Annotated in this window: 40 protein-coding genes and 2 tRNA genes; 14 read left to right on the top strand and 28 right to left on the bottom strand. The window is 70.0% G+C overall.

Annotation, left to right across the window (positions count from 1 at the left end; all coding sequences use genetic code 11):
- Nucleotides 1-338 precede the first annotated feature (338 nt).
- From HY68_RS17265 to HY68_RS17255, 3 genes are all read right to left on the bottom strand, one after another.
- On the bottom strand, nt 339-1,133 hold the full coding sequence (locus HY68_RS17265; RefSeq protein WP_041989792.1) for a TIGR03936 family radical SAM-associated protein: 795 nt from the start codon (nt 1,131-1,133) through the stop codon (nt 339-341).
- 65 nt (nt 1,134-1,198) lie between these two features.
- Nucleotides 1,199-2,326 (bottom strand): hypothetical protein, encoded by a 1,128-nt coding sequence (locus tag HY68_RS17260; protein ID WP_041989790.1) that lies wholly within the window; start codon nt 2,324-2,326, stop codon nt 1,199-1,201.
- A gap of 15 nt (nt 2,327-2,341) precedes the next feature.
- On the bottom strand, nt 2,342-2,875 hold the full coding sequence (locus tag HY68_RS17255; protein ID WP_041989787.1) for a GNAT family N-acetyltransferase: 534 nt from the start codon (nt 2,873-2,875) through the stop codon (nt 2,342-2,344).
- A gap of 88 nt (nt 2,876-2,963) precedes the next feature.
- Here HY68_RS17255 and HY68_RS17250 point away from each other — a divergent pair, with 88 nt between their 5' ends.
- Both HY68_RS17250 and HY68_RS17245 read left to right on the top strand, forming a co-directional pair.
- On the top strand, nt 2,964-3,803 hold the full coding sequence (locus HY68_RS17250) for an alpha/beta hydrolase (RefSeq protein ID WP_041989784.1): 840 nt from the start codon (nt 2,964-2,966) through the stop codon (nt 3,801-3,803).
- Nucleotides 3,796-4,350: a TetR/AcrR family transcriptional regulator gene (locus HY68_RS17245; RefSeq protein WP_052457117.1), complete on the top strand. Its 555-nt coding sequence runs from the start codon at nt 3,796-3,798 to the stop codon at nt 4,348-4,350. Before HY68_RS17250 ends, HY68_RS17245 begins: the two co-directional genes overlap by 8 nt.
- 27 nt (nt 4,351-4,377) lie before the next feature.
- On the opposite strand, the gene HY68_RS17240 is transcribed toward HY68_RS17245, so the two are convergent.
- From HY68_RS17240 to HY68_RS17190, 11 genes are all read right to left on the bottom strand, one after another.
- Entirely contained in the window at nt 4,378-6,303 is a 1,926-nt protein-coding gene (locus HY68_RS17240; RefSeq protein ID WP_041989782.1) for a TIGR03960 family B12-binding radical SAM protein, read from the bottom strand.
- Nucleotides 6,304-6,368: 65 nt separating this feature from the next.
- A complete protein-coding gene (locus HY68_RS17235; protein ID WP_041989781.1) occupies nt 6,369-7,910 on the bottom strand; it encodes a CYTH and CHAD domain-containing protein in 1,542 nt (513 codons plus the stop codon).
- 96 nt (nt 7,911-8,006) lie between these two features.
- Entirely contained in the window at nt 8,007-9,206 is a 1,200-nt protein-coding gene (gene rodA / locus HY68_RS17230; protein ID WP_041989779.1) for a rod shape-determining protein RodA, read from the bottom strand.
- Between the two features lie 3 nt (nt 9,207-9,209).
- Nucleotides 9,210-11,432 carry a penicillin-binding protein 2 gene (mrdA, locus tag HY68_RS17225; RefSeq protein WP_041989776.1) on the bottom strand — a complete coding sequence of 741 codons (2,223 nt, stop codon included), beginning with the start codon at nt 11,430-11,432 and terminating at the stop codon, nt 9,210-9,212.
- Nucleotides 11,429-12,103 carry a rod shape-determining protein MreD gene (mreD, locus tag HY68_RS17220; RefSeq protein ID WP_041989773.1) on the bottom strand — a complete coding sequence of 225 codons (675 nt, stop codon included), beginning with the start codon at nt 12,101-12,103 and terminating at the stop codon, nt 11,429-11,431. Before mreD ends, mrdA begins: the two co-directional genes overlap by 4 nt.
- A gap of 11 nt (nt 12,104-12,114) precedes the next feature.
- Nucleotides 12,115-13,170 (bottom strand): rod shape-determining protein MreC, encoded by a 1,056-nt coding sequence (gene mreC, locus HY68_RS17215; RefSeq protein ID WP_041989770.1) that lies wholly within the window; start codon nt 13,168-13,170, stop codon nt 12,115-12,117.
- 103 nt (nt 13,171-13,273) lie between these two features.
- Nucleotides 13,274-14,293 (bottom strand): rod shape-determining protein, encoded by a 1,020-nt coding sequence (locus HY68_RS17210; protein WP_041996374.1) that lies wholly within the window; start codon nt 14,291-14,293, stop codon nt 13,274-13,276.
- Between the two features lie 251 nt (nt 14,294-14,544).
- Nucleotides 14,545-14,955, bottom strand: coding sequence for a nucleoside-diphosphate kinase (gene ndk, locus HY68_RS17205; protein ID WP_041989766.1), 411 nt, complete (start codon nt 14,953-14,955; stop codon nt 14,545-14,547).
- Between the two features lie 79 nt (nt 14,956-15,034).
- Nucleotides 15,035-15,418: a DUF4233 domain-containing protein gene (locus HY68_RS17200; protein ID WP_041989763.1), complete on the bottom strand. Its 384-nt coding sequence runs from the start codon at nt 15,416-15,418 to the stop codon at nt 15,035-15,037.
- 5 nt (nt 15,419-15,423) lie between these two features.
- Nucleotides 15,424-16,929, bottom strand: a complete 1,506-nt coding sequence (locus HY68_RS17195) for a Mur ligase family protein (protein ID WP_041989760.1) — start codon at nt 16,927-16,929, stop codon at nt 15,424-15,426.
- Nucleotides 16,930-17,011: 82 nt separating this feature from the next.
- A complete protein-coding gene (locus tag HY68_RS17190) occupies nt 17,012-19,633 on the bottom strand; it encodes a valine--tRNA ligase (RefSeq protein WP_041989757.1) in 2,622 nt (873 codons plus the stop codon).
- 136 nt (nt 19,634-19,769) lie between these two features.
- Between HY68_RS17190 and HY68_RS17185 the strand changes: the two genes are divergently transcribed.
- A complete protein-coding gene (locus tag HY68_RS17185; RefSeq protein ID WP_041989755.1) occupies nt 19,770-20,774 on the top strand; it encodes a hypothetical protein in 1,005 nt (334 codons plus the stop codon).
- 79 nt (nt 20,775-20,853) lie between these two features.
- On the opposite strand, the gene clpX is transcribed toward HY68_RS17185, so the two are convergent.
- The 5 genes from clpX to HY68_RS17160 form a co-directional block, all read right to left on the bottom strand.
- On the bottom strand, nt 20,854-22,146 hold the full coding sequence (gene clpX, locus HY68_RS17180; protein WP_041989752.1) for an ATP-dependent Clp protease ATP-binding subunit ClpX: 1,293 nt from the start codon (nt 22,144-22,146) through the stop codon (nt 20,854-20,856).
- A gap of 168 nt (nt 22,147-22,314) precedes the next feature.
- Nucleotides 22,315-22,989, bottom strand: a complete 675-nt coding sequence (locus tag HY68_RS17175) for an ATP-dependent Clp protease proteolytic subunit (RefSeq protein WP_041989749.1) — start codon at nt 22,987-22,989, stop codon at nt 22,315-22,317.
- Nucleotides 22,990-23,053: 64 nt separating this feature from the next.
- Nucleotides 23,054-23,659: an ATP-dependent Clp protease proteolytic subunit gene (locus HY68_RS17170; RefSeq protein WP_031231653.1), complete on the bottom strand. Its 606-nt coding sequence runs from the start codon at nt 23,657-23,659 to the stop codon at nt 23,054-23,056.
- Nucleotides 23,660-24,009: 350 nt separating this feature from the next.
- Nucleotides 24,010-25,422: a trigger factor gene (tig, locus tag HY68_RS17165; protein ID WP_041989746.1), complete on the bottom strand. Its 1,413-nt coding sequence runs from the start codon at nt 25,420-25,422 to the stop codon at nt 24,010-24,012.
- Nucleotides 25,423-25,601: 179 nt separating this feature from the next.
- Nucleotides 25,602-25,678 (bottom strand) — tRNA-Pro (locus HY68_RS17160).
- 169 nt (nt 25,679-25,847) lie between these two features.
- Here HY68_RS17160 and HY68_RS17155 point away from each other — a divergent pair.
- Nucleotides 25,848-25,918: transfer RNA gene (locus tag HY68_RS17155), tRNA-Gly, on the top strand.
- Nucleotides 25,919-26,019: 101 nt separating this feature from the next.
- On the opposite strand, the gene HY68_RS17150 is transcribed toward HY68_RS17155, so the two are convergent.
- Nucleotides 26,020-26,214, bottom strand: a complete 195-nt coding sequence (locus HY68_RS17150; RefSeq protein ID WP_041989743.1) for a hypothetical protein — start codon at nt 26,212-26,214, stop codon at nt 26,020-26,022.
- Nucleotides 26,215-26,671: 457 nt separating this feature from the next.
- On the opposite strand from HY68_RS17150, the gene HY68_RS17145 reads away from it, so the two are divergent.
- Nucleotides 26,672-27,916, top strand: coding sequence for an acyltransferase family protein (locus HY68_RS17145; RefSeq protein ID WP_078863653.1), 1,245 nt, complete (start codon nt 26,672-26,674; stop codon nt 27,914-27,916).
- Here HY68_RS17145 and HY68_RS17140 read toward each other — a convergent pair.
- Together HY68_RS17140 and HY68_RS17135 are read right to left on the bottom strand one after the other, a co-directional pair.
- Nucleotides 27,870-28,313: an HD domain-containing protein gene (locus HY68_RS17140; protein ID WP_041989740.1), complete on the bottom strand. Its 444-nt coding sequence runs from the start codon at nt 28,311-28,313 to the stop codon at nt 27,870-27,872. The two genes, HY68_RS17145 and HY68_RS17140, sit on opposite strands and share 47 nt — an antisense overlap.
- Nucleotides 28,314-28,380: 67 nt before the next feature.
- Nucleotides 28,381-29,190, bottom strand: a complete 810-nt coding sequence (locus tag HY68_RS17135; protein ID WP_041989737.1) for an ABC transporter ATP-binding protein — start codon at nt 29,188-29,190, stop codon at nt 28,381-28,383.
- A 253-nt stretch (nt 29,191-29,443) separates the two neighbouring features.
- Between HY68_RS17135 and HY68_RS17130 the strand changes: the two genes are divergently transcribed.
- The gene (locus tag HY68_RS17130) at nt 29,444-30,682 is read left to right on the top strand and encodes a cation:proton antiporter (protein WP_078863652.1); all 1,239 of its coding nucleotides are present in this window, start codon (nt 29,444-29,446) and stop codon (nt 30,680-30,682) included.
- A 17-nt stretch (nt 30,683-30,699) separates the two neighbouring features.
- Here the strand turns inward: HY68_RS17130 and HY68_RS17125 are convergent, their stop codons facing one another.
- The gene (locus HY68_RS17125; protein ID WP_041989734.1) at nt 30,700-31,845 is read right to left on the bottom strand and encodes a PP2C family protein-serine/threonine phosphatase; all 1,146 of its coding nucleotides are present in this window, start codon (nt 31,843-31,845) and stop codon (nt 30,700-30,702) included.
- A 107-nt stretch (nt 31,846-31,952) separates the two neighbouring features.
- On the opposite strand from HY68_RS17125, the gene HY68_RS17120 reads away from it, so the two are divergent.
- Together HY68_RS17120 and HY68_RS17115 are read left to right on the top strand one after the other, a co-directional pair.
- Nucleotides 31,953-33,188 carry a GNAT family N-acetyltransferase gene (locus HY68_RS17120; protein WP_041989731.1) on the top strand — a complete coding sequence of 412 codons (1,236 nt, stop codon included), beginning with the start codon at nt 31,953-31,955 and terminating at the stop codon, nt 33,186-33,188.
- Nucleotides 33,189-33,425: 237 nt separating this feature from the next.
- Nucleotides 33,426-34,220: a putative protein N(5)-glutamine methyltransferase gene (locus HY68_RS17115; protein WP_041989729.1), complete on the top strand. Its 795-nt coding sequence runs from the start codon at nt 33,426-33,428 to the stop codon at nt 34,218-34,220.
- 181 nt (nt 34,221-34,401) lie between these two features.
- On the opposite strand, the gene HY68_RS17110 is transcribed toward HY68_RS17115, so the two are convergent.
- On the bottom strand, nt 34,402-35,235 hold the full coding sequence (locus tag HY68_RS17110; RefSeq protein WP_041989726.1) for a DNA-formamidopyrimidine glycosylase family protein: 834 nt from the start codon (nt 35,233-35,235) through the stop codon (nt 34,402-34,404).
- A gap of 135 nt (nt 35,236-35,370) precedes the next feature.
- Complete coding sequence (locus tag HY68_RS17105) at nt 35,371-35,859, bottom strand: ribose-5-phosphate isomerase (RefSeq protein ID WP_041989723.1); 489 nt, start codon at nt 35,857-35,859, stop codon at nt 35,371-35,373.
- Between the two features lie 102 nt (nt 35,860-35,961).
- On the opposite strand from HY68_RS17105, the gene HY68_RS17100 reads away from it, so the two are divergent.
- Complete coding sequence (locus HY68_RS17100; RefSeq protein WP_078863651.1) at nt 35,962-37,515, top strand: amino acid permease; 1,554 nt, start codon at nt 35,962-35,964, stop codon at nt 37,513-37,515.
- On the opposite strand, the gene HY68_RS17095 is transcribed toward HY68_RS17100, so the two are convergent.
- Both HY68_RS17095 and HY68_RS17090 read right to left on the bottom strand, forming a co-directional pair.
- Nucleotides 37,414-37,998 carry a biotin transporter BioY gene (locus HY68_RS17095; protein ID WP_041989720.1) on the bottom strand — a complete coding sequence of 195 codons (585 nt, stop codon included), beginning with the start codon at nt 37,996-37,998 and terminating at the stop codon, nt 37,414-37,416. The two genes, HY68_RS17100 and HY68_RS17095, sit on opposite strands and share 102 nt — an antisense overlap.
- Nucleotides 37,999-38,190: 192 nt before the next feature.
- Nucleotides 38,191-38,823, bottom strand: coding sequence for a DsbA family protein (locus tag HY68_RS17090; RefSeq protein WP_041989717.1), 633 nt, complete (start codon nt 38,821-38,823; stop codon nt 38,191-38,193).
- A 134-nt stretch (nt 38,824-38,957) separates the two neighbouring features.
- On the opposite strand from HY68_RS17090, the gene pepN (HY68_RS17085) reads away from it, so the two are divergent.
- From pepN (HY68_RS17085) to HY68_RS17070, 4 genes are all read left to right on the top strand, one after another.
- A complete protein-coding gene (pepN, locus tag HY68_RS17085) occupies nt 38,958-41,576 on the top strand; it encodes an aminopeptidase N (protein WP_041989714.1) in 2,619 nt (872 codons plus the stop codon).
- Nucleotides 41,577-41,692: 116 nt separating this feature from the next.
- Nucleotides 41,693-42,778, top strand: a complete 1,086-nt coding sequence (locus HY68_RS17080; protein WP_041989712.1) for a hypothetical protein — start codon at nt 41,693-41,695, stop codon at nt 42,776-42,778.
- A gap of 155 nt (nt 42,779-42,933) precedes the next feature.
- Entirely contained in the window at nt 42,934-46,257 is a 3,324-nt protein-coding gene (locus HY68_RS17075; RefSeq protein ID WP_041989711.1) for a S8 family serine peptidase, read from the top strand.
- Between the two features lie 150 nt (nt 46,258-46,407).
- The gene (locus HY68_RS17070) at nt 46,408-47,436 is read left to right on the top strand and encodes an aspartate-semialdehyde dehydrogenase (protein WP_041989709.1); all 1,029 of its coding nucleotides are present in this window, start codon (nt 46,408-46,410) and stop codon (nt 47,434-47,436) included.
- A 58-nt stretch (nt 47,437-47,494) separates the two neighbouring features.
- Here HY68_RS17070 and HY68_RS17065 read toward each other — a convergent pair whose 3' ends face one another.
- Nucleotides 47,495-47,992: a DUF1203 domain-containing protein gene (locus tag HY68_RS17065; RefSeq protein ID WP_041989707.1), complete on the bottom strand. Its 498-nt coding sequence runs from the start codon at nt 47,990-47,992 to the stop codon at nt 47,495-47,497.
- Between the two features lie 126 nt (nt 47,993-48,118).
- Between HY68_RS17065 and pepN (HY68_RS17060) the strand changes: the two genes are divergently transcribed.
- Entirely contained in the window at nt 48,119-50,686 is a 2,568-nt protein-coding gene (gene pepN, locus HY68_RS17060; RefSeq protein WP_041996359.1) for an aminopeptidase N, read from the top strand.
- The last annotated feature ends 20 nt before the right edge of the window (nt 50,687-50,706 follow it).

Below are 50,706 nucleotides of genomic sequence, written 5' to 3'. Positions count from 1 at the left end.
CCGCGCGGCGCCTGCGCCGCGGCGGCAGCGTGTCGCTGGGGGTGTTGTTGTCGTTCTCACTGTTCTCGTTCCCGGCGTTACCGGGCGAAGTCGAGTCAATGGGCATGCGGGCGGTTCTCCCGTCACGCTCCCGGGCGCCGCGCCTGATTCCGGTCCGGCCGCGGCCCGCGCGATGCGCGGATTGCCGCCGTCCGGGGCGCGGGCGCCGCACGGGAGCTGCTGTGTCTGGCTCGCCGGTTCCCTACGCGGTTACGTACGGCCTGGCGAAAGTCTTCTGGTCTGCGCGCCGCCCGGCCCAGGTGGCTCCCGGATGCCAGGGCTGCGCTACAACGACCGCCCTACGCGGAACCTGCACCTTCCGGCGCCTTCGCGGCGGCGGGTCCGGCGGCCTTGGAAGGGCCGGCCAGGACTGCCTCGCGGTCGGGCGCGAGCGGGTCGGTCACACTGCCGGACTCCTCGTCGAAGAGCCCCTGCGCCAGCCTGGTCACCGCTGCGGGGACCGGCGGCGCCAGGTCGGCCACAGCTCGGAGACCGGACAGGACGTCGTCGGGTCGAACGGCAGGTGTCAGGTGCCGAACCACCAGCCGCAGTATCGCACAGGGCGTGTCCTGCGGCCTATCGGCCGGTGCGGTGGCCGACACGTCGACCACTTCGAGGCCTGCCACGGCGCTGCGGGCGTCGAAGGTGCGGACGCCGTTCTTCATCAGCCGGGTCACTTCGACCGTCTCGGCCGCGAGGAAGGCGGACACGGCGTGTCCCGCCTCCTGCGGCTCCACGCCGACCAGCCGCAGCTCCCACACGGAAGCGGTCAGCCGGTCGGCGAGGCCCGAGGTACTGGCCTCGACGGCGTCGGTGATGTCCAGCCCCGCCGGCAGTGAAGCGTCCAGCAGGGCCCGCAGCTCTTCGGGGTCGCGACGGTCGGCCAGGGCGATCTCCAGGAACTCGGCCTCGCTGCCCGTGCCGGTGGGTGCGGCATTGGCGTACGACACCTTGGGGTGCGGAGTGAATCCCGCCGAGTACGCCATCGGCACCTCGGCACGGCGCAGTGCCCGCTCGAAGGCGCGCTGGAAGTCGCGGTGGCTGGTGAACCGGAGGCGACCGCGCTTGGTGTAGCGCAGTCTGATGCGCTGCACCGTCGGTGCGGGCGGCGGGCCTTCGGGCTGTCGCTTGCCCAGTGGTTCTCTCCTCGATGAAGGCGCTAGCCCTGATCGCTCAGGGACACTTCGGGTGCGGGCACCGCGCCGGGGACAGTCGTTGTACTACCCAGAGTACGCGTACGGTCCTCATTCGGTTCCCGAGGTCCCGGCTTCCTGGGCGGTCCGGCGAGTACCCGCCACGCGTCCTTCCGCGCCTGCCGCACGCTCTGCCGCGCGCTGCGGAACGTCTCGCGCGCCGCCCGGCCGGCGGCGAGCGACGCCGCCTTCGCCGGGGCGAGGACGCTGCCGCGTATCCAGTGACCCACCGGCGTGCACACGTACCGGTACGTCCAGCGCGCCGGCCGGCCGACAACGTGCCAGGCCAGCCAGGCGAGAGCGCGGCCCACGGCGTGCGACACGTACCCGGCGGCCCGCCAGCCGAAGGCGAGGGCCGCGCCGATCTCGCGCCCCACCGGTGCCAGGATCCTGCGGTACAGCCAGCCGAGGGGGGCGACCAGCAGGACGAGTACGAGCCATACGACGGCGGCCCACCCGGCGCGCGCGAGGAACACCAGACCCCGGCCGATGCCCGCCAGCACCCAGGCGATGCCGTGGCCGACGGGGGTGAGCACGTCGCGGTACGTCCACGCGACGGGCACCACCAGTCCGTAGTACACCAGCGGTACCAGCACGTACCGCCACAGCGCCACCCACGGCCACACCAGCAGCGCCGTCCCCAGCCACCCCATCCCGCGGCCGAGCGGCGTGAGCAACGTCTCGTAGAGCCAGCCCAGCGCGCTGCCGATGCCACGGCCCGCCGGGGCGAGCACCTCGCGGCAGATCCACACCACGGGCACCACCAGCCCGTAGTAGACCACCGGCACCAGCGCGTACCGCCACAGCGCCACCACCAGCCACAGCAGCCCGCGCCCGAGGGGTGTCAGCAGCTTCTCGTAGAGCCAGACCAGCGGGACCTCGATCAGCACGTGCCCGAGCGTGCCGAGCGTGCGCCCCAGCAGCCGGGCACCAACCGCCAGGAGGTCCCAGATCATCCGGACCGGCACGACGAGCACCAGCACCACGATCCGGACCGGGATCCGCACGGCCACGGTCAGACAGCCCTCGCCGCCTTCGTACGGCTCCGGCGGCCGGCGGTTCGCGCGCGTCTGCGGCGGCTTGTCGAGGTCCATGCCACCAAGGACGCCTTAGACGCCTGTTCGGATCCAGAAGCGCAGCTTTCCGGCCCGCTGGTCCTCCAGCACACCGCCCGCGGCCTCGATCACCCGCCGTGAGGCGATGTTCGTGGTGTCGCAGGTGACCAGCGCCGACTCGATGCCGAGCCGGTGCGCGACGGGCAGCGAGCCACGCAGCATCGCGGTCGCGTGCCCCCGCCTGCGGGCGCTCGGACGTACGGCGTAGCCGATGTGACCGCCGATCTCGGCCAGGAACCGGTTGAGCCGGTGCCGGACGGAGAGCCGGCCGAGGAAGGTGTCGCCCTCGACGTACCAGACCGTGGTCATCGGCACCCATCCCGCGACGCGCGGGGTCTCCTCCAGCGGCTCGGCGTTGAGCCCGGCCACGTACCGCGCGAAGACCTCGGGTCTGTGCCAGGTGTCGGCGTACTCCTCCATCTCGTGGACGAGCAGCGACCGTTCGTCGGCGCCCTCCTCCACGAACTCCTGCATCGCGTCGAGGAAGGAGCGGTGGATCCGGACGTCGGGGGCGATGAGGTGCGGCATCGCCTCATTGTGCAGGAAGGGGTGTTGACACGCCTGGCTAATGACATTAGCTTAATGGCTACACACCTTAACCAACCAGGGAGTGACCATGACGGAGTTCCTGAAGCTCGACGGCGGACAGCTCGCTTACGACGTGTCCGGAGAGGGCGGGCTGATCGTGCTCGCCCACGGAATGGGCGACAACAGGTCGGCCTTCCGGGCGCTGGCCGACCTGCTCGTGGCGGCCGGCCACCGGGTCGCCTCCTTCGACCAGCGCGGCCACGGCGAGTCCAGCACCGGCTGGGACTCGTACACCCGCACCGACGCCGCGGGCGACATCCTCGCCCTGGTCCGGCACCTCGGCGGCGGCCCGGCCGTGATCGTGGGCCACTCGTTCGCCGGCGGCGCTGCGACCGTCGCGGCGGCCCAGGAGCCGGAGCTGGTCAGCGCGGTCGTCGAGATCGGCCCGTTCACCCGCGCGCAGAAGATGGACCTGGGCGCGCTCGTCTCCAACGGCCGCTACCGCAAGGGCCTGTCCCTGCTCACGGCCACCGGCCTGTTCCGCAGTGTCGGCGCCTGGAAGCGCTACCTCGACCACGCCTACCCGGGCGTCAAGCCGGCCGGGTACGCCGAGCACATCGCCTCAGTCGAGGCCGATCTGCGCAGGCCGGGCCGGATGGCCGTGGTCGCCAAGATGGGCATGTCGGCGCCGAAGGACGCCGGCGCCGCGCTCGGCTCGGTCCGCTGCCCGACGCTGATCGTCGAAGGCACCCTCGACCCCGACTGGGCCGACCCCAAGGCCGAGGGCGAGGCCATCGTGGCCGCGCTGCCCGCCGGGCTCGGCAGCCTGACGATGATCGAGGGCGCGGGCCACTACGCCCACGCGCAGTTCCCCGACGCCGTCGCCGCCGACATCCTCGCCTTCCTCAAGGAGGGCGCGCGTGCCTAGGGCCTCCCTCTCCGCCGACGCGGTCGTCGAGGTCGCGATGAACCTCCTCGACGAGAAGGGCCTCGCGGCCCTGACCCTCTCGGCGGTCGCGTCCCGCGCGGGCGTCGCGACCCCGTCCCTCTACAAGCACGTACGCAGCCTCGCGGAGCTGCGCCAGCTCATGTCCGCACGGATCATGACCGAGATCGCCGACGAGATCGGCCACGCGGTACTCGGCCGCTCGGCCGACGAGGCCACCCGCGCGCTGATGCTCGCCTGGCGCCAGTACGTCGTACGCCACCCGCACCGTTACGCGGCGCTCAACCAGGCCCCCGACCCGGCGACCGCCGACGCCGGCATGCGGCTGATCGACATCATGCTGGCCACCCTGCGCGCCTACGGCCTGTCGGACTCGGCCGCCATCCACGCGGTCCGCTGCCTGCGCGCCACGGTCCACGGCTTCGCGCTCCTGGAGGCCGAGGGCGCGTTCGGCCTCCCGGAGAAGCTGGACGACACCTACGACCTGATGATCCACATGTTCCTCACCGGCCTGCCCACCGCGGAATGACATCCCGCGGTGGCGCCGGTGAAGCCGCTACTTGACGACCGTGAGGGGCAGCAGCTTCTTGCCCGTCGGGCCGATCTGGATCTCGGTGTCCAGCTGCGGGCAGACGCCGCAGTCGAAGCACGGGGTCCAGCGGCAGTCGTCCACCTCTGTCTCGTCCAGCGCGTCCTGCCAGTCCTCCCAGAGCCAGTCCTTGTCCAGGCCGGAGTCCAGGTGGTCCCAGGGCAGCACCTCTTCGTAGGTGCGCTCGCGGGTGGTGTACCAGGCGACGTCCACGCCGAAGTGCGGGAGCGTCTTCTCGGCGCAGGCCATCCAGCGGTCGTAGCTGAAGTGCTCACGCCAGCCGTCGAAACGGCCGCCGTCCTCGTAGACCGCGCGGATCACGGCGCCGGTGCGGCGGTCGCCGCGGGAGAGCAGGCCCTCGACGATGCCGGGCTTGCCGTCGTGGTAGCGGAAGCCGATGGAGCGGCCGTACTTCTTGTCGGCGTGGATCTTGTCGCGCAGCTTCTTCAGCCGGGCGTCGGTCTCCTCCGCCGAGAGCTGCGGCGCCCACTGGAACGGGGTGTGCGGCTTGGGTACGAAGCCGCCGATGGAGACCGTGCAGCGGATGTCGTTCTGCCCGGAGACCTGCCGGCCCTCGGCGATGACCTTGACCGCCATGTCGCCGATCTGCAGCACGTCCTCGTCGGTCTCGGTGGGCAGCCCGCACATGAAGTAGAGCTTCACCTGGCGCCAGCCGTTGCCGTACGCCGTGGAGACCGTACGGATCAGGTCCTCTTCCGAGACCATCTTGTTGATGACCTTGCGCAGCCGCTCCGAGCCGCCCTCCGGGGCGAAGGTCAGACCCGACCTGCGGCCGTTCCTGGTCAGCTCGTTGGCCAGGTCGACGTTGAAGGCGTCGACCCGGGTCGAGGGCAGGGAGAGACCGACCTTGTCCTCCTCGTACCGGTCGGCGAGGCCCTTGGCGATGTCGCCGATCTCGCTGTGGTCGGCGGAGGAGAGCGACAGCAGGCCGACCTCCTCGAAGCCGGTGGCCTTCAGGCCCTTCTCGACCATCTCGCCGATCCCGGTGATGCTGCGCTCGCGCACCGGGCGGGTGATCATGCCGGCCTGGCAGAAGCGGCAGCCCCGGGTGCAGCCGCGGAAGATCTCCACCGACATCCGCTCGTGCACGGTCTCGGCGAGCGGCACGAGCGGCTGCTTCGGGTACGGCCACTCGTCGAGGTCCATGACCGTGTGCTTGGAGACCCGCCACGGCACGCCCGACCTGTTCGGTACGACGCGGCCGATGCGCCCGTCGGGCAGGTACTCGACGTCGTAGAAGCCCGGCACGTACACCCCGCCGGTCTTCGCCAGCCGCAGCAGTACGCCCTCGCGGCCGCCGGGGCGGCCCTCCGCCTTCCAGGCGCGGACGATCTCGGTGATCTCCAGGACGGCCTGCTCGCCGTCGCCGATCACGGCGCAGTCGATGAACTCGGCGATCGGCTCGGGGTTGAAGGCGGCGTGCCCGCCGGCCAGCACGATCGGGTGGTCCACGGTCCGGTCGGCGGCGTTGAGCGGGATGCCCGCCAGGTCCAGGGCCGTCAGCATGTTCGTGTAGCCCAGCTCGGTGGAGAAGCTGAGACCGAAGACGTCGAAGGCGCCGACGGGCCGGTGCGAGTCCACGGTGAACTGCGGGACGTGATGCTCGCGCATCAGCTCTTCGAGGTCGGGCCACACGCTGTACGTGCGCTCGGCGAGCACGCCCTCGCGCTCGTTCAGCACCTCGTAGAGGATCATGACGCCCTGGTTGGGCAGCCCGACCTCGTACGCGTCCGGGTACATCAGTGCCCACCGGACGTCGCAGGAGTCCCACGGCTTGACCGTGGAGTTGAGCTCGCCGCCGACGTATTGGATCGGCTTCTGCACATGCGGGAGAAGGGCTTCAAGCTGGGGGAAGACCGATTCGGCAGGCATCAGGCAGATCTCTCAGAGCTGGGCGCACGGACTGTCGGGGACGGCCATCCAGACTACCCCGGTGCTCAGCCCGTCAGCGCCGACCGCCATTTCCTGCGGGACGACTCGGCCCAGACCACGGTCAGTTCACGCTCCAGCGCCGCCGAGCGCGCTTCTTCCTCGCCGTACAGGAGGCCCCAGGTGAAGGCGGTCTCACCGGCGGCGTGCGCCGCTATGCCGATCTCGCGCAGCGTCTCACGTGCGACGACGCTGTCCTGGTGGTCGCCGAGCGTGCTCTGCACGTCCTTCACGCGCTTGCGGAACCGGTCGGCCGGCTTGCCGAGGGCGGGGGTCGCCGCCTCGGCCGCGTACCGGGCGCGCTTGGCCGCCTTGCGGGCGCTGTGCAGCGCCACGTCGCGCTCCTTGCCCGGGGCGAGGGACAGCGCGTGCTCGGTACGGCGGGCCAGCCGGGCGTAGCCCTTCAGCAGCGCCCGCGGCAGCACCGTGCCGGGGGTCCGCTCGGCGCCCTTGCGCAGCGGGGGTTCGGTGAGCAGCGCGTCCAGGGCGGTCAGCAGCGCGCGGTAGCGCTCGCTGTCGAGTACGGCGAGGGTGCGCTCGCGGGAGCCGGAGCGCCGGGCGACGCTCCAGATCCGCAGCCTGCTCTCCACCGGGCCGAGCAGCAGGGTCCTCGGTACGTCGTCGATGTGGGCGGAGAGCCGCTGGGTCAGCACCTCGTTGTCCCGGTCGACGCCCAGCTCGCCGGCGAGCCAGCGCAGCTCCGTGCCGATCGGGTCGGTGACCGACCGGTCGAGCACCTTCCGGTAGCTGCGGAAGGCGGAGCGCAGCCTGCGGGTGGCGACCCGCAGCTGGTGGACGGAGTCGGGCAGGTCGCGGCGGACGGCGGGGTCCTGGGTGACGATCGCCTCGATCTGGGCACGCAGATACGCGAGGACGTGATCGCCTGCTGTCCCGGACGGCCCCGTGGCGTCGCGTGCCGCCGGCGCGGTCTCCTGGAGCGCCCTGCTGAGTTTGGACGGCGCCACCGCCGGGCGCAGGCCCGCCTTGCGGAGCTTCTTCTCGACGGCATCGAGGACGGCCGGGTCGGCGCCCTCGGCCAGTTCGACCTCGACCTCGGTCCAGGCGGCGGTGGCCGGGTGTCCTGCCACGGCTCCGGCGAGGCGCTCGGCGCGTACGGTGTCGACGCTCACCTCGGCGAGCCGTTCGCCGTCGGCCGCGTACAACTGGCTGACGTCCCGGGCGGTCCGCAGCCTGACGACGGGGACGAGCGGGGCGCCGAGGGTGCGGGCGCTCGCGAGCGCCACCAGCTCGTCGGGGACGGTGTCGCCCAGCGGTGCCCGCAGCTCGTCGCGTATCCCGGTCGCGACGGGGAACTTGAGATGCCAGCCGGCGTCGTCGCCGCCCTCTCTGCGGCGCAGCGTGAGCCGGCCGGCCGCCAGGCGCTGGTCGGCGGTGTCGTAGTAGACGGCGTCGAGTTCGACGACCCCCTCGGCGAGGACGGACGCGACGCCGCGGGCCCGGGTCAGGTCCGGGAGCCCGGCAGGTCCTTCGGCGTCCGGCAGCTCGGGGAGTTCGTACTTCCGTTCGATCTCGCGCTTGGTGTCCGCCATATAGGGAACCTAACCGCGATAACCATGCCTAATCGCCCGCGCCGCCACCGATGACGGTGGCGGCGCGGGCGAGGCGGATCACATGGGGCGGTGTCGCTAGGCGGACATCGGTCTCTGCACTCTGATCGACTGGAGCAGTCCCACCGCGATCCAGACCGCGAACATCGACGAGCCTCCGTACGAGACAAAGGGCAGCGGCAGCCCCGCCACCGGCATGATCCCGAGCGTCATCCCGATGTTCTCGAACGCCTGGAAACCGAACCAGGCGATGATCCCGGCGGCGACGACCGTGCCGTACAGCTCCGTCGTCTCGCGGGCGATCCGGCAGGCGCGCCACAGCACGACGCCGAGCAGCAGCAGTATCAGACCGGCACCGAGGAAGCCCAGTTCCTCACCGGCGACGGTGAAGACGAAGTCGGTCTGCTGCTCGGGCACGAACTGCCCGGTGGTCTGCGAGCCGTGGAACAGCCCCGTGCCGGTCAGACCGCCCGAGCCGATCGCGATCCGCGCCTGGTTGGTGTTGTAGCCGACACCCGCCGGGTCCAGGTCCGGGTTGGCGAAGGCGGCGAACCGGTTGATCTGGTACTCGTCGAGGATCCCGAGCGCCGCGACCAGGAAGGCGCCGAGCACCCCGGCGCCGATCAGCCCGAGCACCCAGCGGTTGGCGGCGCCGGACGCCAGCAGACAGCCGAGCACGATCACCGCCATGACCATCACCGAACCGAGGTCCGGCATCAGCATGATGATCGCCATCGGCAGGACGGCGAGGCCGAGCGCCTTGGCGACCGTGCGGTGGTCCGGATACGGCTGGTCCCCCGCGTCCACCCGGGACGCCAGCACCATCGCCATCCCCAGCAGGATGGTGATCTTCACGAACTCCGACGGCTGGATCGAGAAGCCGCCGCCGATCACGATCCACGCGTGCGCGCCGTTGATCGTGGCGCCGAGCGGGGTGAGCACCGCGAGGATCAGCACCACGGACAGCCCGTACAGCACCGGTACCGCGCCGCGCAGGGTGCGGTGGCCCAGCCAGACCGTCGCGATCATCAGGCCGAGCCCGATGCCGGTGTTCATGACGTGCCGGATGAGGAAGTAGTACGGGTCGCCGTTGTTCAGCTGGGTGCGGTTACGCGTCGCCGACCACACCAGCATCGAGCCGATGAACGACAGCGCGAGGGCCGAGAACAGCAGCGGCCAGTCGAGCCTGCGCACCAGCGAGTCGCGGGCGGCGAGCTTGGCCCACGTACCGCGCTCGGGACCGTATCCGGAGACGGAGAAGCCACTTGTGCCGGCCATCGGTCAGTCCCTCCGTGCCGGTGTCAGGGGTGCTCCCGCGACCGTCTGGGTGCCGCCGGGATCGGTGGGGGCGGCGGGCGCCGACGGTGGCGCCGTCGGGTCGACCGGCTCCTTCTTCTTCGGCAGCTGGTACGGCTTGAGGGTCGGCGCGTCGATCGAACCGTCCGGCTGGATCTTGGGGAGCGTCTTGACCGGCTTGGGCATCAGGGCGTTCTTCGGATTCAGATTGCCGTCGGCGTCGATCCCGTACATCGCCTCGTAGATCTTGCGGACGGCGGGACCCGAACCGCCGGAGCCGGTGCCGCCCTGCGAGATCGTCATCACGATCGCGTAGTCCTTGGTGTAGGTCGAGAACCAGGACGTGGTCTGCTTGCCGGCGACCTCCGCCGTACCCGTCTTGGCGTGCAGCTTGATCTTGTCCTGCGGCCAGCCGCCGAACTGCCAGGCGGCGGTACCGCTGGTGACCACGCCTTCCAGCGCCTTGTTCATGTACGCCAGGGTCTGCTTGCTGTCCGGCAGCTTGCCCGCCACCTCCGGCTTGATCTCCTGCACCTTCTTGCCGTCGGCGCTGACGATGGCCCGGCCGAGTGACGGCTGGTACATCGTGCCGCCGTTGGCGATGGCGGAGTAGATCACGGCCTCCTGGATCGGGGTCAGCAGCGTGTCGCCCTGGCCGATCGCGTAGTTGACGGAGTCACCGGCGCGCACCCTGTTGCCGTCCACGCAGTTCTCGAACTCGATCTGCTGGACGTAGTTGCCGTCCTTCTTGCCCTGCTTGCACCACAGGGCCTTGTTGGCCTCCCAGTACGCCTGCTTCCACTGGCGGTCGGGCACCCGGCCCTTGACCTCGTTGGGCAGGTCGATCCCGGTCTTCTTGCCGAGCCCGAACTGGTGGGCCGTCTTGAAGAAGTAGTCCTTGGGGTGCTTCGGGTTGTTGCCGCCGTCCTTCTTCCACTGGTCGTAGGCCAGGTAGTAGAAGACGGTGTCGCAGGAGACCTCAAGGGCCCTGCCGATGCTGATGTCGCCGAAGTTCTCGCCCTCGAAGTTCTTGAACTCGCGGTTGCCGATGGTCATCGACGAGGTGCAGGGGTAGCCGCCGTCCGGCGCGTATCCGGCGTTGATGGCCGCGCTGGTCGAGATGACCTTGAAGGTCGATCCCGGGGCCGACTGACCCTGTATGGCGCGGTTCAGCAGCGGATAGTTGGACGACGCCTTGGTGAGCTTCTTGTAGTTCTTGGCGGAGATGCCGCCGGCCCACACGTTCGGGTCGAACGTCGGCGCGCTGGCCATCGCGATGACCCGCCCGGTGTGCACGTCCATCACGACGGCGGCGCCCGAGTCGGCCTTGTAGTAGCTGTTGGTGACCGAGTCCCAGGTCTTGCGCAGGGTCTTCATGGCCGCCGCGAGTTCCTTCTCGGTCAGCGCCTGGATCCGCGAGTCGATGCTCGTGACCAGATTGCTGCCGGGCACCGCGGGTGTCGCGCCGGCCTTGCCGATGACCCGGCCGAGGTTGTCCACCTCGTAGCGGGTCACCCCCGACTTGCCGCGCAACTGCTGGTCGTAGCTGTTCTCCAGACCCGCCCTGCCGACCGAGTCGGAGCGCAGCAGCGGGTTGTCCGTCTTCTCCGAGCCCGCCACCTCGTCGTCGGTGACCGGGCCGAGGTAGCCCAGCTCCTGCGAGGCGTTGGCCCCTGCGGGCGCCGGGTAGCGGCGCAGCGCGGTCGGTTCTGCGGTGATGCCGGGGAAGTCCTCGGTGCGCTCGCGGATCTGCAGCGCCTGCTGGGTGGTGGCCTCGGTGGTGACCGGGATCGGCTGGTAGGGCGAGCCGTTCCAGCAGGGCTGCGGGGTCTTCGCGTCGCAGAGCCTGACCTTCTGGATGACGTCGGCCGGCTTCATCCCGAGGACACCGGCGAGCCGGGTCAGTACGGCCTTGCCGTCGTCCGGCATCTTCATCAGGTCGGTGCGGCTGGCCGACACGACGAGACGGGTCTCGTTGTCGGCGAGGGGCACGCCCTTGTTGTCGAGGATCGAGCCGCGGACGGCCGGCTGGACGACCTGCTGTACGTGGTTGTTCTTGGCCTCGTCCGTGTACTCCTGGCCGTTGCGCACCTGGAGGTACCAGAGCCGGCCGCCGAGGGTGAGCAGCAGGGAGAAGACGAGGACCTGAATGACGATCAGCCGGATCTGTACCCGGGGGGTACGCCCGGTCTCCGGAATGTTGCTCACAGTCGTTTGACCCCCTTGATACGTCCGGCCCGTGCCGCGCGGCTGCGTGCCGTCTTGATCCGCATGCCGCCGCGCTGGCCGCCGATCTTCAGACCGGTGCCGGCGCCGAGCCAGCCGGCCGCCACGTCCGCGCCGCCCCCGCTGTTCTTCTGGCTCTCGGCGAGCGGGTCGTTGTCGGCGCGTCTGGCGAGCCACATGACCAGCGGGACCACGAACGGCGCCAGCAGCAGATCGTAGACAGCGGCGGTGAACAGCAGGCTGCCGAGACCCACATGGCGGGCGGCGGTGTCACCGACGAGCGCGCCGACGCCCGCGTAGAGCAGGGTCGAGCCGACGGCGGCCGCGACGACCGCGGTCATCGGCGCGAGCGCCGATCTGATCTGGCCCTTCTCCGGGCGTACCAGGCCCGCCGCGTAACCGATCACGCAGAGCACCAGCGCGTAGCGGCCGGCCGCGTGGTCGGCGGGCGGCGCGAGGTCGGTCAGCAGGCCGGCCCCGAAGCCGATGAAGGCGCCGGCCGTGTGCCCGTACACGAAGGCGAGGGCGAGGACGACGAGGAGCATGAGGTCGGGCACGGCGCCGGGCAGATGAAGCCGGGCGAGGACCGACACCTGGACGACGAGGGCGACCACGACCAGGGCGGTCGAGAGCAGAATCCGGTTGATACGCATGGGGATCAGCTCTATTCCTGCTCGTCGTACGGGTCGTCGCCGTCGCCCGGTGGATCGCCCGCGTTGTTCTGGGGCCGTACGGCGGCGTCGTCGGTGGTGAGATCGGGCGCGTTGCTCTGCACGCCGCCGTTCGGCACGGTGTTCGTACCGTCGGCGTTGGCCGAGGGGGTGACCGTGACGGTGACGGTGGGCGTCGGGGTCGCACGCGGCTTCGGCGGCAGCACGGTGTCACGCGGGTCCGTGCGGGGTGCCTGGACGACGACACCGACGATGTCGAGCTTGGTGAAGCCGACGAAGGGCCGCACCTGGATGGTCCTGGTCAGACCGCCGTTGGACGGGTCGACCCGGACGACCTGGCCGACCGGCACCCCCGGCACGAACGGCTTGTCCTTGCTGGAGCCGAACGTGACGAGCCGGTCGCCCTTCTTGACCTTGGACTTGCCGTTGAGGAGCTGGACGGAGAGCGGCCGGTCGCCCTGCCCCGTCGCGAAGCCCAGCTCGTTGCTCTTCTCCATACGCGTGCCGACGGTGAAGTCGGGGTCGTTGGCGAGCAGAACGGTCGAGGTGCCGGGACCGACGGTGGTGACCCGGCCGACGAGTCCGTCGCCGTTGAGCACCGTCATGTCGCGCTTGATGCCGTCCCTGGCGCCCGCGTCGATGGTCACCGTCCAGGAGAAGCCCTGGGCCGCTCCTATCGCGATGACCTCGGCGCCCTTGATGCCGTACTGTCCCGCGCCGGCCTTCTTCAGCATGCCGTCCAGCTCACGCACCCGGCTGCGGTTGCGGTCGTCGCTGCCCAGCTTCTGTTTGAGAGCCGCGTTCTGCTGCTCCAGGGTGCTGATGCGGTTGTGGCGTTCGCCGGAGTCCCGTACCGCGCTTATGGCGTTCCCGACCGGGTCGACGCCTGCCGCGACGCCGTCCTCCACCGGACCGAGGACGGTGGCGGCGGCCTGCCGCGCGCCGTCGACGGGGGAATCCTCACCCCCGCGGATGTCGACCGTGATCAGTGCGAACGCGATGGCGATCAGCAGCACCAGGAGCAGACGACTCTCCTTTGTGTCCCTCACGTGCGGCGGCCGTGCCTTCCTCGTAGGAATGGTTGTGCCTGTATATCAACCGTCCGCCGGACGAAGAGAAGCCGGTCGTACGGCGGACAATTCGAGGATTTCGTCACCTGCGGGGCTGAGCGTCCAGTACCTGCTGGAGAGCCTCGAATTCCTCTACGCATTTACCGGACCCGAGTGCGACGGAGTCCAGCGGGTTCTCGGCGATATGGATGGGCATGCCGGTCTCGCGGCGCAGCCGCTCGTCCAGGCCGCGCAGCAGCGCGCCGCCGCCGGTCAGGACGATCCCGCGGTCCATCACGTCGCCGGACAGCTCCGGCGGGCACTTGTCGAGCGTCGTCTTCACGGCGTCGACGATCGCGTTGACCGGCTCCTCGATGGCCTTGCGGACCTCGGCGGCCGAGATGACCACGGTCTTCGGCAGTCCCGACACGAGGTCACGGCCGCGGATCTCGGTGTGCTCGTCCTTGTCGAGGTCGTACGCCGAGCCGATGGTGATCTTGATGCTCTCGGCGGTGCGCTCACCGAGGAGGAGCGAGTACTCCTTCTTGATGTGCTGGATGATCGCGTTGTCCAGCTCGTCGCCGGCGACCCGGATCGACTGTGCCGTGACGATTCCGCCGAGCGAGATGACGGCGACCTCGGTCGTGCCGCCGCCGATGTCCACCACCATGTTGCCGGTGGCCTCGTGGACGGGCAGTCCTGAGCCGATGGCCGCTGCCATGGGCTCCTCGATGATGTGCACCTGGCGCGCGCCGGCCTGGGTCGATGCCTCGATGACCGCACGGCGCTCGACCCCTGTGATGCCCGAGGGCACACAGACGACCACGCGCGGGCGGGCCAGATAGCGGCGCTTGTGGATCTTCAGGATGAAGTACCGCAGCATGCGCTCGGTGATTTCGAAGTCGGCGATCACACCGTCCTTCAGCGGCCGGACGGCAACGATGTTGCCCGGCGTCCGGCCGATCATCTTCTTCGCTTCGGCGCCGACCGCGAGGATGCCGCCCGTGTTGGTGTTGATGGCGACGACGGACGGCTCGTTGAGTACGATCCCTCGGCCCCTGACGTACACCAGCGTGTTGGCGGTCCCGAGGTCGACAGCCATGTCACGGCCGATGAACGACATGTTGTTCCCCATGAGGATGCGTCTGGCCTTCCCAAATCGAGCGTTGACGGCTTTTCAGGATGGCGAGGTGGGTGGCTGTGGCTTGAGGCTTCATCGTAGTGCCGCCTGTACGCCGACGGCGCGGTGGCCCACCTCAATAATGGTGACGATGTGTTGGTGCGATGCGTTCCCGATGCCGGCTCGCATATGCCCATGGGCGACCGAATTCCTCCGGTCGCCCCAGACCATCAGGCTATTTGGCTGACAGCTGGTCAGGAAAGACCGGGGAAGAAAATCTTCAGTTCCCGAATGGCGGACTCCTCGGAGTCCGAGGCGTGGATGAGGTTCTCCCGGACGATCGTCCCGAAATCCCCCCGGATGGACCCCGGCGCTGCTGCGATCGGGTCAGTCGGACCCGCGAGCGCGCGGACACCCTCGATGACCCGCTCGCCGTCCACGACGAGCGCGACGACGGGACCGGAGCCCATGAACTCGACCAGCGGCTCGTAGAAAGGCTTGCCCTTGTGCTCGCCGTAGTGCTGCTCCAGCGTCTCCTGGTCCAGCGTGCGCAGTTCGAGCGCGGCGATGGTCCAGCCTGCCTTGCGCTCGATACGGCCGATGACCTCGCCGACGAGGCCGCGGCGGACGGTATCGGGCTTGAGCAGGACGAGCGTACGGCTCACGGTACGGGCTCCTTCTTGTGCGGATGCGGGATGCGGGATGCACCCGGCTCAGAGGCTACAGGGCATACCACAGCACCGATTACACAGCGTCAGGCTTTACGGAGGGACCGGTCCCAGCCGCCGTCCGCTCCTCCGCCTGCGCCGCCCAGCGGGCCTTCGCCGCGTCGATCGTGCGTCCGTAATGCACCGAGGCCCACCAGAGCGCGGCGAACGCCGCACCGAGGATGAACATCACCGGCACCACGAAACCGCTCGCGATCAGCGCGATCTGCAGCGCCCAGCCGAGCTGCACCCCGCCGGGACGGCCGAGCATCCCGCACAGCAGGAGCGACAGCAGCATCGCGACACCGCAGATCGTCCAGACCGTCCCCATCGACAGGTCGTCCGACTTCATCGCCACCAGACCGGCGAAACCGATCACGAAGAACTCGGCCAGCAGTGTGGAGGCACAGAGCATACGCATGGACCTCAGCCCCTTCCCAGGAGTAGCCGGGCCTCGCCGACCGTGATCACGGACCCCGTCACCAGGACACCCGCCCCGGCGAACTCGCTCTCCTCCTCGGCGAGCGTGATCGCCGCCTCAAGAGCGTCGTCGAGACGCGCCTCGACCTGCACCCGGTCGTTGCCGAACACCTCGACCGCGATCCCGGCCAGCTCGTCCACGTCCATCGCGCGATGGCTGGAGTTCTGGGTGACGACCAGTTCCTGGCAGATCGGCTCCAGCGCTTCGAGCACGCCGCGCACGTCCTTGCCCTCGCTGGACCCCACCACCCCGATGAGCCTGCTGAAGCCGAACGACTCGCTCAGCCCCTCGGCCGCCGCGCGGGCACCCGCGGGGTTGTGCGCCGCGTCGAGCACCACCGTCGGCGAGCTCCGTACGACCTCAAGACGGCCCGGCGAGGAGACGGAGGCGAACGCCGCCCTGACCGTGTCCATGTCCAGCCGGCCCGACTGCTCGGCGCCGATCCCGAAGAACGCCTCGACCGCGGCGAGCGCCACGGCCGCGTTGTGCGCCTGGTGCGCGCCGTACAGCGGCAGGAACACCTGCTCGTACTCACCGCCGAGGCCGCGCAGGGTCATCAGCTGGCCGCCGACCGCGATCTCCCGGGCCAGCACCCCGAACTCCATGCCCTCGCGGGCGACCTTCGCCTCCACCTCGGTGGCCTTCTTCAGCATCACCTGCGCCGCGTCCACCGGCTGCTGCGCCAGGACGACCGTCGCACCCGGCTTGATGATCCCGGACTTCTCCACGGCGATCTCGCCCGACGTGCTGCCGAGCCGGTCCGTGTGGTCCAGGTCGATCGGGGTCACCACGGCGACCTGCGCGTCGATCACGTTCGTCGCGTCCCACGTGCCGCCCATGCCGACCTCGACCACGCCGACGTCGACCGGGGCGTCGGCGAAGGCCGCGTACGCCATGCCGGTCAGCACCTCGAAGAACGAGAGCCGGTACTCCTGCTCCGCGTCGACCAGTTCGACGAACGCCTTGATGTCCTCGTACGTCTCGATGAACCGCTCGGCGGAGATCGGGGCGCCGTCCAGGCTGATCCGCTCGGTGATCGACTGAACGTGCGGGCTGGTGTAACGCCCGGTGCGCAGCTCGAAGGCGCCGAGCAGCGCCTCGATCATGCGGGCGGTCGACGTCTTGCCGTTGGTGCCGGTGATGTGGATGGTCGGGTAGGCGCGCTGGGGGTCACCCAGGACGTCCACCAGCTTCTCGATCCTGACCAGCGAGGGGTCGAGCTTCGTCTCGCCCCAGCGCCCCGCGAGCTCCTGCTCGACGGCGCGCAGCGCCTTGTCCACCTCGGGGTCGGCGGGCCGGGCCGGCAGGCCCTCGTCCTGCCGCGGCCCCGCCTGGGCGCGCAGGGTGCGGCTGCCTGCCTCGATCACGGCGAGGTCGGGGTCGCGGGTCGTCTCGGCATGGACGATGTCGTCGAATTCTTCGTCGGGCTGGTCGGGCTGGTCGTCGCTCACACGACCAGTCTACGGAGCGGCAGGAGCGCCGGACGCCCCGGCGGTGGGCCGGGGCGTCCGGGTGGGGCGTCAGTCGTTCGGGTCAGCTCTCGGGCAGGCCCGCGATCTGTGCGGTGAGACGGGCGATGTCCGCCTCGGCCTTGGTCAGCCGGCCGCGGATCTTGTCCACGACGTTGTCGGGGGCCTTCGCCATGAACGCCTCGTTGGCGAGCTTGGCCGTCGCCTGCGCCTTCTCCTTCTCCGCGTTGCCGAGGTCCTTCGTCAGCCGCTTGCGCTCCGCCTCGACGTCGATCGTCCCCGACAAGTCGAGGGCCACGGTGGCACCGGCGACCGGCAGGGTCGCCGTCGCGTGGAAGCCCTCGCCCTCGGGCTGGAGGCGCAGCACCTGGCGGATGGCCGGCTCGTGCGCCGCCAGTTCCGTACCGGACAGGTCGAGCCGGGCCGGGACCTTCTGGCCCTGCTGGAGACCCTGGTCGGCGCGGAAGCGGCGGACCTCCGTGACGACCTGCTGGAGGTTGCCGATCTCGCGCTCGGCCGCCTCGTCGCGGAAACCGCTGTCGACCGGCCAGTCGGCGATGACCACCGACTCCTTGCCGGTGAGCGTGGTCCACAGCGTCTCGGTGACGAACGGGACGACCGGGTGCAGCAGCCGCAGCGTGACGTCGAGGACCTCACCGAGGACCCGTCCGGAGACCTTGGCCTGCTCGCCGCCGGCGAAGAACGTGGTCTTGGACAGCTCGACGTACCAGTCGAAGACCTCGTCCCACGCGAAGTGGAAGAGCGCGTCGGACAGCTTGGCGAACTGGTAGTCGTCGTAGAACGCGTCGACCTCCGCGACCGTGGCGTTGAGCCGCGAAAGGATCCAGCGGTCCGTGGCGGACTGCTCGGCGACGGGGGGCAGGTCGCCCTCGACCGTGGCGCCGTTCATCATGGCGAACCGGGTGGCGTTCCAGATCTTGTTCGCGAAGTTCCGCGAACCCTGGACCCAGTCCTCGCCGATCGGGACGTCGACACCGGGGTTGGCACCGCGCGCGAGCGTGAAACGCACCGCGTCGGAGCCGTACTTGTCCATCCAGTCCAGCGGATTGACCGCGTTGCCGAAGGACTTCGACATCTTCTTGCCGAACTGGTCACGGACCATGCCGTGCAGGGCGATGGTGTGGAACGGCGGGGTGCCGTCCATGGCGTACAGACCGAACATCATCATCCGGGCGACCCAGAAGAACAGGATGTCGTAGCCGGTGACGAGGACCGAGTTCGGATAGAACTTCTCCAGGCTCGGGGTCTGTTCGGGCCAGCCGAGGGTCGAGAAGGGCCAGAGCCCGGACGAGAACCAGGTGTCGAGGACGTCGGTGTCCTGGTACCAGCCCTCACCCGTGGGCGCCTCGTCGTCGGGTCCGACACAGACGCTCTCGCCGTTCGGGCCGTGCCAGACAGGGATGCGGTGGCCCCACCACAACTGCCGTGAGATGCACCAGTCGTTGAGGTTGTCGACCCAGCCGAAGTACCGGGGCTCCATCTCCTTCGGGTGGATCGTGACCCGGCCGTCCCGGACGGCGTCGCCCGCCGCCTGGGCGAGCGGGCCGACCTTGACCCACCACTGGAGCGAAAGCCGCGGCTCGATCGTCGTCTTGCAGCGCGAGCAGTGGCCGACGGAGTGGACGTACGGACGCTTCTCCGCGACGACCCGGCCGTCCGCCCGCATCGCCTCGACGATCGCGGAGCGCGCCTCGAACCGGTCGAGGCCCTCGAAGGGGCCGGGCGCGGTGATGACCGCGCGCTCGTCCATGATCGTGAGCGTCTCCAGGCCGTGGCGCTGGCCGATCGCGAAGTCGTTCGGGTCGTGCGCCGGGGTCACCTTGACGGCGCCCGTGCCGAACTCCGGGTCGACGTGCTCGTCGGCGACGACCGGGATGCTGCGGTTGGTGAGCGGGAGTTTGATCTGCTTGCCGATGAGATGCGCGTACCGCGCGTCGTCGGGGTGGACGGCGACGGCCGTGTCACCGAGCATCGTCTCGACCCGGGTCGTCGCGACGACGACCGTCTCGTCGCCCTCGCCGTACTTCAGCGAGACCAGCTCGCCGTCGTCGTCCTGGTACTCGACCTCGATGTCGGAGATCGCGGTCAGACAGCGCGGACACCAGTTGATGATCCGCTCGGCGCGGTAGATCAGCTCGTCGTCGTAGAGCTTCTTGAAGATCGTCTGGACGGCCTTGGACAGACCCTCGTCCATGGTGAAGCGCTCACGCGACCAGGCGACACCGTCGCCGAGCCGGCGCATCTGGCCGGAGATCTGGCCGCCGGACTCTTCCTTCCACTGCCAGACGCGCTCGACGAACGCCTCGCGGCCGAGGTCCTGACGGGACTTGCCGTCCTTGGCCAGCTCGCGCTCGACGACGTTCTGCGTGGCGATGCCGGCGTGGTCCATCCCCGGCTGCCACAGCGTCTCGTAGCCCTGCATGCGCTTACGGCGGGTCAGGGCGTCGATGATCGTGTGCTCGAAGGCATGGCCCAGGTGGAGCGAGCCCGTGACGTTCGGCGGTGGGATGACGATCGTGTACGGCTGCTTGTCGCTCTTCTCGTCCGCCTCGAAGTAACCGCGTTCTACCCAGCGCTCATACAGCTTCCCCTCCACCTCGGCCGGCGCGTACTGGGTCGGCAGTTCGGGGTTGCTGGCTGGCTGCGCTTGAGAGTTCTCGGTCACGCGCCCCAGTTTAGAGGTGTCACAGCCCTGTACTGAAACGAGTTGCTGGGTAACGGTGCGGCACCCGATGCCCCACGTCGCGCGACCTTCCGACAGGATGTTCGGAACAGATAAGTACACGGAGGGGAAAGCGCACATGAGTGACAACCAGCCGGGCCCGTACGGCGGGCAGCAGCCTCAGCAGCCTGGTCCGTACGGTCAGCCGGGCCCTTACGGCCAGCAGCCGCCGCAGGGCCAGCCTCAGCCCGGCTACGGTTACCCGCAGCAGCCCCCCGGGGTGCCCCCGCAGGGCCAGCCCCCGCAGCCCGGCTACGGCTACCCGCAGCAGCCCGCGGGCGCGCCGAACCCGTACGGACAGCCGGCCCAGCCGGGTCCCTACGGCCAGCCGCCGCAGCAGCCCCCGTACGGTGCGCCCGGCTACCCGCCGCCGGACGGGCAGCCCAAGAAGAAGAAGACCGGGCTGATCATCGCCGCCGTCGTGGTGGCGCTCGCCGTGATCGGCGGCGGCGCCTACTTCCTGACCTCCGGCGACGACGGCAGTTCGATCGCCGACGACGGCCCGCACAAGCTGGTCACACCGGCGACGGTGCTCAAGGGCGAGTACAAGAAGAGCGATTCGGCCGGCAGCGACAGCGGTATGACGCAGAGCGACCTCAAGGACGCCGAGAAGTGGGGCATCAAGAACCCCAAGGACGTCGACGCCTCCTACCAGTCGGGCAGCGAGGACGACCCGCTGAGCGCCAAGGCGCTGTCCTTCGGCGGGGTTTACGGTCAGATCGACGACCCGGAGAAGGTCGTCGACGCCATGTTCGCCTACCTGAAGACCCAGTCGCAGAAGGAGCAGAGCTCCGACGACAGCACCGGCGAACTGGTGGGCAGCCCGAAGGCGGTCACGCCCGAGGGGCTGGACGGCGCGGTCATGAAGTGCCAGAACGTGAAGATCAAGGACAACGACCCGTCGGCCACGGCCAAGGGGCCGAAGGAGATCAACGTCCCGGTCTGCATCTGGGGCGACCACAGCACCGTCGCCTTCACCACGGCGGTCGATGTCGCGGGCGCCCTCACGGGCAAGGGCACGGACCTGGACGAGGCGGCCTCCATCGCCGCGAAGCTCCGCAACGACGTGCGCGTCAAGCTCTGACCTCAGGCACCCGGCTACGACGAAGGCGCCCCACCGAACCGGTGGGGCGCCTTCGTCGTGTATCAGGTGCGGCCAGGCCCTACGCCGACTTCTCGTGCCGGCCGTCGTTCTTGACGATCCGCGGCTCGCGCGGGACCAGCGTCGGGTTCACATGCGAGTGGACCACGTCTTCCGTGATGACCACCCGGGCCACGTCCTTGCGGGACGGGACCTCGTACATCACCGACTGGAGGACTTCCTCCATGATGGCGCGCAGCCCGCGCGCCCCGGTGCCGCGCAGGATCGCCTGGTCGGCGATGGCCTCCAGCGCCGGGCGGTCGAACTCCAGCTCCACACCGTCGAGTTCGAACAGCCGCTGGTACTGCTTCACCAGCGCGTTGCGCGGCTCGACGAGGATCTGCAGCAGCGCCTCGCGGTCCAGGTTGTGCACCGAGGTCAGGACGGGCAGCCGGCCGATGAACTCCGGGATCATCCCGAACTTCACCAGGTCCTCCGGCATGACCTCCTGGAACTGGTCGCTCGCCTCGATCTCGCGCTTCGAGCGGATCGTCGCCCCGAAGCCGATGCCCTTCGCGCCGGCCCGTGACTCGATGATCCGCTCAAGACCGGAGAAGGCACCGCCCACGATGAACAGCACGTTCGTCGTGTCGATCTGGATGAACTCCTGGTGCGGGTGTTTCCGGCCGCCCTGCGGCGGTACCGAGGCCGTGGTGCCTTCGAGGATCTTCAGCAGGGCCTGCTGCACACCCTCGCCCGAGACATCGCGGGTGATCGACGGGTTCTCGCTCTTGCGGGCGACCTTGTCGATCTCGTCGATGTAGATGATGCCGGTCTCGGCCTTCTTGACGTCGTAGTCCGCGGCCTGGATCAGCTTCAGCAGGATGTTCTCGACGTCCTCGCCGACGTAACCGGCCTCGGTCAGCGCCGTGGCGTCCGCGATGGCGAACGGCACGTTCAGCATGCGGGCCAGGGTCTGCGCGAGGAGCGTCTTGCCCGAGCCCGTGGGGCCCAGCAGCAGGATGTTGGACTTCGCGAGCTCGATCGCGTCGTCCCGGTTGGCGCCGCCGCCGTTCTCACCGGCCTGGACGCGCTTGTAGTGGTTGTACACCGCTACCGAGAGGGCCTTCTTCGCCGGCTCCTGGCCGACGACGTAGCCCTCGAGGAACTCGTAGATCTCCCGGGGCTTGGGCAGTTCCTCCCAGCGCACCTCGGAGGTCTCGGCCAGCTCCTCCTCGATGATCTCGTTGCAGAGATCGATGCACTCGTCGCAGATGTACACACCGGGACCTGCGATGAGCTTCTTCACCTGCTTCTGGCTCTTGCCGCAGAACGAGCACTTGAGCAGGTCGCCGCCATCACCGATGCGTGCCACGAGGTGCTTCCCCTTCGCCTGGGAGCAGCTTGGTTCAGCGGCTCCTGTGCCTCATATCCGACGGTACCTTGCCCGGGCCCCCGTTCGGGCCCCCCTTGGCACGGTTCACATTCCCGGGCGACATCGTCGCCGCGGCGCGGTGCGATCCGTGCCAAGAGCGCCGGGGCCTCAGGCTGCCGCTGCGGCCGTGGTCTTACGGGTCGAGACAATCTGGTCGACCAGACCGTACGCCAGCGCGTCCTCGGCGGTGAGGATCTTGTCGCGCTCGATGTCGTCGCGGATCTTCTCGATCGGCGTGGTGGAGTGCTTGGCCAGCATCTCCTCCAGCTGGGAGCGCATCCGCAGGATCTCGTTGGCCGCGATCTCCAGGTCGGAGAGCTGCTCACGGCCGGTCTGGCTGGACGGCTGGTGGATCAGCACGCGGGCGTTGGGCAGCGCCAGTCGCTTGCCGGCGGTACCGGCGGCGAGCAGCACGGCCGCGGCGGAGGCCGCCTGTCCCATGCACACGGTCTGGATGTCCGGCTTCACGAACTGCATCGTGTCGTAGATGGCGGTGAGAGCCGTCATCGAGCCGCCGGGGCTGTTGATGTAGATGGAGATGTCGCGGTCCGGGTCCATCGACTCCAGGCAGAGCAGCTGCGCCATGACGTCGTTGGCGGACGCGTCGTCGATCTGCACGCCGAGGAAGATCACGCGCTCCTCGAAGAGCTTCGCGTACGGGTCGTACTCGCGCACGCCCTGCGAGGTGCGCTCCACGAAGCGCGGGATGACGTAGCGGTTGTCCACCTGCGGGCCGGTGTAGAGGCCGCTCGCGGAGTAGTCGTTCATGTGGGTGTTCACCATCCTGGTGGCGTTCGCTGGAAGGGGGCCTGGCCGGCTGATCGGGGGCTGGTCGCGGTGAGAGCGCTCAGGCCCCGGTGCCGCCGCCGCCCGGAACACCCGAAGCAGCGGAGATGATCTCGTCGATGATGCCGTACGACACGGCTTCCTCGGCGGTGAACCAGCGGTCACGGTCACCGTCGCGGATGATCGTCTCTTCGGTCTGACCGGTGTGGCGCGCGGTGATCTCGGCCATGCGCTTCTTCGTACGGAGCAGCTGCTCGGCCTGGATCTTGATGTCGGACGCGGTGCCGCCGAGGCCCGCCGAGCCCTGGTGCATGAGGATGTCGGTGTTGGGCAGCGCGAAGCGCTTGCCCGCCGTGCCGCCGGTCAGCAGGAACTGGCCCATCGAGGCCGCCATGCCCATACCGATGGTGACCACGTCGTTCGGGATGTACTGCATGGTGTCGTAGACGGCCATGCCGGCCGTGACCGAGCCACCGGGGCTGTTGATGTAGAGGTAGATGTCCTTCTCGGGCTCGGCCGCGAGGAGGAGCAGCTGTGCTGTGATCTTGTTGGCGATGTCGTCGTCGACCTGCTGGCCGAGGAAGATGATCCGCTCGCCGAGCAGTCGGCTGTAGACCTGGTCGCCGAGGCCACCACCGAGGGACGGTTCACCGGCGGCGTAGGGCATCAGATTCGTCACGTATCCACCTGCTCGTCTCTGACGGCTGCGGCCGTCTCAGCGTCTTCGTTCCGAGGGACGGGGAACTCCCCGAGCCTCGTATTCATGGACCCTAACGCGCTGGTGGGCGGGCGCCATCCCGCTTCCGTTGCTGTTCGCTGGGAGCGCAAGGTAGTTGGGGCTCCGTACGGCCCTGAGCGCCCCTCTGCGGGCCTTGGGGTCCTCCTCCGCCTGCGGGGTCCGGTGACGCCTTCCGACGCCTGTGCGAGGCCCCTGGACGCGGTCATGGAGGCGGGGAACGGGGCGGGCCCCGGACGCGTGTCGCGTCCGGGGCCCGTCACCGCGAGAGCGGGGCCGGCTCAGGCCTCGGTCTTCTCGGACTTCTCGGTGCCGTCGGTGTCGGCGGCGGGAGCGTCGGCAGCCGCCTCGGCGGCCGGGGTCTCCTCGTCGTCGGCGTCCTCGTCGTCGTCCAGCTCGACGGGCTCACCGTTGGTGTCGACGACCTTCGCCGCCTCGACGACCACGGCGAGCGCCTTGCCGCGGGCGACCTCGCCGACGAGCATCGGCACCTGGCCGCCTTCGACGACCGCCTGGGCGAACTGGTCGGGCGCCATGCCGGAGGACTGCGCGCGCCGCATGAGGTGCTCGGTGAGCTCCTCCTGGTTGACGTTCAGCTTCTCCTTGTTGACCAGCTCGTCGAGGATGAACTGGGTCTTGATGCCCTTGACCGCCTGCTCCTTGGTCTCGGCCTCCCACTCCTCCTCGGTCTGTCCCTGGATCTCCAGGTACTTCGCGAGGTCGAGGCCCATCTGACCGAGCTGGTGGTGCTCCAGGTTGTGCTTACGGGTGTTGATCTCGTCCTCGAGGAGCTTCTCGGGGATCGGCACCTCGGCCAGCTTCAGCAGCTCGTCGAGGACGCGCTCCTGGGCCTGGGTGGCCTGGTCGTACTGCTTCATGGACTCGAGGCGCTTGCGGCTGTCGGCCTTCATCTCGTCCAGCGTGTCGAACTCGCTGGCGAGCTGGGCGAAGTCGTCGTCCAGCGCGGGCAGCTCACGCGCGGCGACCGCGGTGACCTTGACGGTGACCTCGGCGGTCTTGCCCTCGGCTGCGCCGCCCTTGAGCTCGGAGGAGAAGGTGGCTTCGCCGCCGGCCTCCAGGCCGGTGACGGCCTCGTCGATGCCGTCGAGCAGCTCGCCGGAACCGATCGTGTACTCGACGGCGTTGGCGACGCCGTCCTCCAGGATCTCACCGTCGATCTTCGCCTCGAGGTCGATCGTCACGACGTCGCCCTCGGCGGCGGGGCGCTCGACGGGGTTGGTGGAGGCGAAGCGGTCGCGCAGCTGCTCGACCGACTTGTCCACGTCCTCGTCGGTGACCTCGACGGAGTCGACGGTGACCTCGATGCCCGAGTAGTCGGGGATCGCGATCTCCGGGCGGATGTCCACCTCGGCGGTGAAGGACAGCAGCTCGCCGTCCTTCAGCTCCTTGATGTCGACGTCGGGCTGGCCCAGGACATTGAGCTCACCCTCGTTGACGGCCTCGGTGTAGAACTTCGGGAGGGCGTCGTTGACGGCCTCCTCCAGCACAGCACCACGGCCGAACCGCTGGTCGATGACCCGGGCCGGGATCTTGCCCTTACGGAAGCCCTTCACCGTGACCTGCTGGTTGATCTTCTTGTACGCCGCGTCGAGGCTGTCCTTGAGCTCCTCGAAGGGCACCTCGACTGTGAGCCGAACCCGAGTCGGGTTCAGGGTCTCCACGGCGCTCTTCACGGTTCGGTCTCCTTGGTGGCTGATTCTTGGGTTCTGCTGTGTCCGCCGCACTGCGGCGGCCCAGCGGATTCGGCCCGGTTCCTCAGAGACTCTTCAGACACACGGGCACGCAGCTTGCATAGTAACCGCAAGGAGGAAGCGCCCCACAACGCGATCTTGAAGTGATGTGACTGATCTGATGGTCGGGGTGGCCGGATTCGAACCGACGACCTTCCGCTCCCAAAGCGGACGCGCTACCAAGCTGCGCCACACCCCGTCGGTGCGACACGTAGGGTACATGCCCGGCGCACGGCACAGGACTGCTTTTCCGGGCGCGTGGCGGACGGGCGCTACGGGTGTGCGGCGAACGCCGTGGAACCGCTACGATGCTCTCCGTACCGCGGTCGCCCGGACGGGCTGTTGGACGTCCGTGACCTGCGGTGCACGCGGGCGTAGCTCAATGGTAGAGCCCTAGTCTTCCAAACTAGCTACGCGGGTTCGATTCCCGTCGCCCGCTCAGAACGCTCCACGGCCCGATCAGGTGAGTACGTCACCGGTCGGGCCGTTGTCGTTCCCGCGTCCGGCGCCGACCGGGGGCGGCCGACGCGGGTCGGGGGCTCAGAAGTTGATCTGGTTGATCGTGTCGGCTATCGAGTTCAGGAACCGGTTCACCGACGGAGCCATGTCGGTGGAGGCCAGGAAGAACCCGAAGAGGATCGCGACAATCGCTGGTCCGGCCTTGATGGATCCCCCGCGGATGAGCACCACGAGGATGATCGCCAACAGCAGCACCACAGACAGTGAAATGGCCACAACTGATCACACCCTCGGTCGGTCCGCCTTGCCGGCCGCGGGACAGCATCACGTCGCCCACCCCGCTGTGACCATCGTGCCACCAACCTCCCCCCGGGTGTTGCCCGGTGACGAATCATCGCCGTCGGGTTCACGCCATTCGAACGCCCCGCGCGCCGTGGGGTCCGCGCCGGCGACGCGCGGGGGCGCGGCTCGGCCGCCGTCAATGCGAATACGAATTCGAGATCATCGTTTCGATGTACACACAGGTTATTCACAGACGTTTCGAGCGACCGTCCGACTGGCCCGGGTGAGGTAATTCACCCGAAGTCCACCCCCATACGCGGGTTGCCGATATGCCCCGGTTAATGAGTGTTAAATGGTGCATATCGGCAGGTTGTTGTCGGTGTCAGATTTCACCGACCGGGCCCCGTGCGAGGTTTTACGAATTACATTCGGCGACGCTAGTGTGCGTGAGATGGTTCAGGCTCCAAACGGTTATGAGAGGACTCCGCTTCCCCCGACCCGGGAGGTCAGGTCCGGTCGGCACGGCTCCGCTACGGCGCTGTCGGCGCCCTCAGAGGTGGCCGACACGCGCACGGTGGCCGATCGGCAATCCACAGAATCGACCGCGGGGCGACGCCCCGCGTCCACCAAGCGAGACGCGTTCTTCGACAACGCGAAGTATCTGGCGATCGTGTTGGTGGCCGTGGCGCACTCGTGGGAGCCGGTCATGGACGGCAGCCGCGCCACGAAGGCGCTGTACATGGTCGTCTACAGCTTCCACATGCCGGCCTTCATCATCATCTCCGGCTACTTCTCCCGGAGTTTCACGGCCCGTCCGCAGCAGATCAAACGGCTGGTCACCGGCGTCGCCGTGCCGTACATCGTCTTCGAGACCGGCTACTCGCTGCTCAAGTGGGCGGCCCAGGAGCCCCACAAGCTGTCGATAAGCCTCACCGACCCCTGGTTCCTCACCTGGTTCCTGATCGCCCTGTTCGTATGGCGGCTGACCACCCCGCTCTGGCGTGCGATCCGTCATCCGCTGCCGCTCGCCCTGCTGGTCGCGGCGCTCGCCTCGTTCTCCCCCGGCATCGGCAACGACCTGGATCTGCAGCGGGTGCTGCAGTTCCTGCCGTACTTCGTGCTGGGGCTGTGCCTCAAGCCGGAGCACTTCCAGCTGGTGCGGCGGCGTGAGGTCCGGCTGCTCGCGCTGCCGCTCTTCCCGGCCGCCGTCGTCTTCGCGTACTGGATCGCGCCGAGGATGCAGAACGGCTGGCTCTACCACAACACCAGCGCACAGCAGCTGGATCATGTGTGGTGGACGGGGCCGCTGATGACGGCGGGGCTGTTCTGCTGCTCCCTGCTGCTGACCGCGGGGTTCCTGGCGTGGGTGCCGCGGCGCGCGATGTGGTTCACGGTGCTCGGCACCGGCACGATCTGCGGCTATCTGCTGCACGGCTTCCTGATCAAGGGAGCGGGGTTCGCCGGGGTGTTCGACACGTACACCTGGCTGAGCGACCCGGCGGGCGAGGCGCTGTTGTCGGTGCTGGCCGCCGTGGCCGTGACGCTGCTGTGCACGCCGCCGGTGCGGCGGCTGTTCCGGTTCGCCACGGAGCCGGAGATGGCGTGGGGCTTCCGGCGGGACCTGGATCCCGCCGCGCCCACTGCGGCCGCTACGGCGCGGCCAGCAGGCGGCGCATCGTCGCGTACTTCTCGGTGAGCCGGAGCCTGGTCGGCTCGTCGAGTACGGCGAGGCGTTCGGGATCCGCGTTGTGCGCCAGGTCGGACTCCTTGATCAGGAGCGCGCCCGGCGTGGCGACTATGCGCCGGCTGTAGGCGGCCAGGTCCTCGCCCTCCCTCTTGGTCAGGGCGAGGACCATCTCCTTGACCGGGTCGGGCAGTTCGACCGCTTCGAGCCAGCCGAGCGAGAGCGCCCCGTCCTCGATCGCGTCGTGCAGCCAGGCGGCGGCGATCTGCTCGTCCGTACCGCCGCGCGCGGCGACGCCCTCGGCGACGGCCTGAAGATGCTCGGTGTACGGACGGCCCGCCTTGTCGGTCTGGGCGGCATGGGCCTTGCGGGCGGTGGCTTCCACCTCGCCGAGGGTCAGATACGTCATGGCCCGAACTTTAGGCAGGCCAGCCCGTGTTTGGGTACGGGTCCGTGGAGGCGGCGGCCCGTGCGGGCTACGCGGCGGCGAAGGCCGGTGCGGTCAGCGCCGTCATCCGCGCCGCGATCCGGGCGGCGTCGGCGCGCGGCAGGCTGTCCGCGATCGAGCCGTCGGCGAGGAAGAGGACCCGGTCCGCGTAGGCGGCGGCCGCCGGGTCGTGGGTGACCATGACGACCGTCGCGCGCAGGGTGTCCACGGCGTCCCTGAGCAGGGTGAGCGTCTCGGCGGCCGTGGTGGTGTCGAGCGCCCCGGTCGGCTCGTCGGCGAAGAGCACGTCGGGACGGGCGACGAGCGCGCGGGCGATGGCGACGCGCTGCTGCTGTCCGCCGGACAGTTCCGAGGGGCGGCGGTGCGCCTTGTCGCCGAGGCCGACCTGGGCCAGCACCTCCGAGGTGCGGCGCCGGTCGGGGCGGTGTCCTGACAGCCGTACGGGCAGGTCGACGTTCTCCTGGACGGTGAGCGCGGGCAGCAGGTTGAAGGCCTGGAAGACGAAGCCGAGCCGGGTGCGGCGCAGGACGGTGAGTTCGTTCTCACTCATGCCCGTGATGTCGGTGCCGCCGAGCCGTACGGATCCGGAGGTGGGGCGGTCGAGCCCGGCGGCGCACTGCAGGAACGTGGACTTGCCCGACCCCGAGGGGCCCATGACGGCGGTGAACGTGCCGCGCGGCAGGGCGAGGTCGATGCCGCGCAGGGCGTGCACGGCGTTGGCGCCTTTGCCGTACTGCCGCCGTACGTCGACGAGTTCGACCGCCGGGGCGTGCCGGGCGTCGGGGGTGCCGTACTGCGGGTCGGAGCCGGTGCCGGTACGTGCGCGCCGCAGTCCCATGGTGGAGTCCGCCTTCTCTCGGTGGCTTCGCTTCGCCGATTCTGTGTGCCTTCGACGCTAGAGAACGCGCAGGTCCGCGGCCATGGAGTCCCCCGGCGGACCCGGGGTGGGGCTACCCCCAGGACCGGTCTTCAGAGTTGCGGAGTAAATCCTTTGGTAAACTAACCTTTGGCGTAGACTTGACTATTCATTGACCTTGCATGCCCTGTACGGGAGGATTGAGCCCATCGGACACGCAGAGACCCTCATAGCCATGGGCGGCGCCTTCCTCGCTGCCGCCCTGCTCGCCCGCCTCGGCAGCCGTATCGAACTGCCCACCATCCCGCTGTTCATCCTGGCCGGGATTCTCCTCGGTCCGCACACCCCCGGCATCGTGCTGGTCTCCGACCCGCACGACCTCGAAATGCTCTCGGCCCTCGGCCTGGTGCTGCTGCTCTTCTACCTCGGTCTTGAGTTCCACATGGACGATCTCAAGACCGGCGGGCGCAAGATGGCGCTCGCCGGAGGCACCTATCTCGCGCTGAACGTCGGCGCGGGGCTCGGTTTCGGCTTCGCCCTCGGCTGGGGCATGTCGGAGGCGCTGGTGCTGGCGGGAGTGCTCGGTATCTCGTCGTCCGCCATCGTGACCAAGGTGCTGGTCGACCTCGGCCGGATCGGCAATCCGGAGACCAAGCCGATCCTCGGCATCATCGTCGTCGAGGACATCTTCCTGGCGCTCTATCTCGCCGCGCTCCAGCCGATCCTGTCCGGCGCGACCAGTCTGCAGGCCGCGCTGATGGACGGCGGGAAGGCGTTCGGGTTCCTGCTGCTGCTGGCGCTGGCGGCCCGGTTCGGCACGAAGGTCATCGGCCGGCTGATGAACACGAAGGACGACGAACTGCTCGTCATCTCCTTCCTCGGCGCCGCGGTGTTCGTCGCGGGCGTCTCCGAGTGGTTCGGGGTCGCCGACGCCATCGGCGCCTTCATGGTCGGTCTGATGCTCGGCAGTACGACGTCGGGCGAGCGGATCCGCAAGCTCGTCCACCCGCTGCGGGACGCGTTCGGCGCGATCTTCTTCTTCGGCTTCGGACTCTCGATCAACCCGGGGGATCTGCCGAGCGTGCTCTGGCCGGTGCTGGCGGCGGTCGGGGTGACCCTCGCGATGAACGTCTTCGCCGGTCTCGCGGCTGCGCGGGTCTACCGCTTCGGGGCGGGCCAGGCGGCGAACATCTCGACCACGCTGCTGGCGCGCGGCGAGTTCGCCCTGATCCTCGCGACGATGGCAGCGGCGGCGGGCCTGGACCCCCGACTGGCGCCGTTCATCGCGGGCTACGTCCTGGTGCTTGCCGTCCTCGGCCCACTGGCCGCCGGCCGATCGGCCTGGCTGGCCCGGATCCTCCCGGGCTCGGCCTTCAGCCGCGCGGCGGCGCCGGAGTTGGGCGCGGAGCCGACGGCGGAGCCGCTGCCGGAGCCAGAGCCGGAGCCGCTGGAAACGTCCCGACGGTCCGGGTGAGGCGCGGTATTCCCGGCTCAGGCCTCGCGGCAGATCAGCAGCAGGGCTCTGTCGTCGTTCACGTTCTTCGCCACCGCCTCGATCAGATGCCAGGCCGCGCCCTCGAAGCCCGCCGTCACATAGCGGTCGGCCTCGCCCGTGAGGCGGTCCACGCCTTCGGAGAGGTCGCGGCCGGGGATCTCCACCAGGCCGTCGGTGAACAGCATCAGTACGTCGCCGTGCGCCAACGAGCCCTTGACCGCGTCGAACTGGGCTCCGTCGTAGACACCCAGCAGCGGGCCCTCGCCCGACTTCTCCTCCCAGCGACCGCTTCCCGCGTGCAGTTGCAGGGCGGGCAGATGTCCCGCCGACAGGAGTTCGTAGTCGCCCGAGTCGAGGTCGAGCACGAGGTGGATGGAGGTGGCGAAGCCCTCGTCCCAGTCCTGCCGGAGCAGATAGCCGTTGGCCGCCGGGAGGAAGCCGTGCGAGGGGAGCGAGCCGAGCAGACCGCCGAAGGCGCCCGACAGGAGCAGGGCGCGGGAGCCCGCGTCCATGCCCTTGCCCGAGACGTCGGTGAGGACGACTTCGAGCGTCCGGCCGCCGTTGGTGCGGGCGGCGACCACGAAGTCGCCGGAGAAGGACTGGCCGCCGGCCGGGCGCAGCGCCATCTCGCGGTGCCAGCCCTCCGGCAGCCGGGGCAGCGCGCTCTGTACGCGGATACGTTCCCGCAGGTCGAAGAGCATCGTCCCGCCGCGCCGCCACGGCACCCCGACCCTGGCCCTGAACTGGGCGATGAGCAGCCCGAAGAGACCGCAGGCGGCGACCACGAGCACGGTGCCGGGGGTGACGCGTGAGGCGCCTTCGTCGTACGGGCCGAGGACTATCGATTCGACGATGAGCGCCACGGCGGACGCCGCGTACAGCGCGAGCAGGCTCGCCGGGCGCAGCAGCAGCCCGCCGGCCACGATCGGCAGGACCAGCGCGGCGGGCGCGCACCAGACCGGGACGGCGAGGGTGGTGACGGTGATGGCCGGGATGAAGAGCAGCAGCCCGATGAAGGCGATCCAGTCGGAGCCGTCACCGCGGAAGTAGTCGACCCCGGATTTGCGCACGACGTTGCGGACCCGGTGCAGTCGCCTGCGCATCCGGGCCGAAAACGAGTCCGCTCCCGCGACACCGGCCATTGTTGTGGACCCTATCGATCCGGTCGCCCGTCGTGCAGGGGGACCCCCATGACATTGTGTTCGAAATCGGGTCGCCTTGTCACCGTAACCCCTGGTACTGATGGCATATGACCAAAGAGCTGCGGGTGCTGCGCACGTCGGAATGGGACCGTTGGTACGAGGCGTTCTTGCTCGCCTTCGGCGGGGCCGGGGAGTCCGCCGAGGAACAGGCGCTGTGGGCAGGGCTGGCGGAACACGACCGCTTCATCGGCGTCTGGGACGGCGACGAATGCGTGGGTACGGCAGGGGCGTTCAGCTTCCGGGTGACCGTGCCCGGCGGCGCTTCGGTGCCCGCCGCCGGCGTGACCATGGTGAGCGTGGGGGCGACGCACCGGCGGCAGGGCGTGCTCACGTCGATGATGCGCCGGCAGCTCGACGACGTACGGGAGTGGGGCGAACCGCTCGCGGTGCTGACCGCGTCGGAGCCGCCGATCTACGGGCGGTTCGGGTACGGCGCCGCGACGCAGAAGCTCTCGCTGGACATCGACTCGTCGCGGGTGCGGGTCGACGCGCCGCTGGGGACCGACGGCGTACGGCTGCGCCGCGCGCGGTCCACCGATCCGGAGGTGCAGCGTGTCTGTGAGGAGCTGTACGCGGCGGACGTCGCTGTCCGCCCCGGTATGACGGCCCGCACGGCCGGGTGGGACCGGGTGCAGTTCTTCGACCCCGCGGACGACCGGCACGGCAAGTCGGCGTTGCAGTGCGTGCTGGCCGAACGGGACGGCGAGAGCGTCGGGTTCGTGCTGTTCCAGACCAAACCGGAGTTCGACACCAGAGGGCCCAAGGGCACGGTCCATCTCCATCATCTGCACGCGCGGGACGCGGCGGCGTACGCGGCGCTGTGGCGCTTCCTCTTCGACATCGATCTGACGTCCACGGTCAGCGTGAACAACCGCCCGGCCGACGACGCGATCCAGCATCTGGTCTCCGACGTGCGGCGCAGCAGCATGCTGCTGCGGGACGGGCTGTATGTGCGGCTCGTCGAGGTGGGTGCGGCGCTCGAAGCCCGCACGTACCAGGCGCCGGTGGATGTGGTGATCGAGGTCGAGGACAGTTTCTGCCCCTGGAACGAGGGGCGTTGGCGGCTCTCCGGTGACGCGAAGGGCGCGTCCTGCGAGCGCACGGCCGATCCGGCGGAGCTGTCCCTCTCGGCGCGGGAGCTGGGCGCCGCCTATCTGGGCGGGGTGACGCTGTCGTCGCTGGCGCGGGCCGGCCGGGTGCGGGAGCTGCGGGAGGGCGCGCTGGCCGCCGCTTCGCCCGCGTTCGCCTCGGACATCGCGCCCTGGCTGCCGCACGGCTTCTGAGCGGTTCCGCTGAGCGGTTCCGGTGAGCGGTTCCGGTGAGCGGTTCCGGGCGGCGGGCGGCGGGGGCCGCTCGGGTAGAGTGAGGGCGTCTTCAGACACGTACGACCGAGGAGGTGGGACCCATTACCGCTGGCGCAGGCCGGGTGTCCCTCTCCCACGGCAGCGCGGTACATCCGGCGTAGCCGGGCCCGCGCACCGGGGCCGAGGGAGCGCTCGCAGGCTTCCCGAAAGGCTTCCATGTCGACCTCACCGTCACCCCTTCCGCTCTCCGCCGTTGTCACCAGGCTCCGGGCCGCCGGCTGTGTCTTCGCCGAGGACGAGGCGGAGTTGATCCTCTCCACCGCCGCTTCACCCGCCGATCTCACCGCGATGGTGGAGCGGCGGGCCGCCGGACTCCCCCTCGAACATGTCCTCGGCTGGGCCGAGTTCTGCGGGCTGCGGATCGCCGTCGACCCCGGCGTCTTCGTACCGCGCAGGCGCACCGAGTTCCTGGTCCAGCAGGCGGCCGAACTCGCCGGCGCGGGCTCCGTCATCGTCGATCTGTGCTGCGGTTCGGGGGCGCTCGGCGCCGCGCTCGCCGCGCGCCCCGAACAGCGTGCGGCGGAGCTGTACGCCGCCGACATCGACCCCGTCGCCGTCCGGTGCGCGCGGCGCAATGTGGCGGCGGCCGGCGGATCGGTCTACGAGGGCGATCTGTACGAGCCGCTGCCCGCGTCGCTCAGGGGCCGGGTCGACGTCCTGCTGGCCAATGTGCCGTACGTGCCCACCGAGGAGATCGAACTGCTGCCGCAGGAGGCCCGGGTGCACGAGGCGCGGGTGGCGCTCGACGGCGGCGCGGACGGCCTCGACGTACTGCGCCGCGTGACGGCCGAGGCCGCGCGCTGGCTGGCGCCGGGCGGCCATCTGCTGTTCGAGACGAGCGAGCGGCAGACGGCGCGCGCGGTGGCCACGGTCGCGCGCGACGGTCTCAAGCCACGGGTGGCGGGCTGCGAGGAGCTGTTCGCCACCGTCGTCATCGGCACCCGGGCCTGACGTCCCCAGGTCGTGTCCGCGAAGTCTCGTCTGGCTCGCGATGCCCGGCACGCACGCTCGCGGCGTTGCCGACATGCCCAAGTAGCTCCGCTACGAGGGCACATCGGCGCCTTGCGACCGCACGCACCAGCCCCCGCGAGCCCCGCCCAAAGGGCGGACGACGATACTTCGCGGACACTCCCTAGTCCCGCTGGCAGTTGGGGCACCAGAAGAGGTTCCGGGCGGCGAGGGGCGCCGTCCGGATCTCGGTGCCGCACAGCAGGCAGGGCAGCAGCGCCCTGCGGTAGACGTAGACCTCGCCGCCGTGGTCGTCGACCCGGGGAGGGCGGCCCATCGCCTCGGGGGTGTGTTCGGGGCGGACGGTGTCGATGCGGTTGTTCCGTACGCCTTCGCGCATCAGTCCGATCAGATCGGCCCAGACGGCGTGCCACTCGTCGTGGCCGAGGTCCTTGCCGGCGCGGTAGGGGTCGATGCCGTGCCGGAACAGGACCTCGGCGCGGTAGACGTTGCCAACGCCGGCGATGACCTTCTGGTCCATCAACAGTGCGGCGACGGTGACCCGGGAGCGGGAGATCCGCTCCCACGCCTTCTCGCCGTACGCCTCGGCCGCTTCGGGATCGTCGGCGGCGGCGCGCAGCGGGTCGGGGCCGAGGCGGTCGTGTATCGCCTGCTTCTCCGGCTCGGTGATCAGGGCGCAGGTGGTGGGGCCGCGCAGGTCCATGTACGCCGTGTCGTCCGCGATACGCAGCCGGACGGTGTCCGTGGGCGGCGGGAGCGGCGGGGCGCCGAAGTGCACCTTGCCGAAGAGGCCGAGATGGACATGGACCCAGCCGGCGCCGCCGAAGCCGAGGAAGAGGTGTTTCCCGTGGGCGTCGGCGCCCTCCATGACCCGCCCGTCGAGTAGCGCCGCGCTGTCGGAGAACTTGCCCTGCGGGCTGCTGACCCGGACCGGCCGGCCGCCGAAGCGGTCGATGTGGTCCGCGGCGAGACGGTGGATCGTATGCCCTTCCGGCACGAAGACTCCTGAGCGACGGCGAACTGACGGTGCCGCCGGGCGCACGGCCCGGCGGCACGGTGGGACTCGGTGGGGCGAGGCGGGGGCGGGGACGGGCAGGGAGTGTCCGCCCGGACGAGACCGCGCGGACGCGACCTAGCCCTGCTGCGGGTGGTGCGCGGGGATCGGGGGGAGTTCGCCCGTCGCCTCGTACCGCTCCAGCATCTCGATCCGGCGCGCGTGGCGTTCGGCGCCCGAGTACGGGGTCTTGAGGAAGACCTCGACGAAGGAGGTCGCCTCGTCGAGGCTGTGCATCCGGCTGCCGACCGCCATCACGTTCGCGTTGTTGTGCTCGCGGCCCAGCTCGGCGGTCTCCTCGCTCCAGGCCAGTGCGGCCCGTACGCCCTTGACCTTGTTGGCGGCGATCTGCTCGCCGTTGCCCGAGCCGCCGATCACGATGCCGAGGCTGCCCGGGTCGGCAGCGGTGCGCTGCGCCGTGCGCAGGCAGAACGGCGGGTAGTCGTCCTGGGCGTCGTAGATGTGGGGTCCGCAGTCGACGGGCTCATGGCCGTGGGCCGTGAGCCAGGCGACGAGGTGGGCCTTGAGTTCGAAGCCGGCATGGTCGGAGCCGAGGTACACGCGCATGAGGTGAGTGTGGCATGCGCGACGTTGGGTAGCGCTACGGGGTGCCTGGCGCCAGTGCGGTGTCGGCATTGTCATGTACTGCTCTGGAATAAGGAATCGCATATGGCTCCCCTGCCTACCCCCACGAAGGAAGGCGGAGACCCCACCCAACCTGGGAATCCGCAATCGCCCGACGGCCTGCGGGCCGGCCTCAAGAACCGCCATCTGTCGATGATCGCGATCGGCGGTGTGATCGGGGCGGGGCTGTTCGTCGGCTCGGGCTCCGGTATCGCAGCGGCCGGGCCCGCCATCCTGCTGTCGTACGCGCTCGTCGGCGCGATGGTCGTGCTCGTCATGCGGATGCTGGGCGAGATGGCCGCCGCCCAACCGACGTCGGGCTCCTTCTCCGCCTACGCCGACCGGGCGCTCGGCCGCTGGGCCGGTTTCTCGATCGGCTGGCTCTACTGGTTCTTCTGGGTCGTGGTGCTGGCCGTCGAGGCGACGGCCGGCGCGGTGATCCTGGAGGGCTGGGTGCCCGCGGTGCCGCAATGGGCGTGGGCGCTGATCGTCATGGTCGTACTGACCGCGTCGAACCTCGCCTCGGTCGCCTCCTACGGCGAGTTCGAGTTCTGGTTCGCGGGTATCAAGGTCGTGGCGATCGGGGCGTTCGTCGTCATCGGGCTGCTGGCCGTCTTCGGCGTGCTGCCCGGTTCGCACAACGCGGGAGCCGGCTTCAGCCATCTCACCGACACCGGCGGGTTCCTGCCCAAGGGGCCCGGCGCGATCCTGACCGGGGTGCTGCTGGTCGTCTTCTCCTTCATGGGCAGCGAGATCGTCACGCTGGCCGCGGGTGAGTCGGCGGACCCGCGGGGCGCCGTGTCGAAGGCGACGAACAGCGTGATCTGGCGTATCGCGATCTTCTACCTCGGATCGATCTTCGTCGTGCTGACGCTCGTCCCCTGGAACGACAAGTCCATCGAGAAGGACGGCTCGTACGTGGCGGCCCTCAACTCGATCGGGCTGCCGCACGCGGGCGACATCATGAACGTCATCGTGCTCACGGCCGTGCTGTCCTGTCTCAACTCCGGTCTCTACACGGCGTCCCGGATGGCGTTCTCGCTGGGACGGCGCAAGGACGCACCCGTGGCCTTCGCCCGGATCAACAAGCGCGGGGTGCCGCAGGTGGCGATCCTGTCGTCCGTGCTCTTCGGCTTCCTCGCCGTCTGGTTCAACTACCAGTGGCCCGACACGGTGTTCCAGTTCCTGCTCAACTCGTCCGGGGCCGTGGCGCTCTTCGTGTGGCTGGTCATCTGCTGCACCCAGCTGCGGATGCGCGGCATCATCCTGCGGGAGAACCCGGACAAGCTCGTCGTGCGGATGTGGCTGTTCCCGTATCTGACCTGGGCGACGATCGTGATGATCGTGTTCGTCCTCGTCTACATGCTCACCGACGACTCCGGGCGCGACCAGGTGCTGCTGTCGCTGCTGGTGGCGGCGATCGTGGTGGCCGTCGCGCTGGTACGGGACCACCGCAGGCGGCAGAACGGCGGCGCGCCCGGCGCGGGAGCGGCGGGGTCAGCCCTTGCGGTTGACGAACGTCCAGGCGGCGGGGAAGGCACCGGTCGCAAGAGCGGCCTTCAGCCCGTCGCCGAGCAGGAAGGGCACAAGGCCGGCTGATATCGCCGCGCTCGCCGACATGCCGGTGGACACCGCCAGATACGGCACGCCCACCGCGTAGATGACCGCCGAGCCCAGCACCATCGTGGCCGCCGTGCGCAGCGCGGAGCGGTCGCCGCCGCGCTCGGCCAGCGCACCGACGGCGGCGGCCGCGAGCAGCATGCCGAAGACATAGCCGAGGGAGGCGCCGCCGGGGCCGGAGCTGCCGGCCGAGAACCACGGCACGCCCGCGAGACCGACGAGGGTGTAGACGGCGAGGGAGAGGAAGCCCCTGCGGGCGCCCAGCGCCGTACCGACGAGGAGCGCAGCGAACGTCTGGCCGGTGACCGGCACGGGCGATCCGGGCACGGTGACGGAGAGCTGCGCCGCCACGCCGGTGAGCGCGGCGCCGCCGAGCACCAGCGCGATGTCGCGGGTGCGGGTGGCCGGCAGGAGGTCGGCGAGGACCGCTCCGGTACGGGGGGCTGCGGCAGCGGTGCTCATCGGGACTCCGGGGAGGTGCGGGGGCGGTTACGGTCAGCCTGACGGTAACGTACCCGCTCGCGCCGCGGCGCCGTCAGTTGTCCACAAAGCCGAGGTCAGAGCGTTGTCGGGGGCCCAACAACACCGGGCCCCCGCCGTGTCCGCGGGAGCCCGGTGCCGTCCGGTGCTGTCATGTGCCGTCCGTGGGAGAGGTCAGTCGAAGACCGGGCCCTGCGTCCTGGTGCGCTTGAGCTCGTAGAAGCCGGGGATCGAGGCGACCAGCAGCGTGCCGTCCCAGAGCTTGAGCGCCTCCTCGCCCTTCGGGGCGGGCGTGACGACCGGGCCGAAGAAGGCGACCTGCTCGCCGTCGGCGCCGGGGACGGCGATGACGGGGGTGCCGACCTCCTGGCCGACCTTGTCGATGCCTTCCTGGTGGGAGGCGCGCAGCTCGGTGTCGTACGTGTCGGAGTCGGCGTAGTCGAGCAGGTCGGCGGGGAGGTCGACGTCCTTGAGCGCGGCGGCGATGGCCTCGCGGGTCGGGCCCTCGCCGTTGACGTGGATGTGCGTGCCGAGCGCCGTGTAGAGCTTGCCCACGACCTCGTCGCCGTGCTTCTGCTGGGCGGCGATGACGACACGGACCGGCGCCCACGCCTTCGTCGCCATCATGTCGCGGTACTCCTCGGGCATCTCGTCGAGGCGCGGCTCGTTCAGCACGGCCAGGCTCATGACGTGCCAGCGGATGTCGAGGTCACGGCCCTTCTCCACTTCGAGCACCCAGCGCGAGGTCATCCAGGCCCAGGGGCACAGCGGGTCGAACCAGAAGTCGACGGGGGTCTTCTCGGACATGTCTCTCCTCTTACGGACTGCGGATACACCTCGCTGCGGCAACGTACCGGGCGGCCCGGCGCATTCCCCTTCGCCCCCTGTCAGCACCGCGTGCGAGGATCGGTCCTGTTCGTACGAGTCCCGAAGGAGTGTCCGTGCCCGGTGAGAATCTGTCCCGTGACGAGGCCCGCGAGCGGGCAGCCCTGCTGTCCGTGGACGGGTACGAGATCGCCCTCGACCTGCGCTCGGCGCTCGACGCGGAGCCGGGAGCGCAGGACGCGCCCGCCGCGTCCGGTGTGCCCGCGGGTGCGGCAGGGCCCCGTACGTTCCGGTCGGTGACGACGATCCGCTTCCGGTGCGCCGAGCCCGGGGCCGCGAGCTTCGCGGATCTGATCGCCCCGTCGGTGACGGCCCTGTCGCTGAACGGGCGCGAGCTGGACCCCGCGGCCGTCTTCGACGGCTCCCGGATCGCGCTCGACGGCCTCCAGACGGAGAACGTGCTGGTGGTGGACGCGCAGTGCGCGTACAGCCGTACGGGCGAGGGCATGCACCGCTTCGTCGACCCGGAGGACGGCGAGGTCTATCTGTACACGCAGTACGAACCGGCCGACGCGCGGCGGGTGTTCGCCAACTTCGAGCAGCCCGACCTCAAGGCGCCGTACCTGTTCGAGGTGACGGCCCCCGACGGCTGGCAGGTCTGGAGCAACGGCGCCGGGACCCTGACCGACGGGGTGTGGCGGTTCGCGGAGACGAAGCCGATCTCGACGTACATCACGGCGGTCGTCGCCGGCCCGTACCACTACGTGAGCGACACCTACCGGCGCGCCCTGCCGGACGGCTCGACGCTGGAGATCCCGCTCGGCGCGATGTGCCGCAAGGGCCTGGCCCGGCACTTCGACGCGGACGACGTCTTCCTGCTCACCAAGCAGGGCCTGGACTTCTTCCACGACAACTTCGACTACCCGTACCCGTTCGGCAAGTACGACCAGGCTTTCGTGCCGGAGTACAACCTGGGCGCGATGGAGAATCCCGGGCTCGTCACCTTCCGCGAGGAGTACATCTACCGGGGCAAGGTCACCCAGGCGTCGTACGAGCGCCGGGCCAATGTGATCCTGCACGAGATGGCGCACATGTGGTTCGGCGACCTGGTCACCATGCGGTGGTGGGACGACCTGTGGCTGAAGGAGTCCTTCGCCGACTACATGGGCGTGTTCGCGATGGTGGAGGCCACCCGCTTCACCAATGGCTGGACGACCTTCGCCAACAACCGCAAGGCGTGGGCGTACCGCGCCGACCAGCTGCCGTCCACCCACCCGATCACGGCCGACATCCGTGACCTGGAGGACGCGAAGCTCAACTTCGACGGGATCACGTACGCGAAGGGCGCCTCGGTGCTCAAGCAGCTGGTCGCCTACGTCGGCAGGGACGCCTTCCTGGAGGGCGCCAGGCGCTACTTCAAGCGGCACGCGTACGGCAACACCCGCCTTGAGGACCTGCTGGCCGTGCTGACGGAGACCTCCGGCCGGGACCTGGCGGCCTGGTCGCGGGCCTGGCTGGAGACGGCGGGCGTCAACTCCCTGACCCCGCAGGTCGTGTACGACGGCGAGGACCGGATCACGGAACTGGCCATCGTCCAGGACGCGGCGGAGGCGTGGCCCGAACTGCGGCCGCACCGGGTGGCGATCGGCCTCTACCGGCGCACACCGGACGGCGGCCTCGACCGGTTCGCCCGTACGGAGACCGATGTCGTCGGCCCCCGTACGGTCGTGCCGGAGCTGGCGGGCGCCGAGCGGCCCGAGCTGATCCTGGTCAACGACGACGACCTGACGTACTGCAAGATCCGCTTCGACGCCGGTTCGCTGGACACCCTGCGCGCGCGGCTCGGTGAGCTGACCGACCCGCTGGCGCGCGCCCTGTGCTGGTCGGCGCTGTGGAACCTGACCCGGGACGCCCTGATGCCCGCCCGCGACTTCATCGCGCTGGTGCTCGCCCACGCGGGCCGGGAGAGCGACATCGGGGTGCTCCAGATGCTGCACGCCTGGGCGCGGTCCGCGCTGACCCGGTACGCGGCGCCGCAGTGGCGCGCGGAGGGCGGGCAGTTGCTCGCCGAGGGCGCGCTGAGCGAGCTGCGTACGGCGGAGCCGGGCAGCCAGCACCAGCTGACCTGGGCGCGGTTCCTGGCCGCCGTCGCCGCTTCGGACTCCGACTTCCAGCTGCTGCGCGGGCTGCTGGCGGGCTCGGCCAAGATCGACGGTCTCGATGTCGACCAGGAGCTGCGCTGGACGGTCCTCGAACCGCTCGTGGCGCACGGCCTGGCCGACGAGTCGGACGTCGCGGCCGAACTGGCCCGCGACGACACGGCGTCGGGCAAGCGGCACCAGGTGCGGTGCCTGGCGGCCCGGCCGTCCGCCGCCGTCAAGGCGCAGGCGTGGGCGCAGGTCGTCGAGTCGGACGTCCTGTCGAACGCGCTGGTGGAGGCGACGATCGCGGGCTTCGCCCAGCCCGGCCAGCGGGAGCTGATCGCGCCGTACGCGGAGCGGTACTTCGAGGCGATCGAGCGGGTGTGGTCGGAGCGTTCGATCCAGATCGGCATGGACGTGGTGAAGGGCCTGTACCCCGATCTCAAGGACGACCCTTCGACGCTCGAAGCGACGCGGGCCTGGCTCGCCGCGCACGAGGACGCGGCGCCGGCGCTGCGCAGGCTGGTGACGGAGGCGGCCGACGACCTGGCGCGGTCCCTGCGCGGTCAGGAGTGCGACGCCGCCGCCGCGTGAGCGGCAGAACGTGATCGGCAGTCGAACGTCCGTACTTTAGGACGAGCTTGTCCGGTTATGTCGACGAACGCGTAACAGGGGTTAGCGGAGGGTGAGCGCGCGGGGAGACCCGGGACATGAACAACAACACCCCCGTCACCCCCTGCCCCTTGAGCCACCTCACCGAAGGCGTGCGGCTGCGCGTGCTGTCGCTCGCCCAGCTCCGCGAGCACGGCGTGCCCGCCGCCAAGGCGCACGCGCAGTGCAGGCCCGACGGCCCCTGGCAGCAACTGCTGCCGGGGGTCTGTCTGTTGCACCAGGGGCCGCCGACCGGCGAGGAGCGGCTGCACGCCGCGCTGCTGTACGCGGGCCGGCCGAGCCCCGAGGGTGCGGCGGGGGTTCCCACGCAACCGTCGGACGGGTCCCGGGCCGCCGACGGGCCCCGGCCGGCCGCCGACTTCCCGTACGGCGCCGCGATGATCACCGGTCTCGCCGCGCTGGCGCTGTACGGCTTCGAGTCGGCGCCCTCGCCGCGCGCCCTCGACACCGTCGACGTGCTCGTGGCGCGCACCCGGCGGCTGCGCTCCACGGGCTTCGCCCGGCTGATCCGTACACATGCCCTGCCCCGGCCCGTTTCGCTCACCGGTGTGCCGGTCGCGCCGGTGGCGCGTGCGGTGGCCGACGCGGTCGCCGACCTGTCGGAAGCGGCGGCGGTCGGGCTGCTGCTGGCCGAGGCCGTACGCGGCGGCTACTGCGAACCGTCGGCGCTGGTCCGGGAGTTGAACCAGGCGAGGCTGCTGGCCCGGCCGCACGTGGTCGAGGCGGTGGACGCGCTGCTCGCCGAGGGCCGGGCACTGGCGGAGGGCCGGCTGTACGAGATGGTGTTCCTGAACGGGCTGCCCGACCCGGTGTGGAACGTGGAACTGCGGCTGCCCGGCGGTCCTTCGCTGGGCTGCGTGGACGCGTACTGGCCGGAACAGGCCGTCGCCGTCGAGTTGGACACCCGGGCGCCCCGGCAGGGTGGTGCGGGCGAGGACGAGGCGCTGTGGTCGCGGTACGCGCGCAAGCGCGAGCACCTGGAGCGGCTGGGTGTCACGGTCGTCCATCTCACCCCCCGCAAGCTGCGCGAATCGCTCGACCAGCAGGCCACGGTGGTGCGTACGGCACTGAGCGCGGCGGACGACCGCGATCCCGCCGCATACGTACGCGTCCTGCCCAGGTGACCGGTTCGTCCCCCTTGGCGTGGGAGTGACGGTGGCGGGTCTCCGCCATGTCCAGATCACGTAGCTGTCAACCCTGCACAAATCCCTGTCGATTAGGTAAAGCTGAGCGGTCATCCGGTGCCGAAATCCGGACTGTTCCTTTACACAACACAGGGATGCTGATGACCTCCGAATCCGAGAGATCCATATCCGGGCCGAGACGCGTGTCCCGGGTCGCGGCTGCCGCCGGACTGGCGGCAGCGCTGATCGCCTCCGGTGCTGTGCCCGCGTTCTCAGCGACGGGCGCCGACGACCCGGCCGCCCGCCCGAACGTCAAGCCGAGCGTCTCCCCCTCCGACAAACTCGGGGCGGTCGACGCCGACGTACTCGCCAAGGCCGAGGCCACGGGCGAGAAGAACGTCACGCTGATGGTCGCGACGGCGCCCGGGGCGACCGAGCAGGTCGCCGGTCAACTCGACGCCGTGCAGGGCGCTTCGGTCGGCAAGACGTACGACAAGCTCGGATACGTACGCGCCACGCTGCCGACCTCCAGGGCGAAGGCCGCGATCAAGGCGGCGTCGAAGCTCTCCTCCGTCCAGGGCATCGATCTCAAGCAGGAGATCAAGCTGGACGACCCGTCGCCCGCCGGTACCACGGCCGACGGGGCGAAGGCGGCCAAGGGTAAGAACTCGGCCACCAAGACCTACCCCGGCCCGGACAAGCACACCCCGGCGAAGAACCCGTACAACCCCTCCTTCGAGACCGGCGCCGTCGACTTCGTCAAGCAGCATCCCAAGGCGGACGGCCGCGGCGTCACCATCGGCATCCTCGACTCCGGCATCGACCTGGGGCACCCCGCACTGCAGAAGACCAGCACCGGCGCCCGCAAGGTCGTCGACTGGGTCACCTCCACCGACCCGGTGGCCGACGGCGACGCCACCTGGCGCCGGATGAACACCGCTGTCAGCGGGCCGGTGTTCACGGCCGCGGGCCGTACCTGGAAGGCCCCCGCCGGCTCGTTCGACTACAGCACCTTCTCCGAGGCGGCCACCCTCGGCGGTGACGAGGCGGGCGACCTCAACAGGGACGGCGACACGACCGACACCTGGGGCGTGCTCTACGACCCGGCCAAGGGCACCGTGCGCGTCGACCTCAACAACAACGCCGACTTCACCGACGACACCGCGATGAAGCCGTACAAGGACAAGTTCCAGATCGGCTACTTCGGCAAGGACGACCCGAGGACCGCGGTCGTCGAGCGCGTGCCGTTCGTCGTCGAGATCCGCAAGGACGTCGTCATCGACGCCGCGGGCACCACGTCCGACTACGTCAACATCGGTGTCATCCAGGCCGAGCACGGCACGCACGTCGGCGGCATCACCGCCGCCAACGGCCTGTTCGGCGGCAAGATGGACGGCGCGGCGCCCGGCGCCCAGCTCGTCTCGTCCCGCGCCTGCTCCTGGGGCGGCGGCTGCACCAACATCGCGCTGACCGAGGGCATGCTCGACCTCGTCGCCAACCGCGGTGTGGACATCGTCAACATGTCCATCGGCGGGCTGCCCCCGCTGAACGACGCCAACAACGCGCGCACCCTGCTCTACACCCGGCTGATCGACACCTACGGTGTCCAGCTGGTCATCTCGGCGGGCAACGACGGCCCCGGCACCAACACCATCAGCGACCCGGCCCTGGCCGACAAGGTCATCTCCGTCGGCGCGACCATCTCCAAGGACACCTGGGCGGCCGACTACGGCTCCGGCGTGACCAAGAAGAACGCCATGATGCCCTTCTCCGCACGCGGCCCGCGCGAGGACGGCGGCCTCACGCCGACCATCAGCGCACCGGGCGCCGCGATCAACAGCACCCAGACCTGGCTGCCGGGCTCCCCGGTCGCCGAGGCCGGGTACCAGCTCCCGCCCGGCTACTCGATGCTCCAGGGCACCTCGATGGCCTCCCCGCAGGCGGCCGGCGCGAGCGCGCTGCTGCTCTCCGCCGCCAAGCAGAAGCACATCGACCTCACCCCGGCGCGCCTGCGCACCGCGCTCACCAGCAGCGCCAAGAAGATCGACGGCGTGCAGGCCCATGAGCAGGGCGCGGGCCTGATCGACGTCGTCGGCGCGTGGAAGTCCGTGCAGCGCGGCGTCGACGCCCACGAGTACGCGGTCAAGGCACCGGTCGACAGCGCGCTCGACTTCGCGCTCGTGGACCCGGGCTTCGGCCCCGGCATCTACGACCGCGAGGGCGGTCTGAAGGTCGGCAAGGCCAAGACGTACGACGTCACGATCACCCGCACCACGGGCCCCAAGGGCGCCCTGGAGCACCAGCTCAGCTGGAAGTACGACGACGGCACCTTCCGGCTGCTCAGCAGCGGCAAGGTGCGGCTGCCGCTGAACCAGCCGGTGACCGTGACCGTGCAGGCCAGGCCCGGTTCGACCGGTGTGCACAGCGCCATCCTGCAGGCCGACGACAAGCGCACGGAGGGGATCGACAAGCAGATCCTCGCCACCGTCGTCGTCTCCAAGGACCTGGTGAAGCCCGGCTACACGTTCTCGGCGTCCGGCTCGGTGCAGCGCAACTCCACCAAGTCGTACTTCATCACCGTCCCCGAGGGCGCGAAGTCCCTTGAGGTCGCCCTCGGCGGACTCGCCAAGGGCAGCCAGACCCGGTTCATCGCCATCCACCCGTACGGCGTTCCGGTCGACGACACCACGACGACCATGTGCTACCCGAACTATGTGAACCCGGCCAACGTCTGCCGTCCGGATCTGCGTTCGTACACGGACCCGCTGCCGGGCGTCTGGGAGATCGAGGTCGAGGCGCGCCGCACGTCGCCGCTGCTCGACAACAAGTACAAGCTGGACGCGACCGTGCTCGGCGTCACCTTCGACCCGGCCGTGACCACCCTCCCCGAGGCCAAGATCGGCACCCCGACCCCGGTGGAGTGGAAGGTCACCAACGGGTTCGCGCCGATCGACGGCAAGCTCTCCGGCGGCTCGCTCGGCTCCGCGAAGGTGGACCGTCCGACGATCGCGCAGGGCGAGCAGCAGGTGACCACCGTCACCGTTCCCGCGGGCGCCGAGCGGCTCGACGTCGCGATCGGCAACCCCGCAGACACGGGCGCCGACCTGGACCTGACCGTCCTCAAGGACGGCGTGACGGTCGGGCAGTCGGCGGACGGCGACTCGGAGGAGGCCGTCAGTCTGGCCGAGCCCGCGGCCGGTACGTACACGATCCTGGTGGACGGCTACTCCGTACCCACCGGGTCGACCGCCTTCGACTACCGCGACGTGTACTACTCGGCGTCGCTCGGTTCGATCCAGGTGGACGAGGCGCAGCCGGTGAAGCTCGCCAACGGCGCCTCGGCGCAGGTCTCGGCCGATGTCGTGGTGAGCAGCGCGGCCCCCGAGGGCCGGCAGTTCTTCGGTGATGTCCGACTGCTGAACGCACGCGGCACGGTCGCGGGCTCCGGCAGCGTCGTCATCGAGAGCGTCACTCCGTAACACCCGCTGTCCAAGGGGGCGGGCGTCCGTGACGGGCGCCCGCCCTCCGGCATGTGGACAATGGAGTGGACAGGACGGGCCTGGTCAGACTCATCATGGAGCGGCAACCAGGCCGCTCGTTCGTGTACGTGTCCCTATGGAGGAGTCCCCGTGAAGGTCGGAATCGTCGGAGCCACCGGTCAGGTCGGCACTGTCCTGCGCAGGATCCTGGCCGAACGGAGCTTCCCGGTCACCGAGCTGCGGCTCTTCGCCTCCGCCCGGTCCGCGGGCTCCGCCCTCGACTGGCAGGGCGCGCCGGTCACGGTCGAGGACGCGTCGGCCGCCGACTACACCGGCCTCGACATCGTGATCTTCTCGGCCGGCGGCGCCACGTCGAAGGCGCTCGCCGAGAAGGTCGCGGGCCAGGGGGCCGTCGTGATCGACAACTCGTCCGCCTGGCGCCGCGACCCGCTGGTCCCGCTGGTGGTCTCCGAGGTCAACCCGCACGCCATCAAGGACCGCCCCAAGGGCATCATCGCCAACCCGAACTGCACGACGATGGCGGCGATGCCCGTGCTGCGCCCGCTGCACGACGAGGCCGGTCTGGTGGCCCTGGTCGCCACGACGTACCAGGCGGTCTCGGGCTCGGGGCTGGCCGGTGTCGCCGAGCTGCACGGCCAGGTGCAGAAGGTCGTCGCCGAGGCGGACAAGCTCACCCACGACGGCGGCGCGGTCGACTTTCCCGAACCGTCCGTCTACAAGCGCCCCATCGCCTTCAACGTGCTGCCGCTGGCCGGCTCGATCGTGGACGACGGGTCGTTCGAGACGGACGAGGAGCAGAAGCTCCGCAACGAGTCCCGCAAGATCCTGGAGATCCCGGAGCTGAAGGTCTCCGGGACCTGTGTGCGGGTGCCGGTCTTCTCCGGGCACTCCCTCCAGCTCAACGCCCGCTTCGAGCGGCCGGTCAGCGTGGCGCGCGCGTACGAGCTGCTGAAGGGCGCCCCCGGCGTGGAGCTGTCCGACATCCCGACCCCGCTTCAGGCAGCGGGCAAGGACGCGTCGTTCGTGGGCCGGATCCGCGACGACGAGACGGTGGTCAACGGTCTCGCGCTGTTCGTCTCGAACGACAACCTCCGCAAGGGCGCCGCGCTGAACGCGGTGCAGATCGCGGAGCTGGTCGCGGCCGAGCTGCGCGGCTGAGCCGCCCGGCCCTGTTCCCCCTGGCCGGTCCCGGCCGGTCCTGGCCGGTCCGGCCTGGTCAGTCCCTGCGCACCTCGTAGAGGAAGCAGCCGTACTCGACGGCCCGGACGTGGACGAGCGCCACGGCCGGGTCGGCGAAGGCCTCGGTGAACTTCTCGTCGAACGCCGCCTCAGCGGCGCGGGGGATCTCCAGCAGGCTGCCGCCGAGGATGTGCCCGTCGTAGCCGTAGCGCCGTACGGTGCGCAGCGCGCCGGGGGCGCCGAGCGGACAGCCGTCGCCGTCCGTGGGGCCCGGGCACTCCTCGGCGTGGATGAAGACGGGCCCCTGCTCGTCGTAGGCCCCCGGGGCGGCCGAGGTCTCGGCCGCCCAGCGGCGCAGCGGGGCGTAGGAGACGAGCGCGAGGCGTTCGCCGACCCGGCTGCGCCGCAGGCAGCAGCGCAGCGGGGCGCCGCCCTCGTCGTCGGTGAACGGGGCCAGGGGGCGGCCCGCGTCGTCGCGGTCACGGAGTTCCTTGAGTGCGGTCTGTCCGACCGGCCGTGCGTGGTAAGTGGTCACGGTACGAGCCTGGCCCGGCGGTACGGCCGTGACCGGCGGTTTTCGGACCTCGCTGTCCTGTTCCGTGGCCGGAGGCGGCGCGTGGAAGGATGGGCGGAAACGTCACGAACCGAGGAGATGACCCGGGTGCCTGGCACAAATCTGACCCGCGAAGAGGCGCAGGAGCGTGCGCGCCTCCTCACCGTTGACTCGTACGAGATCGACCTCGATCTCAGCGGCGCGCAGGAGGGCGGGACCTACCGGTCCGCGACCACGGTGCGCTTCCGGAGCGCGGAGGCCGGGGCGGAGACCTTCATCGATCTGGTGGCCCCCTCGGTACGCGAGGTCGTCCTGAACGGCACGCCGCTGGACGCGGAAGGCGTCTTCAAGGACTCCCGGATCGCCCTGGCGGGACTGCGCGAGGGCGACAACGAACTGACCGTCGTCGCGGACTGCGCCTACACCAACACCGGTGAGGGGCTGCACAGGTTCGTCGACCCGGTCGACGACCAGGCCTATCTGTACACGCAGTTCGAGGTGCCGGACGCCCGGCGGGTGTTCGCCTCGTTCGAGCAGCCGGACCTCAAGGCGACCTTCCGGTTCACGGTGACGGCGCCGCAGGGCTGGACCGTGGTGTCCAACTCCCCCACGCCCGAGCCGGCGGAGAACGTCTGGCGCTTCGAGCCGACGCCGCGCATCTCGTCGTACATCACCGCGCTGATCGTCGGCCCGTACCACTCGGTGCACAGCACGTACGAGCGCGACGGGCAGTCGGTGCCGCTCGGCGTCTACTGCCGGCCCTCGCTGGCCGAGTACCTCGACGCGGACGCGATCTTCGAGGTCACCCGGCTGGGCTTCGACTGGTTCCAGGAGAAGTTCGACTACGCGTACCCCTTCGCCAAGTACGACCAGCTCTTCGTACCGGAGTTCAACGCGGGCGCGATGGAGAACGCGGGCGCCGTGACCATCCGCGACCAGTACGTCTTCCGCTCGAAGGTGACGGACGCCGCGTACGAGGCACGTGCCGAGACGATCCTGCACGAGCTGGCGCACATGTGGTTCGGCGACCTCGTCACGATGGAGTGGTGGAACGACCTCTGGCTGAACGAGTCGTTCGCCACGTACACGTCGATCGCCTGTCTGTCGGACGCGCCGGGCTCGCGCTGGCCGAAGTCCTGGACGACGTTCGCCAACTCCATGAAGACCTGGGCCTACCGGCAGGACCAGCTGCCGTCGACGCACCCGATCATGGCGGAGATCCGTGACCTGGACGACGTCCTGGTCAACTTCGACGGGATCACGTACGCGAAGGGCGCCTCGGTACTGAAGCAGCTCGTCGCGTACGTCGGCAAGGACGAGTTCTTCCGTGGCGTGCAGGCGTACTTCAAGGCGCACGCGTTCGGGAACACCCGCCTGTCCGACCTGCTGGGCGCGCTGGAGGAGACGTCGGGCCGGGATCTGAAGACCTGGTCGAAGGCGTGGCTGGAGACGGCCGGCATCAACATCCTGCGCCCGGAGATCGAGCTGGACGCCGCGGGGAACGTGACGTCGTTCGCCGTACGGCAGGAGGCGCCCGCGCTCCCGGCCGGCGCGAAGGGCGAGCCCGTGCTGCGGCCGCACCGGATCGCGATCGGCTGCTACGACCTCGACGGTTCGGGCGCGCTCGTGCGCGGCAGCAGGATCGAGCTGGACGTGGAGGGCGAGCGCACGGAGGTGCCGTTCCCGCAGAACACGCCGCGCCCCGCCGTGATCCTGCTCAACGACGACGACCTGTCGTACGCGAAGGTCCGGCTGGACGAGGAGTCGCTGCGCGTCGTCACGGCGCACCTCGGCGACTTCGCCGAGTCACTGCCGCGCGCGCTGTCGTGGGCCTCGGCCTGGGACATGACGCGCGACGGCGAACTGGCCACGCGCGACTACCTGGCGCTGGTGCTGTCCGGCATCACGAAGGAGTCGGACATCGGTGTGGTGCAGTCCCTGCACCGCCAGGTGAAGCTGGCGCTGGACATGTACGCGGCGCCGGCCTGGCGTGAGACGGGCCTGACGCAGTGGACGGACGCCACGCTGGCGCATCTGCGCGCGGCCGAGCCGGCCGGCGACCACCAGCTCGCCTGGGCCCGCGCCTTCGCGGCGACGGCCCGCACCCCGCAGCAGCTGGACGTGCTGCAGGGCCTGCTGGACGGCACGGAGACGATCGAGGGCCTCGCGGTCGACACGGAGCTGCGCTGGGCGTTCGTCGAGCGGCTCGCCGCGGTCGGGCTGCACGACGAGGAGGAGATCGCGGCGGAGTACGAGCGCGACAAGACGGCGGCGGGCGAGCGCCACGCGGCGGCGGCGCGCTCGGCGCGGCCGACGGCCGAGGCGAAGGCCGAGGCGTGGGCGGCGGCGGTGGAGAGCGACAAGCTGCCGAACGCGGTGCAGGAGGCCGTGATCGACGGCTTCGTCCAGGCCGACCAGCGCGAGCTGCTGGCGCCGTACACGGAGAAGTACTTCGCGGCGGTGGCCGACGTGTGGGGCTCCCGCTCGCACGAGATGGCCCAGCAGGTCGCGCTCGGCCTGTACCCGGGCATCCAGGTCGAGGCGGCGACGCTGGAGGCGACGGACGCGTGGCTGGCTTCGGCGGGTCCGAACGCGGCGCTGCGCAGGCTGATGTCGGAGTCGCGCGCGGGCGTGGAGCGCGCGCTGCGGGCGCAGGCGGCGGACGCGCAGGCGTAGGCCCTGGCCGGCCGGGGCGG

It is taken from the genome of Streptomyces sp. AcH 505 (genome assembly GCF_000818175.1).
Lineage (GTDB): Bacteria > Actinomycetota > Actinomycetes > Streptomycetales > Streptomycetaceae > Streptomyces.
This window is presented reverse-complemented; position numbering and strand designations above follow the sequence as displayed.

Bases quoted from the DNA above. Each gene is read 5' to 3' on its own strand.
- HY68_RS17260 (WP_041989790.1), bottom strand. From the start codon at position 2,326: ATGGACCTCGACAAGCCGCCGCAGACGCGCGCGAACCGCCGGCCGCCG.
- HY68_RS17255 (WP_041989787.1), bottom strand. From the start codon at position 2,875: ATGCCGCACCTCATCGCCCCCGACGTCCGGATCCACCGCTCCTTCCTC.
- HY68_RS17250 (WP_041989784.1), top strand. From the start codon at position 2,964: ATGACGGAGTTCCTGAAGCTCGACGGCGGACAGCTCGCTTACGACGTG.
- HY68_RS17240 (WP_041989782.1), bottom strand. From the start codon at position 6,303: ATGCCTGCCGAATCGGTCTTCCCCCAGCTTGAAGCCCTTCTCCCGCAT.
- HY68_RS17235 (WP_041989781.1), bottom strand. From the start codon at position 7,910: ATGGCGGACACCAAGCGCGAGATCGAACGGAAGTACGAACTCCCCGAG.
- rodA (WP_041989779.1), bottom strand. From the start codon at position 9,206: ATGGCCGGCACAAGTGGCTTCTCCGTCTCCGGATACGGTCCCGAGCGC.
- mreD (WP_041989773.1), bottom strand. From the start codon at position 12,103: ATGCGTATCAACCGGATTCTGCTCTCGACCGCCCTGGTCGTGGTCGCC.
- HY68_RS17210 (WP_041996374.1), bottom strand. From the start codon at position 14,293: ATGTCGTTCATCGGCCGTGACATGGCTGTCGACCTCGGGACCGCCAAC.
- HY68_RS17200 (WP_041989763.1), bottom strand. From the start codon at position 15,418: ATGCGTATGCTCTGTGCCTCCACACTGCTGGCCGAGTTCTTCGTGATC.
- HY68_RS17185 (WP_041989755.1), top strand. From the start codon at position 19,770: ATGAGTGACAACCAGCCGGGCCCGTACGGCGGGCAGCAGCCTCAGCAG.
- HY68_RS17175 (WP_041989749.1), bottom strand. From the start codon at position 22,989: ATGGTGAACACCCACATGAACGACTACTCCGCGAGCGGCCTCTACACC.
- HY68_RS17170 (WP_031231653.1), bottom strand. From the start codon at position 23,659: ATGCCCTACGCCGCCGGTGAACCGTCCCTCGGTGGTGGCCTCGGCGAC.
- HY68_RS17145 (WP_078863653.1), top strand. From the start codon at position 26,672: ATGGTTCAGGCTCCAAACGGTTATGAGAGGACTCCGCTTCCCCCGACC.
- HY68_RS17140 (WP_041989740.1), bottom strand. From the start codon at position 28,313: ATGACGTATCTGACCCTCGGCGAGGTGGAAGCCACCGCCCGCAAGGCC.
- HY68_RS17135 (WP_041989737.1), bottom strand. From the start codon at position 29,190: ATGGGACTGCGGCGCGCACGTACCGGCACCGGCTCCGACCCGCAGTAC.
- HY68_RS17130 (WP_078863652.1), top strand. From the start codon at position 29,444: ATGGGCGGCGCCTTCCTCGCTGCCGCCCTGCTCGCCCGCCTCGGCAGC.
- HY68_RS17125 (WP_041989734.1), bottom strand. From the start codon at position 31,845: ATGGCCGGTGTCGCGGGAGCGGACTCGTTTTCGGCCCGGATGCGCAGG.
- HY68_RS17120 (WP_041989731.1), top strand. From the start codon at position 31,953: ATGACCAAAGAGCTGCGGGTGCTGCGCACGTCGGAATGGGACCGTTGG.
- HY68_RS17115 (WP_041989729.1), top strand. From the start codon at position 33,426: ATGTCGACCTCACCGTCACCCCTTCCGCTCTCCGCCGTTGTCACCAGG.
- HY68_RS17105 (WP_041989723.1), bottom strand. From the start codon at position 35,859: ATGCGCGTGTACCTCGGCTCCGACCATGCCGGCTTCGAACTCAAGGCC.
- HY68_RS17100 (WP_078863651.1), top strand. From the start codon at position 35,962: ATGGCTCCCCTGCCTACCCCCACGAAGGAAGGCGGAGACCCCACCCAA.
- HY68_RS17095 (WP_041989720.1), bottom strand. From the start codon at position 37,998: ATGAGCACCGCTGCCGCAGCCCCCCGTACCGGAGCGGTCCTCGCCGAC.
- HY68_RS17090 (WP_041989717.1), bottom strand. From the start codon at position 38,823: ATGTCCGAGAAGACCCCCGTCGACTTCTGGTTCGACCCGCTGTGCCCC.
- HY68_RS17080 (WP_041989712.1), top strand. From the start codon at position 41,693: ATGAACAACAACACCCCCGTCACCCCCTGCCCCTTGAGCCACCTCACC.
- HY68_RS17075 (WP_041989711.1), top strand. From the start codon at position 42,934: ATGCTGATGACCTCCGAATCCGAGAGATCCATATCCGGGCCGAGACGC.